This window comes from Paenibacillus sp. YAF4_2, from assembly GCF_052113225.1.
In the GTDB taxonomy this organism is placed as follows: Bacteria; Bacillota; Bacilli; order Paenibacillales; family Paenibacillaceae; genus Pristimantibacillus.
Genome location: NZ_JBFRCT010000004.1, coordinates 517,508 through 574,243, shown reverse-complemented (window position 1 = coordinate 574,243; position 56,736 = coordinate 517,508). Strand labels below are relative to the sequence as shown.

The 56,736-nt window shown below is 48.2% G+C and carries 43 protein-coding genes and 11 tRNA genes (1 of these 54 running past the window's edge); 49 read left to right on the top strand and 5 right to left on the bottom strand.

Annotation, left to right across the window (positions count from 1 at the left end):
- The first annotated feature begins 83 nt into the window (after positions 1–83).
- The 29 genes from AB4Y93_RS13075 (at position 84) to AB4Y93_RS12935 (ending at position 23,156) form a co-directional block, all read left to right on the top strand.
- Positions 84–159, top strand: a tRNA-Asn gene (locus AB4Y93_RS13075).
- A gap of 3 nt (positions 160–162) precedes the next feature.
- Positions 163–238 (top strand) — tRNA-Thr (locus AB4Y93_RS13070).
- 16 nt (positions 239–254) lie between these two features.
- Positions 255–329: transfer RNA gene (locus tag AB4Y93_RS13065), tRNA-Glu, on the top strand.
- Between the two features lie 36 nt (positions 330–365).
- Positions 366–441 (top strand) — tRNA-Val (locus AB4Y93_RS13060).
- Between the two features lie 9 nt (positions 442–450).
- A tRNA-Gln gene (locus AB4Y93_RS13055) sits at positions 451–525 on the top strand.
- 8 nt (positions 526–533) lie between these two features.
- Positions 534–606: transfer RNA gene (locus AB4Y93_RS13050), tRNA-Lys, on the top strand.
- Positions 607–630: 24 nt separating this feature from the next.
- A tRNA-Leu gene (locus AB4Y93_RS13045) sits at positions 631–713 on the top strand.
- 89 nt (positions 714–802) lie between these two features.
- Positions 803–1,537 carry an oxygen-insensitive NADPH nitroreductase gene (nfsA, locus tag AB4Y93_RS13040; RefSeq protein WP_441892527.1) on the top strand — a complete coding sequence of 245 codons (735 nt, stop codon included), beginning with the start codon at positions 803–805 and terminating at the stop codon, positions 1,535–1,537.
- Positions 1,538–1,734: 197 nt separating this feature from the next.
- Positions 1,735–2,586, top strand: a complete 852-nt coding sequence (locus AB4Y93_RS13035; protein ID WP_441892525.1) for an ABC transporter ATP-binding protein — start codon at positions 1,735–1,737, stop codon at positions 2,584–2,586.
- Positions 2,587–2,756: 170 nt separating this feature from the next.
- Positions 2,757–2,831, top strand: a tRNA-Gly gene (locus tag AB4Y93_RS13030).
- Positions 2,832–2,837: 6 nt separating this feature from the next.
- Positions 2,838–2,914: transfer RNA gene (locus AB4Y93_RS13025), tRNA-Arg, on the top strand.
- Positions 2,915–2,942: 28 nt separating this feature from the next.
- Positions 2,943–3,019 (top strand) — tRNA-Pro (locus AB4Y93_RS13020).
- Between the two features lie 7 nt (positions 3,020–3,026).
- Positions 3,027–3,100 (top strand) — tRNA-Gly (locus AB4Y93_RS13015).
- 186 nt (positions 3,101–3,286) lie between these two features.
- Complete coding sequence (gene ppc / locus AB4Y93_RS13010) at positions 3,287–6,097, top strand: phosphoenolpyruvate carboxylase (RefSeq protein ID WP_441892523.1); 2,811 nt, start codon at positions 3,287–3,289, stop codon at positions 6,095–6,097.
- A 189-nt stretch (positions 6,098–6,286) separates the two neighbouring features.
- Positions 6,287–7,411, top strand: a complete 1,125-nt coding sequence (locus AB4Y93_RS13005) for a S1C family serine protease (RefSeq protein WP_441892521.1) — start codon at positions 6,287–6,289, stop codon at positions 7,409–7,411.
- Between the two features lie 163 nt (positions 7,412–7,574).
- Complete coding sequence (locus tag AB4Y93_RS13000; RefSeq protein ID WP_441892519.1) at positions 7,575–8,495, top strand: EamA family transporter; 921 nt, start codon at positions 7,575–7,577, stop codon at positions 8,493–8,495.
- 401 nt (positions 8,496–8,896) lie between these two features.
- Positions 8,897–9,463, top strand: a complete 567-nt coding sequence (gene sigW, locus AB4Y93_RS12995; RefSeq protein ID WP_167278956.1) for an RNA polymerase sigma factor SigW — start codon at positions 8,897–8,899, stop codon at positions 9,461–9,463.
- Between the two features lie 100 nt (positions 9,464–9,563).
- On the top strand, positions 9,564–10,196 hold the full coding sequence (locus AB4Y93_RS12990) for a zf-HC2 domain-containing protein (RefSeq protein WP_441892517.1): 633 nt from the start codon (positions 9,564–9,566) through the stop codon (positions 10,194–10,196).
- Positions 10,197–10,391: 195 nt separating this feature from the next.
- Positions 10,392–11,237: a diadenylate cyclase CdaA gene (gene cdaA / locus AB4Y93_RS12985; protein ID WP_441892515.1), complete on the top strand. Its 846-nt coding sequence runs from the start codon at positions 10,392–10,394 to the stop codon at positions 11,235–11,237.
- Positions 11,230–12,687: a CdaR family protein gene (locus tag AB4Y93_RS12980; RefSeq protein WP_441892513.1), complete on the top strand. Its 1,458-nt coding sequence runs from the start codon at positions 11,230–11,232 to the stop codon at positions 12,685–12,687. Before cdaA ends, AB4Y93_RS12980 begins: the two co-directional genes overlap by 8 nt.
- Before the next feature lie 127 nt (positions 12,688–12,814).
- Positions 12,815–14,155 (top strand): phosphoglucosamine mutase, encoded by a 1,341-nt coding sequence (glmM, locus tag AB4Y93_RS12975; protein WP_167278960.1) that lies wholly within the window; start codon positions 12,815–12,817, stop codon positions 14,153–14,155.
- A 682-nt stretch (positions 14,156–14,837) separates the two neighbouring features.
- Entirely contained in the window at positions 14,838–16,670 is a 1,833-nt protein-coding gene (gene glmS / locus AB4Y93_RS12970; RefSeq protein WP_441892512.1) for a glutamine--fructose-6-phosphate transaminase (isomerizing), read from the top strand.
- A 204-nt stretch (positions 16,671–16,874) separates the two neighbouring features.
- Positions 16,875–17,276 (top strand): cupredoxin domain-containing protein, encoded by a 402-nt coding sequence (locus AB4Y93_RS12965; protein ID WP_441892510.1) that lies wholly within the window; start codon positions 16,875–16,877, stop codon positions 17,274–17,276.
- Positions 17,277–17,369: 93 nt separating this feature from the next.
- A complete protein-coding gene (locus tag AB4Y93_RS12960) occupies positions 17,370–18,341 on the top strand; it encodes a Gfo/Idh/MocA family protein (RefSeq protein WP_441892509.1) in 972 nt (323 codons plus the stop codon).
- A gap of 165 nt (positions 18,342–18,506) precedes the next feature.
- Complete coding sequence (locus AB4Y93_RS12955) at positions 18,507–18,860, top strand: CidA/LrgA family protein (protein WP_441892508.1); 354 nt, start codon at positions 18,507–18,509, stop codon at positions 18,858–18,860.
- Positions 18,853–19,539 (top strand): LrgB family protein, encoded by a 687-nt coding sequence (locus AB4Y93_RS12950; protein WP_441892507.1) that lies wholly within the window; start codon positions 18,853–18,855, stop codon positions 19,537–19,539. The genes AB4Y93_RS12955 and AB4Y93_RS12950 overlap by 8 nt, the downstream gene beginning before the upstream one ends.
- A 307-nt stretch (positions 19,540–19,846) precedes the next feature.
- Entirely contained in the window at positions 19,847–21,265 is a 1,419-nt protein-coding gene (locus AB4Y93_RS12945; RefSeq protein ID WP_441892505.1) for an ABC transporter substrate-binding protein, read from the top strand.
- Positions 21,266–21,326: 61 nt separating this feature from the next.
- Positions 21,327–22,301 (top strand): carbohydrate ABC transporter permease, encoded by a 975-nt coding sequence (locus tag AB4Y93_RS12940; RefSeq protein WP_441892504.1) that lies wholly within the window; start codon positions 21,327–21,329, stop codon positions 22,299–22,301.
- Positions 22,302–22,304: 3 nt separating this feature from the next.
- Positions 22,305–23,156 carry a carbohydrate ABC transporter permease gene (locus AB4Y93_RS12935; protein WP_441892502.1) on the top strand — a complete coding sequence of 284 codons (852 nt, stop codon included), beginning with the start codon at positions 22,305–22,307 and terminating at the stop codon, positions 23,154–23,156.
- 289 nt (positions 23,157–23,445) lie between these two features.
- On the opposite strand, the gene AB4Y93_RS12930 is transcribed toward AB4Y93_RS12935, so the two are convergent.
- Positions 23,446–25,053, bottom strand: a complete 1,608-nt coding sequence (locus AB4Y93_RS12930) for a response regulator transcription factor (protein ID WP_441892501.1) — start codon at positions 25,051–25,053, stop codon at positions 23,446–23,448.
- A complete protein-coding gene (locus tag AB4Y93_RS12925) occupies positions 25,050–26,795 on the bottom strand; it encodes a sensor histidine kinase (protein ID WP_441892499.1) in 1,746 nt (581 codons plus the stop codon). Before AB4Y93_RS12925 ends, AB4Y93_RS12930 begins: the two co-directional genes overlap by 4 nt.
- A gap of 393 nt (positions 26,796–27,188) precedes the next feature.
- Here AB4Y93_RS12925 and AB4Y93_RS12920 point away from each other — a divergent pair, with 393 nt between their 5' ends.
- The 8 genes from AB4Y93_RS12920 to AB4Y93_RS12885 all read left to right on the top strand — a co-directional run bounded on the left by AB4Y93_RS12920 (position 27,189) and on the right by AB4Y93_RS12885 (position 34,736).
- Complete coding sequence (locus tag AB4Y93_RS12920; RefSeq protein WP_441892569.1) at positions 27,189–28,079, top strand: ABC transporter permease; 891 nt, start codon at positions 27,189–27,191, stop codon at positions 28,077–28,079.
- Between the two features lie 21 nt (positions 28,080–28,100).
- On the top strand, positions 28,101–29,012 hold the full coding sequence (locus tag AB4Y93_RS12915; RefSeq protein WP_441892497.1) for a carbohydrate ABC transporter permease: 912 nt from the start codon (positions 28,101–28,103) through the stop codon (positions 29,010–29,012).
- 97 nt (positions 29,013–29,109) lie between these two features.
- A complete protein-coding gene (locus tag AB4Y93_RS12910) occupies positions 29,110–30,714 on the top strand; it encodes an extracellular solute-binding protein (RefSeq protein WP_441892567.1) in 1,605 nt (534 codons plus the stop codon).
- Between the two features lie 81 nt (positions 30,715–30,795).
- Entirely contained in the window at positions 30,796–31,533 is a 738-nt protein-coding gene (locus AB4Y93_RS12905; protein WP_441892495.1) for a ThuA domain-containing protein, read from the top strand.
- Positions 31,534–31,579: 46 nt separating this feature from the next.
- Entirely contained in the window at positions 31,580–32,629 is a 1,050-nt protein-coding gene (locus AB4Y93_RS12900) for a Gfo/Idh/MocA family protein (protein ID WP_441892493.1), read from the top strand.
- Between the two features lie 153 nt (positions 32,630–32,782).
- Positions 32,783–33,175, top strand: a complete 393-nt coding sequence (locus tag AB4Y93_RS12895) for a helix-turn-helix transcriptional regulator (protein WP_441892491.1) — start codon at positions 32,783–32,785, stop codon at positions 33,173–33,175.
- Positions 33,172–33,402 (top strand): helix-turn-helix transcriptional regulator, encoded by a 231-nt coding sequence (locus AB4Y93_RS12890; protein WP_441892489.1) that lies wholly within the window; start codon positions 33,172–33,174, stop codon positions 33,400–33,402. Before AB4Y93_RS12895 ends, AB4Y93_RS12890 begins: the two co-directional genes overlap by 4 nt.
- A gap of 50 nt (positions 33,403–33,452) precedes the next feature.
- Positions 33,453–34,736 carry an MFS transporter gene (locus AB4Y93_RS12885; protein ID WP_441892487.1) on the top strand — a complete coding sequence of 428 codons (1,284 nt, stop codon included), beginning with the start codon at positions 33,453–33,455 and terminating at the stop codon, positions 34,734–34,736.
- A gap of 379 nt (positions 34,737–35,115) precedes the next feature.
- Here the strand turns inward: AB4Y93_RS12885 and AB4Y93_RS12880 are convergent, their stop codons facing one another.
- A complete protein-coding gene (locus AB4Y93_RS12880) occupies positions 35,116–35,511 on the bottom strand; it encodes a VOC family protein (RefSeq protein ID WP_441892485.1) in 396 nt (131 codons plus the stop codon).
- A gap of 184 nt (positions 35,512–35,695) precedes the next feature.
- On the opposite strand from AB4Y93_RS12880, the gene AB4Y93_RS12875 reads away from it, so the two are divergent.
- A complete protein-coding gene (locus tag AB4Y93_RS12875; protein ID WP_441892483.1) occupies positions 35,696–36,907 on the top strand; it encodes a GTP-binding protein in 1,212 nt (403 codons plus the stop codon).
- 107 nt (positions 36,908–37,014) lie between these two features.
- Here the strand turns inward: AB4Y93_RS12875 and AB4Y93_RS12870 are convergent, their stop codons facing one another.
- Complete coding sequence (locus AB4Y93_RS12870; protein ID WP_441892481.1) at positions 37,015–40,833, bottom strand: fibronectin type III domain-containing protein; 3,819 nt, start codon at positions 40,831–40,833, stop codon at positions 37,015–37,017.
- 459 nt (positions 40,834–41,292) lie between these two features.
- On the opposite strand from AB4Y93_RS12870, the gene AB4Y93_RS12865 reads away from it, so the two are divergent.
- The 6 genes from AB4Y93_RS12865 to AB4Y93_RS12840 all read left to right on the top strand — a co-directional run bounded on the left by AB4Y93_RS12865 (position 41,293) and on the right by AB4Y93_RS12840 (position 51,271).
- Complete coding sequence (locus AB4Y93_RS12865) at positions 41,293–45,333, top strand: S-layer homology domain-containing protein (protein ID WP_441892479.1); 4,041 nt, start codon at positions 41,293–41,295, stop codon at positions 45,331–45,333.
- Between the two features lie 378 nt (positions 45,334–45,711).
- Positions 45,712–46,812: a Gfo/Idh/MocA family protein gene (locus tag AB4Y93_RS12860; RefSeq protein WP_441892477.1), complete on the top strand. Its 1,101-nt coding sequence runs from the start codon at positions 45,712–45,714 to the stop codon at positions 46,810–46,812.
- A gap of 11 nt (positions 46,813–46,823) precedes the next feature.
- Positions 46,824–47,717 (top strand): carbohydrate ABC transporter permease, encoded by an 894-nt coding sequence (locus tag AB4Y93_RS12855; protein ID WP_441892475.1) that lies wholly within the window; start codon positions 46,824–46,826, stop codon positions 47,715–47,717.
- A gap of 12 nt (positions 47,718–47,729) precedes the next feature.
- On the top strand, positions 47,730–48,566 hold the full coding sequence (locus tag AB4Y93_RS12850) for a carbohydrate ABC transporter permease (RefSeq protein ID WP_441892473.1): 837 nt from the start codon (positions 47,730–47,732) through the stop codon (positions 48,564–48,566).
- A gap of 71 nt (positions 48,567–48,637) precedes the next feature.
- The gene (locus AB4Y93_RS12845; protein ID WP_441892471.1) at positions 48,638–50,020 is read left to right on the top strand and encodes an ABC transporter substrate-binding protein; all 1,383 of its coding nucleotides are present in this window, start codon (positions 48,638–48,640) and stop codon (positions 50,018–50,020) included.
- Positions 50,021–50,224: 204 nt separating this feature from the next.
- Positions 50,225–51,271 (top strand): LacI family DNA-binding transcriptional regulator, encoded by a 1,047-nt coding sequence (locus tag AB4Y93_RS12840; protein WP_441892469.1) that lies wholly within the window; start codon positions 50,225–50,227, stop codon positions 51,269–51,271.
- A gap of 808 nt (positions 51,272–52,079) precedes the next feature.
- On the opposite strand, the gene AB4Y93_RS12835 is transcribed toward AB4Y93_RS12840, so the two are convergent.
- Positions 52,080–52,985, bottom strand: coding sequence for an AraC family transcriptional regulator (locus AB4Y93_RS12835; protein WP_441892467.1), 906 nt, complete (start codon positions 52,983–52,985; stop codon positions 52,080–52,082).
- Positions 52,986–53,173: 188 nt separating this feature from the next.
- Between AB4Y93_RS12835 and AB4Y93_RS12830 the strand changes: the two genes are divergently transcribed.
- The 5 genes from AB4Y93_RS12830 to AB4Y93_RS12810 all read left to right on the top strand — a co-directional run.
- Entirely contained in the window at positions 53,174–54,022 is an 849-nt protein-coding gene (locus tag AB4Y93_RS12830; RefSeq protein WP_441892465.1) for a sugar phosphate isomerase/epimerase family protein, read from the top strand.
- Complete coding sequence (locus AB4Y93_RS12825; protein WP_441892463.1) at positions 54,022–55,044, top strand: Gfo/Idh/MocA family protein; 1,023 nt, start codon at positions 54,022–54,024, stop codon at positions 55,042–55,044. The genes AB4Y93_RS12830 and AB4Y93_RS12825 overlap by 1 nt, the downstream gene beginning before the upstream one ends.
- A gap of 4 nt (positions 55,045–55,048) precedes the next feature.
- Positions 55,049–55,702, top strand: coding sequence for a carbohydrate-binding family 9-like protein (locus tag AB4Y93_RS12820; protein ID WP_441892565.1), 654 nt, complete (start codon positions 55,049–55,051; stop codon positions 55,700–55,702).
- A gap of 257 nt (positions 55,703–55,959) precedes the next feature.
- Entirely contained in the window at positions 55,960–56,643 is a 684-nt protein-coding gene (biuH, locus tag AB4Y93_RS12815) for a biuret amidohydrolase (RefSeq protein ID WP_441892461.1), read from the top strand.
- A gap of 64 nt (positions 56,644–56,707) precedes the next feature.
- A protein-coding gene (locus AB4Y93_RS12810) for an ABC transporter substrate-binding protein (protein WP_441892459.1) crosses the window boundary here: on the top strand, positions 56,708–56,736 show its start. It continues 997 nt past the right edge of the window; 29 of the gene's 1,026 nt are visible here — the first part of the coding sequence; the start codon lies at positions 56,708–56,710; its stop codon lies beyond the right edge, outside the window.

Sequence of the window (56,736 nt, the reverse complement as noted above, 5' to 3'; positions counted from 1 at the left end):
AAAGTTACTTCGGAAGCATATGCTTGACTTAAGGAGTTTTAAACTTTCGCATCCAGTTTTCAAGGCTCAAGCTTTGAATGTATTCCCTGATAGCTCAGTTGGTAGAGCACTCGACTGTTAATCGAGTTGTCACAGGTTCGAGTCCTGTTCGGGGAGCCATTTGCTCTCATAGCTCAGTAGGTAGAGTGCATCCATGGTAAGGATGAGGTCACCGGTTCGATCCCGGTTGAGAGCTCCAGTAGAAGTTTTTGTAAGGCCCGTTGGTCAAGTGGTTAAGACACCTCCCTTTCACGGAGGTAACAGGGGTTCGAGTCCCCTACGGGTCACCATAATTTCTTTTGTGTTGGTGGAAGTAAATTGCCTGTGGAGGCTTAGCTCAGCTGGGAGAGCATCTGCCTTACAAGCAGAGGGTCGGGGGTTCGATCCCCTCAGCCTCCACCATTACAGCTTTGGGGATTAGCCAAGCGGTAAGGCAACGGACTTTGACTCCGTCATTCCAAGGTTCGAATCCTTGATCCCCAGCCATTTATTACGAGCCATTAGCTCAGTTGGTAGAGCACCTGACTTTTAATCAGGGTGTCGAAGGTTCGAGTCCTTCATGGCTCACTTTTCTTAATAAGTTTCACCCATGCGCGTATGGCGGAATTGGCAGACGCACCAGACTTAGGATCTGGCGGGCAACCGTGGGGGTTCAAGTCCCTCTACGCGCACCATACTTAACACTCAACCTTCAGGAGATGTCCTGAAGGTTTTTTTGTGTTACATTGTAGCCATAAGACTTAAGAGATAAAGGAGAATTATGATGAATGAAACCATAGGTTTAATGAAGCAGCATCGCTCCATTCGGAAATTCACGAAGGATCCAGTTACTGCTGAACAATTGGATGCGATATTAACGGCTGCACAACAGGCTTCGACCTCAAGCAATATGCAAGCCTATTCGGTTATAGGTATTACTGATAAGGAGCTTCGCAATGAGCTGGCAAAGCTTGCAGGCAATCAGGCTTATATAGAAGAGAGTCCTGTCTTCCTCGTTTGGTGTGCGGATCTGTACCGCTGGGAACAAGCGGCTAGACGGCATTATGATGGGGAAATATTAAGTACAACGGAAAACTTCATAATTGGTACAGTAGATGCAGCGCTGGCCGCTCAGAATGCTGCTATTGCTGCGGAGTCACTTGGGCTCGGTATCGTGTATATTGGCGGCATACGTAATCAACCAGAACAAATATCTGAGCTCTTGGAGCTTCCTCAGCACGTGTATCCGGTGTTTGGGATGTGTATAGGTGTCCCCGATCAATCCCCGCTTGATCGACCACGATTGCCGCGCGCAGCTGTTTATTATGAGAATAGCTATAAGACGAATACAATGGATTCAAATATTGATGCTTATGACGAGGCGATGAGCAATTATATGAAGGCTAGGTCAAATGGGAAGGCAGGCACAACCTGGTCGCAGGCTATGGCTACCAAGGCAGGGCCAGTACGTATGCATATGCGCTCCTTCTTACAGAAGCAAGGATTCGAGCTCGAATAAGTGTTATGTGCTGATCGTGAACCGAAACATGACTGTCAATGCATTTGGACAAGTATCACAGTTCTGTCATTGACATCTCATCTGAGAACGATTATCATTATACCTAGTTAATTGATAATTGTTATCACGGACGCGCAGTTAGCACATAATAACGGAAAAGGGCCGCTTTACGGCATCGGAAGGAGCGTGCAGGTCACATGATTCGTCTTACGACTTCGAATCTCGACATTGCTTATGATGATCGTCTCATCGTTCAAAATTTAAATATTGCTATTCCTCAAGGTAAGATTACAGCCCTTGTAGGCTCCAATGGATCGGGCAAATCGACCATCCTGAAGACGATGGCGCGTTTGATGCATCCATCAGGAGGCAGCGTACTGCTGGACGGTAGATCAATTCATAAGCAGTCAACGAAGGAAGTGGCGAAGCAGCTGGCTATTTTGCCGCAAAATCCGACAGCCCCAGACGGTCTTACCGTTGCAGAGCTTGTATCGTATGGACGTTTTCCCTATCAGAAGGGCTTTGGCTCACTGACCAAGGAAGACCGCCGCATTATTCAATGGGCAATTGAAGCTACCGGGATGGGTGAATTTACAGATCGTCCAGTAGATCAATTGTCGGGGGGCCAACGTCAACGTGCATGGATTGCGATGGCTCTCGCRCAGGAGACTGATATTTTGTTTCTTGATGAGCCAACAACATTCTTGGATATGGCCCATCAGCTTGAAGTTCTGCATTTGCTGCAGAAGCTTAATGAGATGAATAATCGTACGGTTGTCATGGTTGTGCATGACTTGAACCATGCTTCCCGTTACGCTCACCATATGGTTGCGATTAAGAAGGGTACAGTTGTAGGTGAAGGTACGCCGGCCGAAGTTATGACACCGGATATTTTGCGTGAGGTGTTCAATATTGAGGCGGACATTGTACCGGACCCGCGTACTGGTGTACCTTTATGCTTGCCTTATGCATTGGCTGGCGAACCGGCTGCTGATAAAGTGTTGGCAACAGCACAGCCTGAACGTATTTTGACTGCAGCAGGGGCATAATGATTAGCAATAAAAGGCTGTGCTGAATAAGCACGGCTTTTACTTTTCTAGGTCTGCTAAAATAATCCTAAAAAAACTTTTATAAAATAGTTGCATTTTGTTTTCGATGGTGATATATTATTACTTGTCGCCGCGATGATAAACGTAACGGACGACAGCGAAAGTAACATGCGGAAGTGGCTCAGCGGTAGAGCATCGCCTTGCCAAGGCGAGGGTCGCGGGTTCGATTCCCGTCTTCCGCTCCATAATGTGCGGCCTTAGCTCAGCTGGATAGAGCGTTTGACTACGAATCAAAAGGTCAGGAGTTCGAATCTCTTAGGCCGCGCCAATTTTTATCAATACTTACTTATACTTGTCGGGATGTAGCTCAGCTTGGTAGAGCACCTGGTTTGGGACCAGGGGGTCGCATGTTCAAATCGTGTCATCCCGACCATTTATACGCGGGTGTAGTTCAATGGTAGAACTTTAGCCTTCCAAGCTAATAGCGTGGGTTCGATTCCCATCACCCGCTCCAGATTTTCAAACAATCTCCTTCCTCGGAAGGAGTTTTTATATTTTATATCCTAACATTGGCAGCCCTTGCGGGGGCTGCCTTTCCTGTGTTCTAAAAAGAAAGTGGACGCTTCGGGCTTCAACCGAGCGTCATTTTGTAGTATGATGAAAAGAAGATGAAAATGCGTTAAAGTACAGGAGGATCAGTATGTCGGACCAAGTAACATCGACTTTATCGGCACAACACCGGCCGCAGGCTAATAATTTGCTGCGCAGAGACGTCCGTTTCCTAGGCAACATACTCGGGGAAGTGCTCGTCCATCAAGGTGGCCGCGAACTGCTGGATATTGTTGAACAAATTCGTGAAACAAGTAAAGCCCTGCGCGCAGAATTTGTGCCTGAGCTTTTTGAACAGTTTAAGACGACGGTTGCATCGTTAAGCCCGGAAATTCGCCATCAGGTGATCCGTGCCTTTGCGATCTATTTCCAGTTGGTCAACATTGCAGAGCAGAATCATCGTATTCGCCGCAAACGTGATTATGAGCGTTCGGCTGGGGAAAGTGTACAACGCGGTTCCATCGAGAGCGCTATTTCGGATTTGAAAGAGCGTAATATCGATATTGAAGGTGTTCAAGAGATCTTGAGCAATATTTCACTAGAGCTCGTTATGACTGCGCATCCAACGGAAGCGACGCGTCGAGCCGTGCTTGATATTCATAAGCGGATTGCTGAAGATGTAATGGAACTTGATAATCCAACTCTGACTTACCGTGAACGCGAGATCCTTCGGGACAAGCTGCTGAATGAAGTGCTTATTCTGTGGCAAACTGATGAGCTTCGTGACCGTAAGCCAACTGTTATTGATGAAGTACGCAATGGCTTGTATTATTTCGACGAGACGTTGTTCGAAGTGCTTCCTAACGTATATGAAGAACTGGAACGCAATCTTACTAAATACTATCCAGGCGAGAAATGGCATGTACCAAGCTATCTGCGCTTTGGCTCATGGATCGGCGGAGACCGCGACGGTAACCCGTCGGTAACTGCGAAGGTAACATGGGAGACGCTGACGCTTAACCGCCAGCTTGCTATTAAGAAATATGAAGAGAAATTGCATGAGCTTGTCAGCATTTTGAGCTTCAGCACAAACCTTGTTGAGGTATCGGAAGAGCTGATCAACTCGATCAAGAAAGACCGTGAGCATGTCGAACTGAAATGTATCGACCTATGGCGTAATGCGAAAGAGCCATACCGCATTAAGCTCGGCTTTATGCTTGAGAAGCTGGCTAACACTCGTGATGAATCCCTCAAGGGCTCTCCTATGCGTTACAACAGCGCAAGCGAACTGCTTGATGAACTGCATATCATCGACCGCAGCTTACGCGGCCATTTTGCAGATTACGTAGCCGATACACATATCGGCAAGCTTGTCCGTCAAGTTGAGCTGTTTGGATTCCATATGCTTGCTTTGGATATCCGCCAGCACAGCCAAGAGCATGAGAATGCGATGTCGGAAATTTTGGCGAAAATGAATGTTGTAGCAAACTACGGATCGCTTTCCGAAGATGAGAAGATTGCCCTTCTCAGCAAATTGCTGGAAGACCCTCGTCCACTTACTTCGTCGCATCTGGATTATTCGCCTTCGACTCGTGAGTGCCTGGACGTGTATCAAACGGTCTACAAAGCACAACAGGAATTTGGACCGGAGTGTATTTCGACTTATCTGATTAGTATGACGCAAGGTGCAAGCGACATGCTGGAGGTTATGGTATTCGCGAAAGAGGTAGGCTTATTCCGTAAAGAAGCAGACGGCAGCGTTCGTTGCACACTGCAATCGGTACCTCTCTTCGAGACAATTGATGACCTGCATGCTGCTCCTGGTATCATGAAGCTGCTCTTCGAACTGCCAATCTATCGTCAAGCTGTAGCGGCAAGAGGCGACCTGCATGAAATCATGCTTGGTTACTCCGATAGTAATAAAGACGGCGGCGCGGTAACGGCGAACTGGGAACTGCGCGTAGCCCTGAATGATATAACAGCAACTGCAGGTGAACACGGCGTTAAGCTGAAGTTCTTCCATGGACGCGGCGGTGCACTTGGCCGTGGTGGCATGCCGCTTAACCGCAGTATTCTTGCACAGCCTCCACATACTGTTGGCGGCGGCATTAAGATTACGGAGCAAGGGGAAGTATTGTCTTCGCGTTACTCGATGCAGGGCATTGCATACCGCAGCCTTGAGCAAGCATCGTGGGCGCTTATTACAGCAGCACGTCTTGCGAAATATCCACAAGCTCAAGATGATGCCGTGTTGAAAGAGTGGGAAGAGATTTCACGTTCCATCTCCGAGACTGCACTGAACAAGTACCAGGATCTGATCTTCCGCGATCCTGACTTCCTGACTTACTTCAAAGAGTCGACTCCACTTCCAGAGGTAGGCGAACTGAACATTGGTTCCCGACCATCGAAACGGAAGAATAGCGACCGCTTTGAAGATCTGCGTGCGATTCCTTGGGTATTCGCTTGGACGCAAAGCCGTTACTTGCTGCCTGCATGGTATGCAGCGGGTACAGCTCTTAAGCAGTACACGGGTGATGATGAACAGCGTCTGACAACACTGAAGACGATGTATGAGAAATTCCCGTTCTTCCGTTCACTGATCGACAACCTGCAAATGGCACTTGCTAAAGCAGATTTGACGATTGCGAAGGAGTATGCGGATATGATCTCCGACAGCACAATTCGTGATCGTATCTTCACACAAATCGAGAACGAGTATAAGCTGACTTCGGATATGATTCTAAGTATTACAGGACAAGATGAGATTCTGGATAACGTACCAGTCATCCAAGAATCGATTCGTCTGCGTAATCCTTACGTTGATCCACTCAGCTATATGCAAGTTCAGCTTCTCACAGAGCTGAGAGAGCTTCGTGCGAAGGATGAAGATGATCCTGAACTGCTCCGTGAAGTTCTTCTTACGATTAACGGAATTGCAGCTGGCCTGAGAAACACGGGCTAATAGAAATAATGATAAAACCGGACATTTGGCTTAGTACAAGTCGAATGTCCGGTTTTTTGTGTGTTTGTCTATTTCTTTATCCTCCTTTTAAATTCACTTAAGTTTGATTTAAGGTACATGCCTCATGATAGGAATCAAGCAAGGGACATGAATCGCAAATCGCGGTCGTAATGAAAAGGAGCGATAAAGATGAACAATGACTATGAAAATAACCATAATAACGTAAATGATACAGATACGCCGGAATCCACAGCGGAACATAAACCATACACTTATACTTACGGACCTAATCGTTCTGCATCTAGTCTTCGGTCAGCCTACGAGAATCAATTAATGAAGATGACAGATGAAGATGGGGAACAAGGGAATTCAGGATGGGGAAGCAAGAAGCCAGGCAAGAAGAAGTCACAGGCGAAAGCGATGGTAGCTGCTTTTTTGGTTGGCGCCGTGGTCATCAGTGGTTTCATGTATGCATCGGACCGGACAAACTTGTTCACCGGCAACGAGCAGGCTTCTACAGCAGCGACAACCACCGCAAGTAACTCGGCGCAGCAAGCAGCAGGTGTAACAACAGCGTCAGTTAGTGTTGATGCGACTATCGCAGATGTCTATAAAGCAGCATCACCAGCAGTAGTTAAGATCGAGAACTACACGCAGCCGGTGCAAAGCAACGGCAGAGGGTATGGGGGAAGAGGCGGATTCCAAGGGTTTGGAGAGGTGCCGCAGACACAAGAGGGCAGTGGTCAGTCTGGTTCCACAGATAGCTCACAGCTTGAATTGGCGGGAACGGGCACAGGGTTCTTTTTCGAATCATCCGGTTACATCCTAACTAACCAGCATGTTGTCGCAGATGCGTCGCAGGTGAAGGTGCAAGTAGAAGGTTATGATGAGCCGTTCATTGCAGAGGTAGTAGGGGAGGATGCGGATCAGGATTTGGCTGTTCTCAAAATCAACGGAACAGAGGCATTCCCGACACTCGCAATCGGTGACTCGAATCAAACGGCTATTGGCGATTGGGTGATCGCAATTGGTAACCCATATGGCTTCGATCATACGATGACGGTTGGGGTATTAAGCGCGAAGGAGCGTCCAATCACAATTAGTGATGAAGACGGCGATCATGTGTACGAGCATTTGCTGCAAACGGACGCTTCCATTAATCCAGGTAACTCCGGTGGTCCACTGCTGAATGCGAGCGGCCAAGTGATTGGTATTAACACTGCTGTGAACTCTGAGGCGCAAGGTATTGGTTTCGCCATTCCGACAAGTACGATTCAAGAAGCACTTAAACAGCTCGTTGGTCATAATGTATAAAGCCATTATTTGATAAGTCATTCGAAGCGGAGAGGCATGTGGGCCTCTCCGCTTCTTCTATAATAAGCGCAGAATCGAAGAGGATAGACGTGCTTCTCCCGCTTTGCTATATAAGGGCAGAACCGATATAATAGACCAGATGTGAACGGAGGATTTTTGTATTATGAAAACATCATCTGGCTATTGGACAGCGGTTATTATGGTCCTTATAGCTGCGGCTTGCTACGGAATTATGTCATCGGTTCTGAAGATCGCTTATGAGAAAGCTTATACCTTTCAGCAAATTACAGTTCATCAAGTAGGGGCCGGTGCGATATTACTTTGGCTGCTGGTCCTGATTAGACCAGCGACATGGAGTAAGCTCGCTTTCAGCTGGAAGCACTGGGGGGCTTTAGCTTTTACAGGTATTTTTGGACTAAGTATGACGACTGTCTTATATAATCAAACTTTGGAGAGACTGGATGCTTCTTTCTCAATTGTCTTGCTTTTTCAGTTCATGTGGATTACGATTTTGCTAGAAAGTTTGTGGAAACGTAAATGGCCCACGAAATGGCAATGGGCATCGATTGTGATGGCGATGGCAGGGACGGTGCTCGCGGCCGGACTGTTTGAGAATAAGCTCACCGATATGGATTGGGCAGGTGTATGGTATGGCCTTGGCTCTGCGGTAACATATAGCTTATTTCTGCTCCTGACAGGCAGAGTGGCGCCGGGTTATGATCCCGTTTATAAATCTGCAATTATGATGTCATTTGGCTTTGTTGTTATTGCAATCATGTATGGATATAAGGCGTTTGATGGCGGCCTTGAAGGAGAATGGGGACTCATCGGCTGGGGAATTGCGCTTGGACTAATCGGACAGGTTCTGCCGACGGTCTTTTTTAATGCCGGTATCCCCCGAATCGGAAGCGGGCTTGCGTCCATGCTTGGAGCGATGGAGCTGCCTTTCGCGGTCGTTGGTGCCTGGCTGATTCTAGGTGAACCGATATCGCTTGGCGGTATTGCCGGCATCGTGCTTATTCTAGGCGGCATTGTGTGTGCCGAGTATGGTTCACGTTTACGTCAGTCAACCATTCAAACGTAGAACCATTCTTACGAAGTAAGAATCACGAAAAGCACGTGACTGAACCATGCTTACGAAGTAAGAATCCGAAAAGCACGTGACTGAACCATGCTTACGAAGTAAGAATCACGAAAAGCACGTGACTAAACCATGCTTACGAAGTAAGAATCACGAAAAGCGCGTGACTGAACCATGCTTACGAAGTAAGAATCACGAAAAGCACGTGACTGAACCATGCTTACGAAGTAAGAATCACGAAAAGCACGTGACTAAACCATGCTTACGAAGTAAGAATCACGAAAAGCGCGTGACTAAACCATGCTTACGAAGTAAGAATCACGAAAAGCACGTGACTGAACCATGCTTACGAAGTAAGAATTATCACGAAAAGCATGTGATAATTCTTTTTGGGAGGATGAATAGTGAATGTATTGGAAGCCCGCCTAGCTCGATTAGCACTCAAAGGCGACCAGCGGGCATTTGCAGAGCTTGTAGGGCTGTATCAGGACAAGCTGTTCCATATGGCCTACCGAATGTTATATAACCGCCAAGAGGCGGAGGACGTCGTTCAGGAAACCTTCCTGCGGGTCTATAAAAATCTGGAGCGATATGACGAATCGCTTAAATTCTCCACGTGGATTTACCGGATCGCGACAAACCTATGTATCGATCGGCTTAGGAAACGGAAGCCTTCGTACTCTCTGGATGCGGAATCAACAGATCATGAGGGGCTTGATGGCTATTCCATGATTCCAAGCGATAATCGTACGCCGGAGTCAGAGCTCTTGCTCACAGAGACCCAGCGTATTATTCATGAATCAATTGACTCGCTGCCTCCGAAGTATAAGACGATTATGATGCTTCGATATATTCAGGAGATGTCTCTGCAGGAAATCAGCGATGTACTCGATATGCCGGTAACGACGATTAAGACTCGTGTTCACCGAGGCAGGGAGTTTTTGCGAAAAAAACTGGAGCATAAGCTGTAGTTCAATTTTCGCGAAAAAAGTGAAACATCATGTGCGAGCTGTACGTACTCTATAAATGAGGAGAGCTTATGCGAGCAAACGAAAGAAAGGACTGGCTGCTATGAATTGCAACGTCGCGGGTGTATGGATGCATGATTATTTAGACGGCGATCTGCCGCGTGAAGATGCACGAGAATTACAGACTCATTTGAGCTCATGTCCCGCTTGCCTAGCCCGCTTTGAACAGCTGGAGAAGACGGAAGCGATGATGCTGAGCACGATAGAGCATACCGTTTCCATTCCCGATTATGATAGATCAGCTTTGACCAATCGTATTATGGCTGAGCTGCCTAAGCCGGCAAAATCGAAAGAGCGTCGTGGCTTGCTGCGGTACATTTATAAGTATCCGGGCCTTACAGCTGCTGCTTTGTTCGTGCTTGTTATGCTTGGAAGCTTCACCTCGATGTGGGATCAGGATTCAAAGCTGATTGTATCCGGTGAAGATCTGCAGCAGGTTGTCATTAATGGAAATACGGTCACGGTTCCTGAAGGTGCCCACGTGAAGGGTAATTTGGTTATTGAGAATGGAACTGCCGATGTGAAGGGTGAAGTGGATGGCAATGTAACGGTCATCGACGGCAATCTGAATCTTGCATCGACTGGTTACATTACAGGACAAAGCCGGACCATCGATCAGGCGCTAGACTGGTTCTGGTACAAAGTGACGGAAACGTTCAGCGGATTGGCTTCTTAGGACGAACTGCCTCTCTTGCAGAGAGGCAGTTATTTTTTTTCTAAAAAAAAGGGTTTCTAAGTGCAATTCTAGAAAATAATAAAGTTGAATCCATACAAGTGTAAACGGCTGGGCCTAAAAGCACAGTATGTAAAGATCATATACATTCTAATATTTTAAAGATAATTGTCGTCGGCAGTTTGGGGGTTGATCTGTGTGAATTATTTCAATGATTTGACTTGGAATGGCTGGATTAAGGACATTATTGATATCGGCATTGTTAGCTATATCATTTATAAATTGATTTTGCTCGTGCGTGGCACAAGGGCTGTTCAATTGCTAAAAGGAATATTGGTCTTGGTCGGCACCTGGGCAATCAGCACCTGGTTTAATCTCTATACGCTGAAGTGGCTGATGAATCAGATGTTCACATTTGGCGTCTTGGCGGTACTTATTATTTTCCAACCGGAGCTTCGTCGTGCGCTGGAGCAATTGGGGCGCGGCAAGCTGTTTGCTCGTACCTCGACGCTGGAGCGCGATATTGTTGCCGAACAGATTGAAAGTGTAATGAAGGCGGTTCAGCATATGGCTCAGCGAAGCATTGGGGCATTGATCGTCTTTGAACGAACAACCGGAGTAACGGAATTGATTGAATCCGGGATCCAGATGGAATCACGGATTACATCCGAGTTGATCATGAACATTTTTACACCTAATACACCACTGCATGACGGAGCGGTTATTATTCGGGGCAATCAGATCATGGCTGCTGGCTGCTATTTGCCGCTTTCGGAGAATCCGTTTATCAGCAAAGAGCTTGGCACCCGTCACCGTGCTGCCATTGGGGTCAGTGAAGTCAGTGACGCTGTTGCTGTCATTGTATCGGAAGAAACAGGACAAGTTTCCCTTGCTATTAACGGGATGATTGTTCGTGATATTAAGGAAGAATCACTGATCTCCAAGCTGTTCGAAGAGCTGACGCCGAAACAGACGAGCGGTAAGGAGCGGGCAACCGTATCCTCGTTCTCGTTCTGGAAGCGGAAAGGAGGCCGCGATGGATAAGTGGTTAAGTCATCCGACGATACTCAAGATCCTTTCTGTTGCGATTGCGCTGCTCTTGTGGGCAATGGTTCATTTTGACCCGGAATCAACTCCGGCTACTGTGACCTCGAGTATGGATACAAAGGTTATTGAAGCAGCCTCGGTTATCCCGACAGATCTAGATGAAACGAAATATGCACTTGTAAATGTAGAGCCAACCGTCGTTCGGCTGGTCGTTGAGGGGCGGAAAGCAAGCCTATTGACGCTGAAGGATGAGGATTATGTTGTACATGCAGATTTGAGCAATGTTACAGCTGGTGAGCATGTGGTACCGCTGACCTATGATTTGCCGAAAGGCATTAGTCTTGTAGAAAGCTCGCCACGCTCCATTACGGTAGATATTGTAGAGATTGAGACGAAGACGTTTGATCTTGGGGTCGTAACGGAAGGGACACCTGCGAATGGTTATATTGCCGGTACTCCATCCGTGAAATCAGGTACAATCGTGAACATTACACTGCCGAAGGATGAGATGGCTCTTGTTGGGGCAGTTCGTACAACCGTTGATATCGAAGGTGCAGAAAAGTCAGTTGTGAACAAGAAAGCACCGGTTATCGTGTACGATACCGAAGGGGAAGCGATGGAACATGCGATTGTCCGTCCTTCCGCAGTAGAAGTTGAGGTTCCGGTCACACCGCCGCTGAAGACAATGCCGTTGCAGCTAGGATTTACTGGAAGTCTGCCGGATGGTTTAAGTGTCGGCTCGGTGAAGGCGGATATCGATAAAGTCGCCGTGTACGGTGATCAGAAGCTGCTGGATTCAATGGAAACCTACACGGGCGGCGTAACCATCGACCTATCGAAGATTAAGGAATCCGGTACGGTGAAAGCGAAGGTTACAGCTGTCGGTGACGTGAAGATGGTAGAACCGTCAGAAATCAATGTAGAGGTTACGGTAGTGGCTTCCCAGACATTAACGCTGGACCGTACCGTTAGATTAAACGATCTGCCGGAAGGACTCACGGCGTCGTTCAAGGACCCTGACGATGGTCATGTATCGATAACGGTTCGTGGTGCGCCTAATATGCTTGCAGCTCTGCAGAACGACGATGTGAAGCTGTCAGCGGATTTGAGTGATGCCAGGGTTGGAACGGCAACGGTTCCGCTCCTTGTCAAACTGCCGCGATTTATTGATCTGGCAGAGGAAAAACCAACTATTACGCTGAGTATCACCGATAAGAATGCAACAAGCGATAGCAACTCGGGGGGAGCCGGGGATGTTCCGGTTGGCGGCCAGCCTGCCGATTCAAATTCATCCGGTAATGCAACCGACCCTCCTCCTGATAAGAATACGAATGCAGGAACGGGGACAGGTAATGGTACTGGCTCGGGCACGGGAACTGATTCCGGTTCTAACACCACTCCTGATCCAGATGAAGATACCGCTGAGGAACCAAGTATTACTCCGTAACGGAATGTGCGAGTGGAAGCGGGAAAAGCGGTAGTTAAATGTAGTTCAAAAGCGGCCTCAGATCGAGTAGGATTAGGAATAGGCCATTGCAGCAGCAGATTTAACGACAAAAGGGGCATGAGAAAAAATGGGGAAATATTTTGGTACGGATGGCGTGCGCGGAGTAGCTAATCTTGAGCTGACTCCGGAGCTTGCTTATAAAATTGGCCGTTGCGGCGGTTATGTCTTAACTGGCCAGGCGGATAAACCGAAGGTAGTTATCGGACTGGATACACGGATCTCTGGTCCAATGCTGGAGGCTGCGCTGATTGCTGGTCTTTTATCGATTGGTGCTAGCGTTATTCGACTTGGCGTCGTATCGACTCCAGCGGTTGCTTATATTACACGTGAATTAAAAGCTGATGCGGGTGTTATGATTTCTGCTTCCCATAATCCGGTTCAGGATAACGGCATTAAGTTCTTTGGCGGGGACGGATTCAAGCTTTCTGATGAAACAGAGCTTGAGATCGAGCGTTTGATCGATGCTGAGGTTGATGAACTTCCTCGTCCTATTGGCGGCGAGATCGGCACAGTAACGAATGACGATAATGCAAAATATCGTTTCCTTGATTATTTGAAAACGACAATCAATGGTGATTTTAAGGGCCTTAAAATCGTACTCGACTGTGCACATGGCTCGGCATACGAGCTGGCACCTAAAGTATTCCGCGAGCTTGGTGCGGAGATTATTACAGTTGGAGCGGAGCCGGACGGCCGCAACATTAATGCTGGCGTAGGTTCGACGCATCCGGAATACTTGCGTGAGCAAGTGCTGGCGCATGGCGCAGACCTTGGTCTTTCATTCGATGGCGATGCTGACCGTCTGATTGCTATTGATGACAAAGGCGAGGAAGTTGATGGCGACTATATCCTTTGCATTTGCGGCGATGCGATGAAGCGGGCAGGCAAGCTCAAAAATGATACCGTTGTAACAACAGTTATGGCGAACATCGGATTCTTCAAAGCAACACAGCGCATTGGTCTGCAAACGGCTCAGACGGCTGTTGGCGACCGTTACGTAATGGAAGAAATGCGTAAGGGCGGATATAACCTTGGCGGCGAACAGTCCGGTCATGTTATTTTCCTCGATTACAATACAACAGGTGACGGCATTCTGACGGCTTTACAGCTGGTTGATACACTGGTAGCCTCGGGCCGCAAGTTGAGTGATTTGAAAAACCTGATGAGCAAATATCCGCAAGTGCTGGTCAACGTTCGTGTAGAGGATAAGAGCCTATACGCGGGTAATGAAGCTATCGTTAAAGCGGTTGAGGAAGTTGAGCAGGAGCTTGGCGACAACGGCCGCGTACTCGTTCGCCCATCCGGTACAGAATCGCTGATTCGTGTTATGGCCGAAGGCCCAGAGAAAGATCAGATTGAAGATTATGTGGCTCGAATCGTTGACGTGGTGAAACAGCAATTAGGCTAAACGTTAGCGGGCTTAAGTCTACTGCCGACTAATTGCCGACAAATACAAAAGTCTTCACGATTCCGTGGGGACTTTTGTATTTGTCGGCTAGGCGAGTGAATATATAGGTAATGTAAGGGATTTTATTTGCTTCAAAAGTTGGGGCAAATGTATGGTCGGGCTTAGGCATTTCGGACGAGAAGGCGGATATTATTAGGAGAAATTACCGGAGTTGTTCGTCCTGCGCCTAAAGTTCAGGTTGCGAAACCAGTCGAAAGTGAATATGATAGAAAGTATGATTCCAGCAGGAAAGCGAGGATAGTGGTTGTAACCAGTTTTATAAGCGCCAGAGCTTGCGTGATGATTTGCCTTATGGAGTTACGAGCATGAGGAGTCATACGGGAAGCTGACGAGGTGAAGGTGTTCGAATTATTCGGCGGGGACCTTCCGGTTATCAAAGCCAACCGAAAGCCGATACGCAAAGGGATTGGGCGACCGATCTTACAAACGTTCGGCAGGCTGCACTATTATTTATTTTGATGTAATTGCATTCATTCGAGGAATTAAACATGCTCCCGTATGTCTATGGTGCCGCCTGATAGGTTGGCACGGGCAGAGGGGTAATACGCCTGTGCCACATATCGACTGGCATCCGTATTCATAGTTGGGAGACAACTATCGATTAAACGGAGGTCTTTATTATATGTGTGGTATTGTAGGATATATTGGTAAACGTGATTCTCAGGATATTTTGATCGAAGGGTTGAAGAAGCTGGAATACCGGGGTTATGACTCCGCTGGTATTGCGGTATTCACAACGAACGGACTGGAGATCAAGAAATCTAAAGGCCGTCTGGCTGTGCTGGAGGATAAACTGCGTGATGAGCCGCTGCAAGGTTCGGTTGGTATCGGTCATACACGTTGGGCAACTCATGGCAAGCCATCTGACGTTAACTCGCATCCTCATACAGATAACTCGGCGAAGTTCTCGGTCGTGCATAACGGCATTGTCGAAAACTACCTGGATCTGAAAGAGGAATTAACGGCTAAAGGCCATCGTTTTGTGTCGGAGACTGACACTGAAGTTATCTCGCACCTGGTTGCTGACGAATATGACGGCAACATTGTCGAAGCAGTACAACGTGCTGTAAAACGTATGCGCGGCGCATTTGCGCTTGGCGTATTGACAGAATTCGAACCAGAGCGTCTGGTTGCAGTTCGTTTTGCAAGCCCGCTTGTTATCGGCGTCGGCGAAGGCGAGAACTTCATTGGCTCGGATATTCCGGCAATTTTGGAGCATACTCGAAATGTGTACATCTTGAACGACGGCGAAATGGCTGTATTGACACGTGATGGTGTCGAACTCATGACGACAGAGGGCGAATTTATTTCCAAGGAAATATACCATGTCGATTGGGATCTTGTGACAGCGGAGAAAGCCGGATTTGATCATTTTATGCTGAAAGAAATTCACGAGCAGCCGAAGGCATATCGTGATACAATGCTTGGCCGCATTGCGGATGATGGCAAGTCGGTTAACCTGACTGAGCTTACGATGACTGCTGACTATGTGAAGTCGATTCGCAAAGTGCATATCGTTGCTTGTGGTACGGCTTACCATGCAGGTATGGTTGGTAAAACCGTTATCGAATCGCTCGCACGCATCCCGGTTGAGACGGATGTAGCATCGGAATATCGTTACCGCTCGCCAATCATCACACCAGATACGCTCGTTATCGTTGTTAGCCAATCGGGCGAAACAGCAGATACGCTTGCAGCGCTTCGTGAAGCAAAACGCAATGGTGCTCGTGTTCTGGCAATCACTAACGTTGTAGGCAGCTCGGTTGCTCGTGAAGCGGATGATGTGCTCGTAACTTGGGCAGGTCCAGAAATCGCGGTAGCATCGACAAAAGCGTACACTTCGCAGCTGATTGCGTTCTACCTGTTTGGTCTGCACCTTGCTGGCATTCTGGGTACGAAAGATGAAGCGACAATAGCAGGCATTATCACAGCGCTGGGCGAGCTTCCTGAGCAAGTGGAGAGCATCCTTGAGAATGCACCAGTGCTGAAGCAGGTAGCTGAGTCGATCTCGCATCATAAAAACTTGTTCTTCATCGGCCGCGGTGTCGACTATGCAGTCGCACAAGAAGGCTCGCTGAAGCTGAAAGAAATCTCGTACATTCACTCCGAAGCATATGCAGCAGGTGAGCTGAAGCACGGTACACTGGCTTTGATCGAGGAAGGTATTCCGGTTATTGCTTTGATAACTCAAGAAGAGCTGTATGAGAAAACGCTGAGCAACATCAAAGAAGTAAAAGCCCGCGGCGCTCATGTACTCGGTATCGTAAACGCAGGCAACGAAGTTGAAGTAGCTAAATCCGTTGATGAATTGTTCGCGATTCCGAAGACATTGCCGCTTCTTTCACCGGCTCTGTCAGTTATCCCGCTGCAGCTGATCTCGTACTATGCTTCGCTTGCACTTGAGCATGACGTTGATAAGCCGCGTAACCTTGCAAAATCGGTAACGGTCGAGTAAGGAAAGAGCACTCATATGTTGTAATGATTTAATAAAAAGCTCGCTGTTGATCAGCGAGCTTTTTTATTTTCATAAATGTAAATAAACTTTCACCATTCCTTCAATGAACAGCCATATGGCAGGCCAAACTAATAACATGATAAGGTGTATAATCAACCTAGTCACATTTTGAAGTAGTTGGCACAGAGGGGGTACAGTGTTTATATGAAAAGCATAATCAAATCGAAAACAACATGGTTAATCTCAGTCATATTTATAATATGTGTTTTATTCTTCGTCGTATTTTACGATCCGGGTAGCAAGTCATCCGTGGAAGCACCTGCTGCAGTAACAGAGCAAGACGGTTATCAAGTTGTCACTATTCAGGCAAAAGGAGACGGTTTCTACCCAGATCATGTGGAGATTAAGGCGGGAGTTCCGACAAAGATAAATTTCATCAAAACAACCAGCTTGACCTGTATAAGAGCTGTAGATTCAGAAGGTTTGGGATTTGATGTCTATTTGAAGAAGGGTGACAATTTCACAACGTTAGAGGATCTCAAGCCGGGAACCTATCAATTCGACTGCGATATGTATATGTACCATGGAACCATTACGGTGGTTTAGAAGGGATAAAGCAGGGTTTTACTTGACATCCTTAGGAGGCAAGTAAACAATGGGGGAGAGTATTAATAACCCATACGTAAGGTGGTAGATTAAGTGACTCTTCGAATTGGTATAGCGGGTACAGGTTGGTTTGGACGAATGCATGCGGAAAAGCTTGCTGCGATGGAGGGTATCAGCGTCAGCGCGTTCTGCGGGACAAGTCTTGAGAAGGCAGAAACGGCGGCAAAGCCTTATCGTGATGCACGTGGTTACGATTCTATTGAGGCTATGCTAGAGGATAGCAAGCTGGATGCTGTCTATATTTGCACGCCTCCTTTTGCACATGGTGAGATTGAGCTTGCACTTGTGGAGCGGGGAATTCCATTCCTGGTTGAAAAGCCGATTGGTGTGGATGAGGCAACGCCAAATCGGATTCGTCAGGCCATTACGGAGAAGGGGCTGCTAACATCGGTTGGCTATCACTTCCGATACATGGACAGCACCAATCATGCAAAGGAGCTTCTTGCTAACCGGACACCACTCATGGCACTCGGACAATGGATGGGCTCGATGCCAGGCGTATATTGGTGGCGCAATATGGAGACCTCCGGTGGACAGTTTGTCGAGCAGACGACACATATTGTGGACCTGATGCGCTATTTGCTTGGGGACGTGAATGAAGTTTATGCGGCTTATGGAGACCGGTATATGGCAAGAAGGGAAGAGGGAGTTACGGCTCCTGACGTAGGGACAGTGACGATGAAGCTGGTTAGCGGTGCAGTTGCTACAATCAGCAATACGTGTGCGATTCCAGCCGGTGGTTCTGCAGGCCTGCAGATCTACACGAATACAGGGGTTCTGCAGATTACGGGAGATGCTCTTGTTGATATCGAAACCGATCAGAAGACCGAGTACAAAGCGTCGAACAATCCATATGTGAGAGAAAATGAAGCCTTCCTTCATGCTGTCAGAACAGGAGACAGCAGCAGAATTCTGTCCACCTATGAGGATGCGTGGGAGACCCATCGAGTAACGATGGCGGCTAATGAATCAGCGAGAACGGGACTGCCTGTTAAGCTGAGATAATTTTTTGCTAGAGTTGATCACCACTTAATAAAGGCACTTATCGTTATTTAACGGTAGGTGCCTTTTTGCATGTTACCTTTTCATACTATTAACTTATACATTCTGCAATTGCGTTTTTCTGCTAGTAAGAGATATTATTTTCATATATAAGGAGATGACCAGCTTATGAGAGGTTTAGCCATATTACTCGGGTATACGCTATTGGGGAATGCCATTCACACCTTGTTGTCCGTGCCAATCTCGGGAAATGTTATAGGGATGGTGCTGCTTGTGATCAGCTTGTTTGCAGGGTGGATTAAGCTCGCTTGGATTGAGGAAACCGCGCAATTTTTTTTAAAGCATATGATGATTTTTTTCGCACCTGTCATCGTTGGAACGATGATGTTCTTTGGAGTAATTGGAGATCAGTGGATAGTAGTGGTGGTTACTTTAATCGTTCCAACGATTATTGTTCTACTCGTCACTGCTGGAATTGCGGCAAGGCAGTCTGGAAAGGTGAAGGAACGTACCTATGAATGAAGCATGGTTTGAGCAGCCGCTCTTTGGAATTACGATTACTGTGGTCTTTTATATGGGGGCTCAACTCCTTAATAGTCGATACCGTTGGTTAAATCCCTTGTTTGTAACATCAGGAGGGATTATTGTACTGCTGCTGCTCAGCGATATTCCTTATGAGGCTTATCGCGCAGGAGGGGATGTCATTACCTTTTTCCTTGGGCCTGCTACGGTTGCCCTTGCGGTTCCCTTTTATAAAAACTTTCAAAAGCTAAGAGATCAGCTTGTCCCTATCGTTACAGCAGTTGGTGCGGGTTTGGTATGCGGTCTGCTTGCCGTATGGGGAATAAGTAGTCTTCTTCATGGCTCGAAACAAATCATGCTCACCATGCTTCCCAAATCGGTCACAACACCAATTGCGATCGAAATTGCTGATCTATTAGGCGGCACACCTGAACTAGCTGGTGTATTCGCTGTACTGACAGGGCTGCTAGGCAGTATGATTGGACCAGGCATTCTTAAATTGTGCAAGTTCCGTAGCGATATAGCAATTGGAGCCGCTATGGGTACAGCATCTCATGGTATTGGTACAGCACGCATCATGCGTGAATCCGAGATCCAAGGCGGCATCAGCGCATTTGCAATGGGGCTGTCGAGCATATTGACGCCTATACTTTGCATACCGCTCATTTGGTGGCTGTAACAATTAAATATAGTGAAAGGTATCTATCGTTATTAGTTGACGACGGATACCTTTTTTTGCGTTACCTATTGATGAGATCAAATGTTAAGGTACCGAGCGAACTATTCGCAGTTTGAGGCGAAAGACTTATATAGAGATCCATTTAGAGATCCATTCACATACGACTTTGGAACAATAAACCAATAAAAGTGGAATTTTTACCAATACTGGTATCCTTACGCCTTCCAAATATTGGTCCTATAATTATGAATGCGGTTACAAAATAACGCACATAAAAACAAGGTTTAAATTAAAAGGGAGGCAAAGTATGAAACGGATGAAACGTGCTTTAACGGGGATCTCTGCCATGCTAGTAATGACGACGGCTCTTGCAGCGTGTGGGAACTCGAACAACAACTCGAATTCGAACTCAAACTCATCTAGCCCAAGCCCAACAACATCTACTGCTACTGCATCAGAGGCGCCAGCAACAAATGACGGCAAGAAAGTCACGATCAATCTCTGGAGCTTCACGGATGAAATTCCGAACATGACGAAAAAGTATTTGGAAACTCATCCTGATGCAAATGTAGAGTTTAAAACGACAGTAATCGCAACGACAGACGGCGCTTATCAGCCAGCTCTTGACCAAGCATTGGCCGGCGGCGGTAAGGACGCTCCGGACATCTTCGCAGCTGAAGCGGCGTTTGTACTTAAGTATACACAAGGTGACGCATCCAGCTATGCAGCAAACTATGCTGACCTTGGTCTTGATGACCAACTGGTGAAGGACGCGGGCATCGCCCAATATTCGGTTGATATCGGCAGCAAAGACGGTCAATTGAAAGCACTTGGTTATCAAGCAACAGGCGGCGGCTTCATCTATCGTCGTTCGATTGCGAAAGATGTATTTGGAACGGATGACCCTGCAGCAATCAAGAACGAAGTTGGTCCTGGCTGGGATAAATACTTTGCTGCTGCTGACAAGCTGAAAGCAAAAGGTTACGCGATTGTTTCCGGCGACGGCGATATTTGGCACGCGATTGAGAACAGCTCCGACAAGGGCTGGATCGTTGACGGTAAGCTTCATATCGATCCAAAACGTGAAGCTTTCCTTGATTTCTCCAAGAAGCTGACAGACAACGGTTACAGCAATGGAACACAAGACTGGCAGGAAGCATGGTATGCAGATATGTCTGGTACCGGTCCAAAACCAGTCTTCGGATTCTTTGGTCCAGCTTGGTTGATCAACTATGTGATGAACGGTCAAGTGAAAGACACGAATGGTGACTGGGCTGTTACAGAGCCAACAACGGGCTTCTTCTGGGGCGGCACTTGGCTGCTTGCTAACAAAGACGTTACGAAGGACGATGCTAAGAAACAAGCGGTTGCTGACTTTATTAAGTGGGTTACGCTTGATACGTCCGAGACAGGTCTCCAATATTACTGGGCTAACGGCACGATGAAAGAGGGCGAGCAAGGCACGAAAGACAGCGTAGCATCCTCTGTTGTTATGTCGAAGTCGAACGGAGAAGTTCCACTGCTTGGCGGACAAAACATGTTTGATGCTTTTGTTCCAGCTAACGCTAACGCTACAGGCAAAAACCTGACCCAATTTGACGAATCGATCAACCTGATCTGGCGTGATCAAGTTCGTGCATATGCTTCAGGCAGCAAGAGCCGCGAACAAGCGCTCAAAGACTTCAAGCAAACCGTTACAGATCAACTCGGAATCGAAAGCGAATAATTTGGCGCCGAAGGGGTGGGAGAGCTTCCCGCCCCTTTATATCAATTGATGAGGTGAGAGCATGCGCCGCAATGGAGTCAACTACTCGAAATACGGCTATATTTTCAGTATTCCTTTTATCATTATCTTTCTGATTTTCTCATTATATCCAACGTTATACACCGCAGTCATTGGGTTCACGGATATGAAGGGTGTAATACCGAAGCCAATTCATATCATGGATAATCCTTTTCAGAACTTTAAAGATCTTATTATGGAGAATGTCTCGTTTAGACAGTCTCTTATTAATACCCTAATCCTATGGATTGCCAACTTCATACCTCAAATCGTGCTTGCGCTTCTGCTCACCGCCTGGTTTACTAACCGGCGCCTTAATGTAAAAGGACAAGGCGCATTCAAAGTTTTGCTCTATATGCCGAATATAATCACGGCGAGTACGATAGCCGTGCTCTTCAGCACCTTGTTCGCTTATCCGATGGGTCCTGTGAATAGCTTGTTTCACGCGCTGGGGTGGTCGGACGCACCGATCCAGTTCCTTCAGGACAAAAATACCGCGCGGGGTATTGTTTCGTTCATCCAATTCTGGATGTGGTACGGTAACACCATGATTGTCCTTATTGCAGGTGTGATGGGTATTAACCCAGCTCTTTTTGAGGCGGCTTCTATTGACGGCGCAAACGGGATTCAAACCTTTTTCCGCGTTACGCTGCCAAGTCTTCGTACGATCTTACTTTACTCACTGATTACATCGATGATTGGTGGTCTGCAAATGTTCGATATTCCGCAGCTGTTCATCACTCCAGCTGGCGGACCGGACAATGCTACGCTGACGACCTCCGTGTTCATCTACGGGCAGGCGTTCAAGGGCAGCTATATGTATAATAAGGCCGCGGCAGCTAGTATGATTATGTTCATCATTGCAGCTGCGCTGTCTCTCATTGTGTTCTACCTGATGCGTGATCGCAGTGAGGCAAAGCTTAAGAAACAACAAAAGATGATAAATAAAGCTGCAAAAGCAGCGACAAGGGGGATGTAAGTCATGGCGAATACGAATATTGCGAAAACATCCCGGGGCATAAACAAGACGATTATCTACATCGTCTGCATAGGCCTGTCGCTGCTTAGTATCCTTCCGTTCTGGATTATGTTCGTCAATGCCACACGTTCTACGGCGGAAATTCAAAGCGGTCTATCCCTGCTGCCATCTACACACTTCATGACCAACTGGGATGTACTCGTCAGCAAGAGCTTCGATCCCTTAAAAGGGTTCCTGAACTCGATGACCATCTCCGGTGCTTCGACCATCTGCGCGGTCTATTTCTCATCTTTAACAGCATACGGGCTTGTCGTGTACAACTGGAAATGGCGTCAGCCGTTCTTTACTTTCATTATGTGTGTGATGCTGATTCCGGCACAGGCAAGTGCGATTGGCTTCTATCAGTTCATGTATCAAATGCACTGGACGAACAGCTTCCTGCCGCTGATTCTGCCTTCGATTGCAGCGCCGGCCATTGTATTCTTCATGCGCCAATACCTGCTTGCGACACTGTCGCTTGAGATCATAGAGGCAGCGCGTGTAGATGGCTCCGGTGAGTTCGCTACCTTCAACAAGATCATCATGCCAATCATGATGCCGGCTGTGGCAACGCAAGCTATCTTTGCTTTTGTTGGCAGCTGGAACAACCTGTTCATGCCGCTGATTCTGCTGACAGATAAATCTAAATATACGCTGCCAGTGATGGTAAGTTTGCTGCGCGGTGATATTTACAAGACGGAGTTCGGTTCGATTTATATGGGGCTGGCCTTAACGGCATTACCGTTGTTTGTGATTTACTTCCTGTTGTCCCGTTATATTATCGCGGGTGTAGCGCTTGGAGGCGTGAAGGAATAGTACCTTCGAAGAGAAGAAGGGGCTGTCTCATATGAGACAGCCCCTGTGCTATTCTAGGCTGCTGCAGCTGTTGGTGGTCTACGTTGGATTTTCTCCAGTATGATCTGGCACTAGGTGACGAGGCTGTAGCTATGTTGGAATTCATCCATTACATTTCACGGAATTAGGCTATATCGCTCAAACTGAACTGATTATACTGTATCGAATCCAACGAAGCTCAAGCTAAAGGGGATTTGAGCAGTATTTTGCTGTATATAATCCAGTGTAGCCTTAAAGCTAAAGGATGGCATTACATTGGATTCGCTGCCTCACCTTGTTTATATTCATTTGGTGTCATACCAACCTCTTGCTTGAAAATTTTCGCGAAGTAGGAATAGTTGGCGTAGCCGACCTTCTTCGCCACGGCGAACACCGACAGCTGCGTCGTTCGGAGCAGCTGCTTGGCAGCCTCGATTCGCGCTCCAATGACATAGGTGCCAAGCGATACCCCCGTTTCTTTCTTGAACAGCCGGGCCAGATAATCGGGATGGAGATAGACAACTTCCGCCAGACTGAGGCGGGTGAGATCTTCCCCGTAGTGTGCATGAATATATTGCTTAATTTCCTCCGCCACTGATTTGGGCTGCTCGGCGAAATCTCGATACGACATGGCCGTATGTACCAGGTATCGCAGGTAAGCTTCCATATCCTCAATCGAGTTCAAGGAATGAGCGAGCAGCCGTTCATTGGACTTCCCTTTGTACAGCTGATGAGCCTGAATACCTTTCGACTTGAGGAAGGAGTAGACGAGCTGCATAAGATCCAGACGGAACAGACCAAGCACAGAGGTGGAGCAATGATTCTGCTGTGCAGAGTCATTCAAATACATGGTCGTTTCACGTAAAAACTCTTCCGGCAGGTTCCGCTCCAGAAGCTCCTCCAGCCGCGCTAGATCTGGTGGTCTGTAGGAATCATCGGCGGACTTAAGACCATGCTCCGCGAAAAAAATTTGATTACGCCGCTTGGCGATATCCTGATTCAGCTGCAGCAATTGCCGAATAATTGGACTGATGTCTTCGAGCTTGCCTGACATGGCCACGATACAGCACGCATCGCTTTTCAGTGAGCGGTTTGCCTGTTGGATGAAGGCGGCACATAACTCATCAAGCGTCTGAAGGTCAGGCGCTTCTTTCCATTTCAAGACGGCGATCCAGTTATGGACGCTGTATTCCAGCACGGTCTCAACTGTAAACTGCGGATGTTGAAACAGCTCGTACAGGACGTTGAGCAGCGCGAAATCGAACAGATTTTTCTCTTCGATGCCCATGCTGCCATCGTGTGGGAATAGATTAAGCAGCACGGGCTGAATAAGCTCAGTCATCCCGTACGATAGATGCTGTTCCTCGACAGCTCGCGAGATGTCCGTTGGCTTAAGAGGGAAGGAGACGCTGCTGCTGATCAGCTTGCGCCAGAAATGCTCAAGGATTTTCGCTTGATTGCGCTGCCAGTAATAACCCTCCTGAATGGCTTTTTCTTGCTGCTGCTGTTCTTTCGCACGCTCGACGGCTTTCCGGATAATAAGCATCAGCTTATCGAACTGAATGGGTTTTAGGAAATATTCAAAGCTGCGCAGCTCAATTGCTTTCTGTGCATAGTTGAAATCTGCGTAGTTGGTTAAGAAGATCGCCTGCACGTTGTAGTTCTCCTCACGAATCCACGCTAGCAGCTCCAGACCACTGCCTTGCGGCATTTCGATATCGGATATAAGAATTTGGACCTTGTGGTTCATCAGAATTTCGCGCGCTTGAGCGACATTATGAGCGGTATAGACCGACTCAATACCAAGCGATATCCAGTCGATCTTCTTCTCCAGCGCGGTCACGACAAAGTAGTCGTCATCTACGAGCAATACGTTCATCGTCTCTGCACTCCATTCTCGATTGGATTTACCGGAAGCTCCGGTAAATAAAGGGTGATGCATGCGCCTCCACTATCTCGGTTCGAGAAGCGGATCAACGCTCGTTCACCGTACAAATAGTCAAGCCGCGAAGCGGTATTCATAATCCCAATCTGCGTGCCATACGTCTGGTCGAGCGGCTGTCCTTGCTGCAGCTTCTCCAGGACATCAGGCGGGAAGCCAGGGCCGGTATCCGAAATCTGAATGACAGTCATTGTCTCGCCCTCGATAAGCTGCTCTTCAACAGTCAGCTCGATCAGCACTTGATTGTCCCGTGATACCGCGTATTTGATTGCGTTCTCGATAAAGGTTTGCAGCACAAGCGGCGGAATTGGAGTGTCCCTCGTTAGTTCGGTTTGCTCAATACGATAGAGGAAGGATCCCTGATACCTGTTCCTCTGAATCTCGAGATAAACACGGACATGCTCGATCTCGTCCTCCATGCGTACGAAGTCTTGGCCGTTTTGGAAAATATACCGGAAGTAGACGGAGGTGGACAAGGCCATCTGCTGAATCTCTTCGGTCATGTCCATTTGTGCCATGCTGTGAATGGTCGTTAGGCAGTTCAGGAAGAAATGCGGCTTAATCTGCAGCTTCATATAATCCAGCTGAATTTGCTGTTTCTCGAGCTCGCGCTCGTAGATGTCGATCTTATAGGTTTTGATCTGCGTCACCAGTTGAGCAAACTGCTTATTAGCCTTCTCAAGCTCCACAATCTTGCTGCTCGTACTATCAATGGGTTCACCGTCCTCCGTCCAGAAGGCGAGGTTATAGGAGAAGCTCTTGATCGGCTGCAGCACCTTGTTCTTGAAATAAAGCATAATGAAGCTCAGGCTGCAGGCGACGATGACGGCCAGCAGCATAATCAGCAGCTGAACGATCATGATTTTCTCGAAGGCGCCGAATTGAATGACAAGCTTGACGAAGAACGAAGCATTGTCGAACTCTCCGTTGACCGTTGTTTTCGTCTGGAGCGGGTTCAAGAGAGAGGTTTCCGGCTCAATGTTAAGCAGCTTCCCTTTATTCGAGATTGGACTTGTTACAAGACTGCCGTCCTCGGCACGTAAGGAGGCATAGCCATTCTCACCGAGATTAATCTGGCGAAGCGGGCGGATGAGATCATCTGCCGAGATCAAGCAAATCATGTAGCTGTCGTGGTAAGGAACGATATTAACGATATAAAATTTCCCGGCTAGCTGGATGGTTGACCATCGGGAGTAGAATTGCTCATAAATGACTTTATCTTCAATATAGACATTGATCTGCTTCTGAAGCTCCTGGTATGCCTTGTATGTGACCCCCATAGGCGCAATGTTGAGCATCAGTTTTTTCTTATTAAAGAAGAGGAAGAAATTATAGCTGGGGTTATAGCTTTTCTGAAGCTCGACGAACCGCCGGTATAACGTATCATTTGCTTTCATAAATTCGGTCTCGTTCGTGTTATGCATATCCATGATCTTTACATTCTCGTCGTTCGCCAGCGTCCAGCCCATGAAATGATTGATATAGGAGAAGTCGCTGTTGATCCGATTAATGTACAAATAGGCGGTGTCTCGCAAATCACGTGCGGACTGCTGCTTGACGATTGTAATCGACGCGAAGCTGATAATGAAATCCAGAATGAGCGCGGAAAAGGAAATGACGAGAATGATTTTGACGTAATGCTGAATCGGATAGAGCTTGTTCTCCGCTTGTTTGGCCATATGCCCCGCAACTCCTTGCTATCAGCCTCTAGTATTCGAAACCATGTCTGATAATTATAATGCCGCTTTATGAAAATGCAACCGATTGCATGCCTCTAATAAAGCGAATGTCTGGAATGTGACAGTAGAAAGTCTGAATTGTATGTCGTTCGATTTGGATCAGGAGAGAATCCCGACATTCGCCTTCGAAAAGTCCGGAATGTGTCATTCAGGATGTCCAAATCGCATCGCTTGCTGCAAGTATACTGAAGTTGTTAGAAGAGAAAGCAAGGAACTGTAAGATTAACTACACAGCTAAGCTAATGCTTACGAAGCAAGAATTGCTTCACAATTCTTTTAAGGAGGTTCAAATTCTTGATAAACAGTTCATCTAGCAGCAGCTTGCAGCGTCAAATGCATCGAATCAGCAGAAACTGGGGCTTGTACCTGCTCCTCTTGCCGGCTGTCATCCTGCTGCTTTGTTTTACTTATAAGCCGATGTACGGGGTCATTATCGCGTTTAAAGATTTCAAGCCGGCGCTTGGCATTATGGACAGTCCATGGGTAGGCTTCAAATACTTTGAGAAGTTTTTTCACTCCTACCAATTCTCCGTCACCATTAAGAATACGGTATTTATCAGCTTGTACAGCTTCGTAACGTTTCCGCTTCCGATTATATTCGCGATTCTCGTGAATCAGCTGCGGGCGAACCGGTTCAAACGGGTGTTCCAGACGGTCACCTATATGCCGCATTTCATTTCTACCATCGTCATCGTTGGTCTTATGATGATTCTGCTGTCGCCTGGGAACGGGCTGATCGGCAGCATCTACCGCTTATTTGGCGCCGAAGCGCCAAACCTGATGGGATCGGCCAGCATGTTCAGCAGTCTGTATGTATGGTCTGATGTTTGGCAGCATACCGGTTGGGACAGCATTATTTATCTCGCAGCCCTTGCTTCGGTAAGTCCAAGCTTGTATGAAGCAGCAACAGTCGACGGGGCAAGCCGGTGGCAGAAAATCCGGTTCATCGATATTCCGATGCTTATTCCGACAGCTGTAACGCTATTAATCCTGCGAATCGGCGGATTGCTTGGCGTTGGCTTTGAGAAGGCGTACCTGCTGCAAAACAACTTGAATATATCTGGCAGCGAGGTCATCTCGACTTATGTGTACAAGATCGGATTACTCAGCTCCCAGTACAGCTTCTCAGCGGCTATTAATCTATTTAATACAGTAATTAATTTCGCACTGCTCATTCTGGTCAACTGGATATCGAAAAAATATTCCGAGAACAGTCTCTGGTAAGAAAAGGGAGGTAAAACAACTATGGAGGCTGCAACGAAATTAACTCTGCAACCGAAGAAATTAGGCAACAGCGATAAGATAATGGAAACGTTGTTATATATTTGGGCCGTGCTTGTGCTTATTATTGTCTTATATCCGCTTTACTTTATTATTATCGCATCCTTCAGTGATCCTTCGGCTGTCGGAAACGGACAGGTATGGGTTATTCCGAAAGGGTTTACACTCGACGGTTATAAGGAATTACTGAATCATTCAAATATTTGGGTCGGCTACCGAAACACGATCATCTATACGGTTGTTGGCACCTTGATCGGGCTTGTCGTCAACATTTCTGCCGGCTATGCCTTGTCGAGGAAAGATCTTGTCGGACGTAAGTTTTTATCGCTGTTTTTCATCTTCACGATGTTCTTCAATGGGGGACTTGTACCGACATTCCTGACCATTCGTGATTTCCATATGTATGATACATTTTGGGTTATGGTACTGCCATTCTCCGTTGCCGTGTTCGATATTATCGTGGCGCGTACGTTCTTCCGGACGGGAATTCCGACGGAATTATGGGAAGCGGCACAAATTGATGGCTGCGGTAATCTTCGCTTTTATGCTCAAATGGTATTGCCGCTCTCGAAGCCTATTATTGCCGTGCTGGCATTATGGTTTGCGGTTGGCCAATGGAATTCTTACTTCAATGCGCTTATTTATTTGCAGAATGAGAATCTGTATCCGCTGCAATTGATCCTAAGGGATATACTGGTGACGAATCAGATGCAGACCGCGCTTGGGACGGGGGAAGCGGCTCAAATCGCATTGCGGCTTGCTAACTTGCTTCGCTATTCCGTCATTATCGTCGCTACAGTTCCGATCATGTGCATCTACCCGTTTGTGCAAAAGCACTTCAATAAGGGGGTGATGATCGGCGCCGTGAAGGAATAGCTGTTGCTGCGGGATCGTCAAGTTAAATGCACTTATCATGTTATAAGGGGAGTTAGACATGACAATGAATATGAACTCGAAGAGCTATACGAGAAAAATGCTGTCCAGCCTGGCCTTGGTTTCCATATTGGGTACAACAGTGCTTGCAGGCTGCAGCAGTGGTAAGGATAACAATAATGCACCTACTAATAGCACGGGGAATGCCGCATCAGACAGTAACTTCCATCAGGAAGGCATGCCTATCGTCGACAAGCCGGTAACGCTCGACGTCCTGACGATTCGTTGGGGCAACATGGGTGACACCTTTACTAAGAATACCTGGCTCCAGGAGCTGGAGAAAAACTCGAACGTGAAGATCAATTGGCAGGTCATCTCCTCCAGTGATTGGGATGCTCAGAAATCGGTTATGCTGGCAAGCGGCAAGCTGCCGGATATGATTATTGGTGACATTGCATTTGGGGATTCTGATATCGTGAACAACCTTAGTATTTTCCGTCCACTAGACGATTACATCGACAAATATATGCCGAATCTGAAGGCGGCTATGGCTGAGACGCCGGAGCTTAAGAAGCTGAGCACGTTCCCGGACGGCAAGATCTATTCGCTGCCTGCAAGACTGCCATCACGTCCTTACTCCTCTGTGCAGCCGGTCATTAACAAACAGTGGCTGGACAAATTGGGACTGAAGGCGCCGGAAACACTGGATGAGCTGTACAACGTTCTGAAAGCATTCAAGGAAAAAGATCCAAACGGCAACGGCAAGGCCGATGAAATTCCGTATGCAGATTCGAAGGATATAGATATGAATCTGCTTGCCCCATTCGGCATTACGGATATCCGCGGCAACCATATGGTGCTGAAGGACGGTAAGCCGGAGTACTTCCCAACATCGGAAGAATATAAAGCGGGGATCGCATGGACGAATAAATTGTATTCGGAAGGCTTGATTGATAAAGAAACGTTCACACAGGACGATACGATGCTGACAGCGAAACGACAAAATCCGGACGCTGCTCTGATCGGGTTCTCGTATCAATGGACACCGGACGCTGTATTTGGCCAATGGAGCAAGCAATATGAGACGATCGCACCGATTACTGGACCGGACGGGAAGAAATATCAAATTGGTGATCCAAATGGCATGAGCTTCCGCCGTAATGAGGTACTAATTACGACCTCTAACGAACATCCTGAGGTAGCTGCACGCTGGGCAGATGAGTTCTACACCGGCGAGGCAAGTATTCAGAACTTCTGGGGAGCAATTGGCACAACTATTGAGAAAAACGGCGACGGCACCTATACCCTTATGGATCCGCCGGACGGCACAAGCGCAGACGCATGGTACTGGGATGGCTCTCTGCGGGATTTTGGACCAAAATACGCAAGTCCTGAATTCGAGAAGAGCATCAAGCTGGATCCTGCAAGCGGCGATGGTCTAAAGCTGCAGCTCGACAGCCTGGGCAAGGACTACGTGACTACACCATTCCCGGATGTGATGTATACGGTTGAAGAGTATGCCGAGCTGCCGACACTCCTTACAGATATCGAAAGCTACATTAAGAGCACACGCGCCAAATGGGTGACGAAGGGCGGCATCGACCAAGAGTGGGATGCTTACGTGAAGAAGCTGAACGATATGGGCCTTGCGAAGCTGATCAAAATCTACGATGACGCATACAACCGCTATATGAGCGTTCAATAACAGCACGGGATTCTAGGCGTATGCTTACGAAGTAAGAATTATCGCAAAGAACGCACTAATTCTTTTTAGGAGGAACCAAATATGAATAACCATTTACGAGTAACGGTATGGAATGAGAACCGCCATGAGCAGACGAATCCGAAGGCGAAGGAGATTTATCCGGAAGGTATTCATCAAGCGATTGCGCGCTTCTTGAATGAGGCGGGAATGGATGCAGGGACGGCGACATTGGATGAACCAGAGCATGGTCTTACTGATGAGAAGCTGGCGAGGACGGATGTGCTCATCTGGTGGGGGCATCTTGCTCACGATGAAGTGCAGGATGAGATCGTCAGTAAAGTTCAGCAGCGTGTGCTGGATGGCATGGGGCTAATTGTTCTTCACTCGGGTCATTATTCTAAAATATTCAAAGCACTGATGGGAACGAGCTGCAGCTTGAAATGGCGTGAAGCCGATGAGAAGGAACGCCTCTGGGTTGTTGCGCCAGGTCATCCGATTGCTGAAGGAATCGGCGAATATATTGAACTGCCTGAAGAGGAAATGTACGGCGAGCATTTTGATATTCCTGTGCCGGATGAGCTGATCTTCACAAGCTGGTTCGAGGGTGGTGAGATCTTCCGCAGCGGCTGTGCGTATACACGTGGCAGCGGCAAGGTGTTCTATTTCAGACCCGGCCATGAAACCTATCCAACCTATCATAACCCGGCGATTCAGCGCGTCATCGTAAACGCGGCGAAGTGGGCGCAGCCTGTGAAGCGGGAGCTTCCTATTCGCGGTAATGTGCAGCCACTTGAGCAGATTGGTGCTGCTAAAAGATAAGGGGCAGGCAGCGAGCTTAGTAAAGTCATGGGAGAGTTGGGGATATATGAAAAAGTTTCGAATCGGATTGATTGGTCTTGGCGGTATGTCGCATTCGCATATCCGATGGATGGCTGAAGAAGGTCGTTATGAGATTGTTGCGGTAAGCGATGTGAATGAGGCGGCATTAACGGAAAGAGGCGAGCAGCTCGGCATCCCGGCTGGCAAAAGATATGGCGATTTCGTCCAGCTGATCAGTGATCCAGACGTAGATGCAGTCGTATCGGTGACGCCAAATAACGTCCACGCGGATATCGTCCGCGCCTGCCTGAATGCAGGCAAGCCGTTTCTAGCGGAGAAGCCGTTTACCCGTGTCTTCGAGGAGGCAGCCGAGCTGCTGGAGCTGTATGAACAGCAGCCCGTAAGCGGGATGGTTGGATTCAGCTACCGCTACACACCGGCTTTCCGCTATGCTCGGGAGCTTGTGCGGGAAGGGAAGCTTGGCACGGTGCGAAGCTTCTCGATCCAATACTTGCAAGGCTGGGGTGCGGTATCAAACCATACGCCTTATATTTGGCGGTTTAATAAAGACATTACCGGCACAGGTACGCTTGGTGATCTAGGCTCGCATATGATCGATTTGGCGAGGTTCCTTTTCGGCGAGTTTAAGGAGCTGTCGGCACAGATGCGCACGCTCGTTCCTGAGCGTCCGGATCCGGCGACTGGCCAAATGGTGAAGATCGAGGTTGACGATTTCGTTAGCTTCCAAGCACGAATGTCTGGCGATGAGGTTGGTATCTTCCAATCGTCGCGTAATGCAATCGGCTCAGGTAATCAGCATGAAGTATCGATCTACGGCGATGCCGGGACGCTGCACGCGTCAACTCTGGATCCGGACCAGATTATTTGGATCCGCGAGGAAGCACCGGGCCAGCTGGCTAAGGCGGTCATCGACGTGCCGGAGCGATGCAAAGTGTCCCAGTATGGAGACTTCTTGTCTCTGCTTGATGGCACAGCTGCGGAGAGCCTTCCGGGCTTCATGGACGGCTACCGCAATCAAGAGGTGCTCGATGCAGTCATTCGCTCAAGCGAGGAGAAGCGTACGATTGAGTTGTAAGAGTTAAGAGGTGAAGCCCCAGCAAATGATCCTATTTGCTGGGGTTTTTATTCGTTTACTATGAGGCTACCTACAGAGACGGAAATAAAAAATTGTTCGACTTCTTTTTCCATAACCTGTAAAATTTTGGGCAAGGGAAGCGGGGGAGAGCAGTTGAAAATAGAACGTTTACTAGGGATTATGATGATCCTATTAAGCAAGCGGAGGGTTAACGCTCAGACGTTAGCGGATAAATTCGAAGTCTCGCTGCGAACCATTTATCGTGATCTGGAGACGATTAATACGGCAGGAATTCCTATCGTGTCATACACCGGCACGGATGGGGGCTATGAGATTATGGAACAGTTCCGGATCGATCGGCAAATTGTAACCTTTGAAGATCTGCAGTCGATTCTGATTGCTTTAAGAGGCGTTCAAGCCTCGTTAGATGATAGGGAAATGGATAGCTTGTTAACCAAGATTAAAGCATTAGTAGCAAGATCCGAGCAGCATCAAATGGAAGAGCTTGATGCCCGTTGGGGGAATAAGGAGTCACGTCTCGGATGAGAGTACGGGCAGAGGAGGCTTTTGGACTGGATAAGGTCGAGAACCTGGCTGACGGATCTCTGCTGGTGAAAGTCAACTACCCGGATAATTATTGGACATATGGCATGCTGTTAAGCTACGGACCAGATGTTCAGGTGCTGGAGCCGGTTCAAGTGGCTAACAAAATCAAAAAACTGGGGGAACAAATCTATAACCATTACATAGCAACAGATGATAAAATAGTTTAGTTCTATGGTGCAAGTATTAACAATGGATAACAGAAAGGTGGTTCTAAGCGATGACGCATGAACCGCAATTGAATACAGACAGCCGGTTGAGTCCATACGCTGCTTCTGTGGATATGCAGCAAAAGCTATATAAAAGGTCGCTTCTCATCGTTGTGCTGTCGCAAATCTTTGGTGGTGCAGGACTTGCTGCAGGTGTAACAGTCGGAGCGCTTCTAGCGCAGGATATGCTGGGATCTGAAAGTCTTGCTGGTGTTCCTTCTGCTTTGTTCACTCTTGGTTCAGCAGCAGCTGCCATGCTGGTTGGGCGTCTTTCGCAGCAATACGGGCGAAGACTTGGACTTTCGGCTGGATTTTTTACAGGAGGGATAGGGGCGCTTGGCGTTATACTGGCTGCAGTTAATAACAATGTGTGGCTCTTGTTTATCTCTTTTGTTATTTATGGAGCTGGAACAGCAACCAACCTGCAGGCTCGATATGCGGGAACAGATTTGGCGAGGCCGGATCAGCGGGCAAAATCGATTAGTATCGCTATGGTCTCGACTACTTTAGGGGCAGTTGCCGGTCCTAATCTGGTCGATGTAACGGGTGATTTTGCGACTTCCGTTGGCGTACCGGCACTTGCAGGTCCATTTATGCTGGGGGCAGCAGCTTTTATTCTTGCAGGCTTGGTCTTCTTTATTTTCCTCCGTCCAGATCCGTTTATAGTGGCCAAAGCCATACACGATGCCCAATCCATTGCTCAGGGTCAGGCAGTGAATGAGGCTAATAAGATTCGGAAAGGCAGCAATAAAGGCTTGATTGTCGGAGCGGCTGTTATGATCCTAACTCAAATTGTGATGGTTGCCATTATGACGATGACACCTATTCATATGAAGCATCATGGACATAGCTTGAGCGATGTAGGATTAGTCATTGGCATTCATATTGGATTCATGTATTTTCCTTCTCTGATTACGGGCGTTCTTGCGGATAAAATGGGCCGTACAGAGATGTCCATCGCCTCTGGGGTTGTTCTGCTCTCAGCGGGCCTTGTTGCCGCAGCGGCTCCTCCAGATTCGATGGCTGTACTTATCATTGCATTAGCTTTGCTTGGACTTGGCTGGAACTTTGGCCTAATTAGTGGGACGGCGATCATCGTCGATTCAGCAGATCCGGTCACCCGTGCCAAAACGCAAGGAACGATCGATGTACTCGTTGCCTTGTCCGGCGCCTCAGGTGGAGTGCTGTCTGGCATGGTTGTTTCCTCTACCAGCTATGCGACGCTGTCGCTTGGCGGTGGAGCACTTGCGTTATTGCTTATACCGGTCATTATTTGGTCGAGACGAAAGTCCTGACGAAAACGAAGGGTGTGTCCCATAAGTCATGAAAATGACTTATGGGATAGTCTCTTTTTTTTCAATTGGTACGTGGTTGGAGTTAGTAATCATAAGACCCTCGCAGGGTCTTATGATTACTAACTTCACTGAACTACCACAGTATAAAGCCCCCGCAGGGTCTTATTGCACCTCCAAGTGTTCAAGATAGCTTAGTTTTCTACCAATATTAAGTAAATAAGACCCTCGCAGGGTCTTATGAATACTAGGTTCACATAACGATCACTGTATAAAGCCCTCGCAGGGTCTTATAGGACGTAACTAGTCTTACCAGGCTAATCCCATGTAGGGAAACTTCCTTGAGTTTCCCTACAAAGGACAGTACTTTTACTTGTGTGATCTAAGCAGCGGTTGTAATCATCCACATGATGCCGAATTTGTCTTCGATTTGTCCGAAGAGTGCTCCCCAGAAGGCTGGCTCAAGCGGACATTTGACAAGGCCACCTTCGGCCAGGTTATTGAAGGCATCGCGTGCTTCAGCTTCTGTTTCAAATTCTAGACTCAGATTAATGGCATTCCCCCGGATAACCGGCTCGAATACAGCATCGGACATGAGGAAGGTAACTCCTCCGGCGATCATACTTAGGTTTACAACTTTGTCCTTCAGTTGCTCGCTTGCTCCGGGAAGCTGTCCATGCGTCATAATCGATAAAATTTCCCCGCTGAGCGCCTCTGTGTAGAACTCCGCTTGCGCTTTTGCATCCTCTGAAATCAAATAAGTAGTGTGTTTAGCCATCTTCCTAACATCCTCTCATCACTGGAATTGGACTGTAACTCAGTCTCTATAAGGACAACGAACGGGAATTAACGAAATCGACAGGTCCGAAAAAAAATTTTAGTTTTTAGATTTGACGGAAAAAATAGATTCTGTTATGCTTCTTAAACGTAATTATTACGATTAAAGAAAGTGAGGGAATAAGATGAGTATGACTAAAATTCCGGTAACGGTATTGAGCGGTTATTTGGGGGCAGGAAAAACAACGGTGCTGAACCATGTGCTGAATAACCGCCAGGGCTTGAAGGTTGCTGTTATCGTTAATGACTTGAGCGAGGTTAATATCGATGCGGCGCTTATTAAGGATGGAGGAGGACTCTCACGGACAGATGAGAAGCTAGTGGAGATGTCTAATGGCTGTATCTGTTGTACATTGCGGGAGGATCTGCTTCGTGAGGTCGAGAGGCTGGCTGAAGATGGCCGGTTTGATTATATTCTGATCGAGTCGACAGGTGTAGGAGAACCAGTTCCTGTTGCACAGACCTTTACATACATTGACGAAGAGCAAGGAATCGATTTATCGAGGATCTGCAGGCTCGACTGTATGGTGACGGTTGTCGATGCTTATCGGTTCTGGCATGACTTCTCCTCGGGAGAATCTCTGCTGGCAAGAAGCCAGGCAGTTGGCGTAGACGATACACGCGAAGTTGCCGATCTGCTCATCGATCAGATCGAATTCTGCGATGTGCTGCTGCTTAATAAATGCGACATGATTGAACCAGATGAGCTTTCCCAGTTGGAAGCGGTCATTCGGAAGCTGCAGCCTCGCGCCAAGCTGATTAAGTCGGTGAAGGGTCAGGTTGATCCTGCAGAAATCTTGAATACCGGATTATTCAACTTCGATGAAGCAAGTCAATCTGCAGGATGGCTGAAGGAATTAGACACGCCGGTCCATACACCGGAGACAGAAGAGTACGGGATTGCTTCATTCGTCTACGAAAGAAGCAGGCCGTTCCATCCGAGTCGGTTGATGAAGTGGTTCAAGGATTGGCCCATTGAAGTGGTTCGTGCAAAAGGAATTATGTGGATCGCTACACGTAACGATATCGGCCATAGTATCAGTCAAGCAGGACCGTCTATCCAGTTTGGACCTTCTGGCTACTGGATTGCCGCTCTTCCGCCTGATGAACAGAAGATTTATCTGCAAGAGGAGCCTGAATTATTAGCGGGCTGGTCGTCGGAATTCGGAGACAGGATTAACAAAGTGGTGTTCATCGGTATTCAGATGGACAAGGAGAGGATGACAACCTCTCTTGATGATTGTCTGCTGACCGACTCGGAGATGAAGCGGGACTGGAATTCATTCCGAGATCCACTGCCTAAGCCTGTAGAAATGTGTGAATTAACGACCCAGTAGAGCAGTAATGAGGGACAGTCCTCTGACTGCCCCTCATTACTACTAGCTAACTTAGGATGGTTGCCTCCATTCCCAAGCCATACTTCAGCGGCGGATGAGATTTGCGTTTAAGACAACGTAAAGCTTAGTAATGAACCGTTTGCTGCTGGAAGCCGGTTAGCCGTTGAATCATTCGTAATAAACCCAAGCCGGATCGTGCTTCCGGAGCTTAATCCAAGAGAAGAGAGCGGGATGGCTAGCTCAATAACCGTATCATTACGGACGAACTGGGCCGCGGTAATTGTAGAGGCTAGGCTCCAAGTCCAGCCGTTATTAGTCCCGCTGTACGCGTATAAGTTTTGATTTTCGAGCATGGTATCGACGCCGCTAGCTGCCCAGCTTGCCGGATTATAGCCGGTTGCTGTGTTGTTGTCTGTGTTCAAATAAAACTGGCTTTTGGTGCTCAAACCGCTGCCTTGAATGAGCAGGTACAGATTAGAACTGTCGTTCTTCGCTTTCATAGCAGTGATCGTTCCGCCTGCAGTACTGTTCAACGCCGATACTGCTCCCCAATCGCTTACGCTGCCATCAATGGTGATCGTGAAAGACGCTTGTGGGGTGGCGCTGACGGCAGTTGTTTTAGCGGATTCATTGCTGCTTGTATCAACGGCACTAACTTGGAACGAATAAGAGGTGCCGTTGGTCAATCCTATTGCTGTGTAGGTAGTCCCTGTAATTGGCGCCGTATTTAGCTTCGTTGTTCCCCGGTAAACATTATAGCCCTGCAGGTCTGAATCGGTATTAGCCGACCAGGACAGGGTAACCTGACTGTTCCCTGCGGCTGCAGTTAGTCCCGTTGGTACAGCTGGTGGCGTCGTATCCGGTGTTGTTCCGCCTCCACCTGTTCCGTTGCTGCCTAGTGTATAGCTTGGCAATATGCCTCCGCTGCCAGGCAATCTATTAACTGTCGAGTCGTTGCTGATATAGCCTGCACGAATCGTGCTGCCATTCGTGAGACTCAGCGTGGAAAGAGGGATAGACAGCTCGACGACATTGTTGTTCCGCTGGAATTCAGATGTGCTGAGCGTACGGACGTTGGTCCACGACCAGCCTGCCCCCGTATTGTGGTACACGATATTGTTCTCGATCATGTATTCGGCGCCGCTTTCAACACCGGAAGCAGTCCAGCCTGCTGCGTTGTAACCGGTCAGTCTATTGTTATCCGTGTCGAGGAACAGCTGTCCTTTGACGTTCAGGTTATTGCCTTGGACAAGCAGATACAACTGGCTTGTTGTATTGGCTGCTTTCAAAACCTGAACATCGGAAGTACTGGTAGCAAGAGCGATGACGCCGCTCCAATCAGAAGCTGAACCATCGATCGTTATGACAGCTGTGGACGTACCTGTTGGGGTCACGGACACGGAAGAGCTTAATGACGATTCCAACCCGGCGCTGTTCACAGTGGATACTTGGAAGCTGTACGCTGTGCCGTTCGTTAACCCGGTATTGGTGTAGGAGGTTCCCGTAATTAAAGCACCATTAACCTTCACACCATTCCGGTACACGTTATACCCTGAAATATTGGCGCCTGTACTAGCGGTCCAGTTCAGTGCTGCTTGGCCGCTGCCAGCAGTGGCCGTCAGTCCAGTTGGCGCTGTTGGCGCAACAGGTGCAGCAGGGGTCACAGATACAGCTGTGCTTAGTGACGACTGGACGCCGCTCGTATTGACGGCAGCAATCTGGAAGCTGTAGCTGGTGCCATTCGTCAGCCCTGTTGCCGTGTAAGAAGGACTTGTGACTAGCGCGCTGTTGATCTTCGTTCCACCCTGATAAACGTTGTAACCAGCGAGATTAGTCTCCGAATTTGGGCTCCAGCTTAAAAGGGCCTGCCCATTGCCTGGTGATGCAGTTAGACCACTTGGCGTACTTGGGACGGCAGGAGCGCCTGGAACGGTGAACTTGACGGACTGTCCGCCGAAGTTAGCTGTCCGGAACCACATCCATATTTCTTGCCCAGCTAGCGCACCTCCGAAAATATAATCCGAGTCAAACATCAGCTCTACCGAGTTACCGGACTGCTTTGCAATAACCGGCCAGCCGTTGTTGCCAACTGTTGTAGTTGGGGATTTGAACACATCGCCCTGCCCACTTACATGCGGGGCAAGATACACTTTGTTCATGTTCTCAAAGTAGATGCGGGAGTCAGGGGAGATCGGCCAGGATACGCCTTGCCAGCCGGTAGTCCCTTTCTTATCGTAATCAAAGTAAAGCATTTCGCCCTGCATATTTAGCGCGGATAAAGAGTCGATCTTCATGAGGAATTTGTCGCCGGCAAATTTGGTATACACTTTCGTAATGCCTTTGGCATTACTGCCTGCCGGATCGCTGTAGATTGGCATTTCACTTGCCCAGTCGGTGAACTGGCCGTCAATATTGAAGCCGCCGTACAAATCGGTTGGGTGCATACCGGTGAGGGAGGAGGAAGGCTGGCCGCTGGCATCTAACCAATTCTTAGCGTCGTGGTACATAGTGGAGAAAGCGGTAGCGCCGCTGACATCATAGCCCATATAGTGGCTATTGCTTACGATTTCGTTCATCCATTTGTTCGTGCTGGTTGAGGGGATGGTAAAGTCGCAAATGATGATGTTAAAGCCGTCCGGCTGATTCGCCTGAGCATTCATGTAGTCTTTCCAGAAGCCTCCGAAGTTGTCTCTGCTTCGGTAAGTAGGTGAGGCGGTGTTGGTATTCCAGTTGTCTGCAAAAGCTGGGTTCTCATCATAAAACTTGGAGCCTGAAGTAATGTAGGGGTTAAAATACCAGGATTCTGTTAGGAAAATGTTGATCGCATGCCGGTAGCGTTCGGCGAATTGGGAGGTTCCTTCATCCGGGTTGAAATACCAATAGCCGCGGTTCGCTGCCACGATTTTGGTCGGGTCAACGGCTTTTACCGCTTCAACCAGCTCGACCATTCCTTTGGCCGTAAAACCAAAGTTCCCGCGTGGACCCCAGGAGGTTGTTGGACCGGCACCGCCAATGGGATCAGGTGTATCCACGGTGTCGAGGAATACGCCGTCATATCCGGCATCATGCTCGAGTTTATCGGTCATAAAAGTAATGAGCTTTTTCCACGTAGGGTCTCCCCCGTTAATATAGCCGCCCCCGTAGGTTTTGTTCTTGTCGGGGACACCATCTCCGTTCTTCCAATATCCGCCGTACATATAACGGGTATCGTTGATCCACGTCCCTTGCTGATCCAGATACCAGGGCATAAGACCGTTATTACTCCAACTGAGCAGATTGCCGGTGGATGAATAGTCGCTTGCAATTGAGATACCGGTATAACCGTTGTAACCGGAATTGGCAGTGCCATCCGGCGTTGCTCCACCCTCGACGTTGATATAGCTGCCGGAGCTGTTGTAGTTCCAAGGATTAGGGCCATGCAAAGGTCCGCTTGGTCCGCTGTAATTCGCTGGCAGCAAGCCAACATCCTTGCCGTTCTGGATCGTCATGTCACCGGTAAAACCAGTGAACACGCTGGAGGTGGCGAGTTCCCCGACTGACATATAGGCGAGCACGATCACATCATCAGTGGTACCGAGTATGCCGTCTACGCCTCGTTTTACCTCGTTCACTTGATTGGGAGTGAACGTTTCGAAGTAGAACTGATTATTCGCGACGTTAATAATGCGGATGGTCGGCTCAAGGATAACAAGATCATAGGTCTTCAAGGAATCCAGCTGTGTCTGGGTTGCGGTGTTGGTGCCGTACCAGATCATAACTCGGCTGTATTCGCTTAGACCGGGTACCTTTCCGTACAGCGGATCTTTTCCTATTGCCGCATGAGCGGTTGGTGTAAGAACTGGGGCTTTGAAGGCAGGTAATAGCAGTAGAAGTACGAGTGAAACAGCGAGCATTCGTCTAGCCAAACGATGAAAGGCTGTAGGCAAAATAGTCACTCCCTTTTCTCATTAAATGCTTAATCAGATCAGAAAATTCCGAATATTCACCACCTTAAGGTCTAATAAATTTGGCGCAAATTTATGTATATATGATCAAATGGTAAACAAACGTAATACGCCAACGACGCCATTATAATCCAGCGTAATAGTGAATACAACAAGAAGTTTTCGACTTTCAATAGAAGCTAAATGATTTAAGAAAAGGATTAAGGAGGTTAATTATTTTAGGGATAAGGGGATGATATATAATTTAATTTGCCGCAAATTTATTTGAATATTTTCCTAAATTATATTGAATTTTGCGTAAATATTAACTAGAATGGGTGACAATAGCGCCTCGCGCTTAAACGGAAGAAGGAGGCAGTATCTGCAAAGGGTTCATGTTCAAGGGAGTTCATTCCAGGTATCACTTCAAAGGCAAGCGATATAAGAAGGGATGGGGAAACGATGGGCAATGGTTGGACTGTGGGGAGAAAGACGGCCTTGGCTGCAATGGCGCTGTTGATTGGGGTGCTGCCAAATGCAGGAATACCGACTGTGACAGCAGCGGCATCTGATGCAAGCTTGTATGGTAATTTCGAGGATTGGGATGGCGGAGTTACGAATCAGGCAGAAGCAGCTAATCGGATGGAACAGATTAAGGCGGTTAATCGGGATGGGAAGCTCTACGTCATGGCTAGCGGGCAGGAGATGGATCGTTCCAAGACGCTGTATTTGAATGCGGATAATGATACATCGACAGGAACAAATATCGCGGGATGGAAGGATTCAGCTGGGATCGACTACAAAATTGAAGGCCGCGATGTGTATGTTTTCGAGAACGGAGATTGGGTACAGCAGGGGCAGGTATCGCTGCAGGACAGTGATACGGCAGCGGAGTACGAGATTGATCTAACTACACTCGCTGAGGCTGACCCTGCTGGCAAGATCAAGGTCGGCCTGTTGTCGGATGGTGCGATGCTCCCGGAGCTTGGCGAACTTATGGTTGCTGTACAGCCATCCTCATCTGGCGGAGCCGTACAGGAAGCACCCCCTGCACCGGCTGATCTGACGATTGATGGCAACGGTGCCGAATGGGCGGATGTGCCGGAGCTGCTGCGCAGCGCGGATGGGAAAACAACTGTGAAATACGCGGTGTCAGGGGATGCTTTACATATGCTGATCGAGGGGCGTATCGATAACGGCGAATTTCCTGATTTGTGGGAGCATCTGCTGATAGACGTCGACCGCAAGCCGGCAACTGGAACGGCCATGTGGGCATGGGCAAGCACGCTTGGCTCGGAATACCTCGTTCAGTCAGGTTTGCTCTATCAGGCGAATGGCAGCGGCGGCTGGCAGGAGGCGGCAACCGATTTAAGTTATGCTCGTTCAGGAGCAGGAGATGCCAAGACGATTGAATGGAGTCTGCCTCTTGCCGATATAAATGCAGGAAGTGCCAAATCGGTTCACATTGCTTTTCTGAGTAATAATTACGCCATGCCGGATCCAGCAGGCGATCCCGCTGAGATTAGTCTTGTTGCGAAACCGCAATTATCCGTAGACGGAGATACGTCGGATTGGGCTGGTATTCAGCCGCTTACGGTAACGGCTGATGGACTGACTACAGTAAAGACTTATGTGGCGGACGGACAGCTGTATGCACTTATTGATGGCCGAATTGATAATGCGGAGTTTCCGAATTTGTGGGAGCATCTGTTCCTCGATACAGACAAGAATCCTTCTACCGGCACCTCCAGCTGGGCATGGGCAGGTAAGCTAGGAGCGGAATATCTGGTGCAGACCGCTATTCTATATGCTTCGAATGGAAGCGGCGGCTGGGATCAGACTGATACCGTATTTCCTTATATCAGCACCGGAACTGGCGATAATAAAGTGATCGAATGGTCGGTGCCGCTGAGTAGGCTTGGCATTGATGATGAGCAGTCTATTCATGCCGGATTCCTGAGTAACAGCTATGCCTCTCCTGACGCGAGCGGCGACCCTGCCGTTATCTCCCTGAGCAGCAGCGATTCTGTTATCACCGTTGACGGAGATGACAGCGATTGGAGTGAGGTGGAAATTGGCGCTTCTGCAAGTGGTGCGCCGTACCTGCTGGATGCTGTTCAGGACGAACAGAAGCTGTACGTCCGGGTGAAGGGGCAGAACCTAGATTTGCGCAGCGTTTATTATTTGAATACAGACGGAGATTCAACTACTGGTGCGTCAGTTGGTCGATGGACAGAAGAAGGCTTTGATTACAAAATCGACCGTGGCAACTTGTATAAATACCAGCAGCAGGATGGAGCTTGGGAAGAGAAGGGGCCAGTCTATTTGGCTGCATCGGACGACTCTCTCGAAATTAATATTTATCTGGATGAGATGGGTCTTGCTGCGCCGGCGCCAATCAGGCTGGGCTTCGTAAACCGTGAGATGCTTCAGCTCCCGCTTGGCGGTACTTCACCGCTGACCGTAGATAAGACGGTTCAAACGCATGCGGCTTCCGGTGTATTTTACCCTCGTCAAAGCTTCGAATTGTTGAACAACCCTTATATGGGTTGGGTAGCTTGGGCGAAGGATTCATCGAAGCCGGATGGAACACCATATCCTCAGCAGCACAGTCTGGTTTATGCAGGTATAACATGGCGCGAGCTGGAGCCGGTGAAGGGTCAGTTTGACTGGGAAGCCATTGAGCAGAAGTATCAATTCGACTATTGGGCTTCGCAGGGCAAAAGGATTAATCTACGAATTGTGATGGATACGCCAACTGCGGATCCAGCGCATAAGGATATACCGGATTGGCTGTATGACGAGCTGGCTGCCGAGGGGGATGCCGGATCCTGGTACGATACGCAAGAGGTAGGCTCGGGCTTTAGTCCAAACTACAATAGCTCGACGCTTCTTGCTGAACATGAGCGGATGATCGCCGAGGTTGCGCAGCGCTACGACACAGACGAGCGGATTGCTTACGTGCAGCTCGGAAGTCTTGGTCACTGGGGAGAATGGCATACCTGGCCTAGCGGCTCGGGCGTATTCCCTAAGCTGAGTATATCGGATCAATATGTTCAGCATTATTTGGATGCTTTCACCCACAAGCAGATTGGCATGAGAAAGCCGTTCCCGATCGCAAGCGAGCAGCAAACGGGGCTATTTAACGATGTATTTGGCATCAAATCCAGCACGGATGAATGGGTTGGCTGGACGCAAAATGGCTGGGCAGGTATTGGCGAGTCCTTGGATAATCCGGCGGATGCAGCGGCCGAGCAAGCTGCGTCTGCCATGCCGGACTTCTGGAAGTATGCGTATTCGGGCGGCGAATTTGCCAACGGCAATCCGGAGAGCTGGCTTACGGATGATGCCATCATGGAGTCGCTGCGCCAGATGAGGGTCAGCCATACGTCATGGCTTGGTCCATCTTCACCTGCACGTACGACGTATGGCACAGAAATTCAATCCAATATCGAGACGATGCACAAAATGATGGGCTACCGCTATGTCGTAGAGGCGATTAAGCATGCGGGATCGGTTACGCGTGGGTCATCTGCCGATGTGGAAACCGTTATAAATAATAAAGGCGTTGCACCGTTCTATCAGGATTGGAAGCTGGAATTCAGTCTTGCTGCTGCGGATGGAACCGTTGTGTACAAACAGCAGCAGGATACGGATTTGCGCACGCTGCTGCCGGGCAGACATGTTCTTAGCGACAAAATTAATGTGCCTAATTCACTAGCTGCAGGCAGCTATAAACTCCTGATTGCCGTAATTGATCCAGCAACGAATGCACCAGGAATGAAGCTGGCGATTGATGGGGAGCGCTCTGATGGCCGGTATGAAGTAGGCAGTTTGAACGTAACCGGTTCTACATCGAGCGGTGGAAACGGCAGTACACCTTCAACACCAACGCCGGTTCCAGAGGATAACAGTGCGCCAAACCACAAGACATATACGGATGTACCAGGCAGCCATTGGGCAGCCAAGGCGATTCAGGAGCTGGCCGCGAAGAAGATTATGAATGGCGTTGACGCAGACCGGTTTGCACCAAACCGCCCTGTCACGCGTGCGGAATTCGCCGCTATATTGGCCAGAATACCGGGAATTGGAGTAAGTGAAGGAAGTGATGTGGTTATTCCGTTTAAGGATATTCCGGCTAATGCCTGGTATACACAGGAGCTGGCCGATGTTTTAGCTGCTGGTTTGATTAATGGCTATGGTGATACCTTCAAGCCGGAAGCAGGGATTACACGCGAGGAGCTTGCTGTCTTGGCTGTTCGAGCAGTAGAGAAGGCAGCGGCAGAAGCGGGCGTTGTATTGAAGCTGACAGGTGAGGATGATGTGGATCCTTATACAGATAAGGAGAGCATCAGCGGCTGGGCTGAGGATGGTGTGCGTGAGGCACGTCAGCTTGGTTTGCTGCTTGGCGACAACGACGGCAGCTTCCGTCCGCAGGACAGTGTATCACGTGCGGAAGCAGCTGTGATGGTGGTTCGATTATTGGGATTATTGCCGAAATAAGGATTGGTGGGAGACTGTCTGGGATGCCAGGCAGTCTCTTTTTTTTGCCTTGAAGTTTAGTGTCAGGAAAATCCAGTGATAAGTTTGAGCTATTTGATTTATTTTTGGCGCAAATATTTTATTAAAAACTTTAAACAAATATGCCTAATTCCCAAAATTTATAGGGCTAAATCCGAATGAAAATCCCTGTAAATCCGCGCTGTATATGATAAAAATAACACATAAATATTTGGCGCAAAATAATAAAATATTTTACCCAAAAATTGTTGACTTGTTGTGAAGGCTGCGTTATTATCAGATCATGTAAAACGATTGCTCCCCATACCGGTAATGAATTGGAGCATATTTGGCGCAAAATTATTGATGGAGAGTGTAGACATGGAGAAACTGAGAATGGCATTTATCGGCGTTGGAGATATGGGCTCGCATCATTGTATCGGCTTTGATCTGCTGCCGGATTGCAAAGTGAACTATATCTGCGATATGAACCAGGCGAACGTTGACCGTACGCTGGCGGAACTGAAGAACAGCAGTCCGGTTATCCTGACTGACTACAAGGAGCTTTTACATAAAGAAGATATTGATGCGGTTGTGATCAGCGTACCGAATTACATGCACCGGGAAGTGGCAGTTGCTTTTCTTGAAGCTGGTAAGCATGTGTTCCTGGAGAAGCCGGTTGCACACACTTTGGAGGATTGTAATGCCATTATTGAAGCAGCCGAAGCGAATAACCGGATCCTGCAGATTGGTCTCGTCTATCGCTACTCCAATGTTTATCGCAGAATGGCAGAGGAGCTGGAACGGGGACGTCTTGGCGACGTGAAGCTGATGTGGTGCAAGGAATTCCGCGATCCGTTCCCGCCAACGGAATGGTTCTATGACAAGAACAAGTCGGGCGGCGCGCTGGTAGAGAAGGATTGCCATCACTTTGATATTTTCAACTGGATGATTGGTTCAAAGCCCCTTCGCGTGTTCGCGACTGGCGGACAGCATGTGATGAAGCAGGGGCAGCCGAATATGATTACAAATTCGTACAGCCATTATCCGGCTAAGCCAATTGAGGATGTCTCGATCGTGGATCATGCTTGGGTAACCATTGAATACGAGAATGGAAGCAAGGCGAATCTGGGATTGTGCATGTACCTGAAGCCCCGTAATTTAATGGGGGACGGCCTTGAGATTGGGCTGATTGGGGAGAACGGCGGCCAGATGGTCGCGAAGAATGATAAGACGATCGATATTGTGGGCGGGCAGAACTTCACCCGTGATCATCTGGATATCGATGTAACCTCCGATTCGATTATGGGAGGACATACCGGCGGTCAGACGCAGCGAATTGAATTTGTTAAGAGTGTTAAAGAAGGCACGCAGCCTTTTGCTTCCGCTTATATAGGTCGAGATGCACTGCTTATTGCATTGGCGGCAGAGAAATCGATTGTTGAAGAACGCTATGTATACGTGAATGAACTAATGAAGTAAGGGGTGCCGGGATGAAAAACAAGCTGAGACAGTATGATACACTCGTTTTCTTCTTATTTATATCCCCTTGGATAATCGGTTTCTCGCTCTTTTTTCTAGTTCCTTTTGGTACTTCTGTGTTTTATGCGTTTACCGATGCCAGGCTGCCGGGAGCGGTGGACTACAACTTCGTTGGGTTGTCCAACTTTGTGGATATGTTCAACAATCCGATCTTCAGCAAAAGCCTTCAAAACACCGGCTATTTCGTTATTGTTGGTGTACCCGTCGTAACGGCCGGGATGCTGCTGATAGCTTTACTTCTTAATATGAACGTCAAAGGCATCGCCCTTTACCGGACCTTCTATTACTTGCCAACCCTTGTGCCGATTGTGGCAACCGTCATTATATGGCGGCTTGTGTTCAACTCGGAATTCGGCATTCTGAATGCAGGCCTTGCGAAGCTTGGAATTGGCAAGACCGATTGGATGGGGAGTGAGGGGTTAATTAAGCCGGTTATCATTTTGCTGCAGGTGTGGATATCGGGGAGTGGGGTACTAATCTTCCTGGCGGCTCTGAAAAATGTGCCAAAACATCTGTATGAAGCGGTGCTCATCGATGGAGCGAGCAAGGTTCAGTCCTTCTTCCGTGTGACGCTGCCGATGATCAGCCCTTCCATCCTATTCGTTGTCATTATTCAAACGATGTATAACTTCCAGATGTTTACCGAAGCGCTGCTGCTGACGAAGGGCGGACCCAATTATGCGGCGTACACCTTTGTCTACAACATCTACAAGTCAGCATTTACGGATTTGAAATTCAGCATGGCGATGACGCAATCGATCTTCCTGTTCGCGTTGATCTCACTTGTCACCTTTGTGCTTATGAAGTTGTCCAAACGGTTTGTCTACTATGAAGGCGAGAAATAAGGGGGGATCACGATGAGTCAGTCTAACCGTATAGTGAAGCAAACTGGCAAATATGTCCTGCTTACAGCCGCCTTGGTGTTGTTCGCTGGACCACTCGTATGGATGCTGTCAACGATGATGAAGACAAAGGCTGAGACGTATAAGGTTCCTCCAACGATTTTGCCGGAGTCGCTTAACTTCGAAGCTTTCCAAAGATTGTTTGATGTACAGCCGCTTATGTGGAGATGGATCCAAAATTCCTTCACTATATCAGCTCTTGTCGTTATTGGTGCGGTACTGTCGAGCTCCATTGTAGCCTACGGCTTCTCGCGCTTTTCGACCAAATACAAAGATCGGCTGTTCCCAATCGTCTTGATGACGTTAATGATTCCGCCGTCTATCCTGATGATCCCGTCCTATGTGTTATTTACGAAGCTGCATTGGGTAGATACCTGGCTGCCGCTTATCGTTCCAGCATGGCTCGGCGGCGCGTACTACATCTTCTTGTTCCGGCAATTTTTCATGACGATCCCGCAGGAGCTGGATGAAGCGACTTACCTTGACGGCGGGAACCGCTGGACGGTGTTTACGAGAGTCATTATGCCGCTGTCCAAACCCATTGTTGTTACAACTGTTATCTTTGCTTTTGTGAACTCATGGCTCGATTTTCTCGGACCATTCCTTTACATCAAGAGCAATGAAATGTTCACCCTCAGCGTTGGTCTGCAGATGCTCATCGGCCAGACGAGCCAGGACTTCCCGGCGCTTGCCGCTGGAGCATTCATCAGCATTGTGCCGATTGGTCTCTTGTTCCTGTTCGCACAACGCTATATCGTGGAAGGGGTGGTGCTCACGGGTTCGAAGGGTTAGGCGGACTGCATGGGTAGACATAAGATGATCAGTGACTGCTGTTTTCAAATTAATCTAAAGGGGAACTGGATATGAAAACGAACAGAAAATGGTTATTGGGTCTTTTTACGCTGGTATTATCAATGGTATTTATCATTTCCGGCTGCGGTAATAACAATAATAGTGGTTCAAGCACAAACGCGAGCGAAACAGCTAACGCAGGGAAGAGTGATAACGGCAGCGCCGAGCAGACAGAGAAGCCTGCTGAACCCGTGACCATTACCTACTCGCAGTGGGGAACAGCGGAAGAGCTGCAACGGACGCAGGAGCTCCTGAATAAATTCATGGAGGCTAATCCGAACATTACCGTGAAGCTGGAAGGCAAAGACTGGGGCAGCTACTGGGATGGCCTGACGGCAAACGCAGCTGGCGGCACACTGCCTGACGTATTCAAAACGAGCTATGCGTTTATTGAGAAATACGCTGAGCTTGGCATCTTCAAGGAACTGGACGGTTTGCTTGCGGACAACGGTTTTGAACTGAGCAATATTGACGAAAGCTTGCTTGGATTACATAAATATGGCGGCAAGCAGGTATCCCTTCCGATTGATGCAAACGTGATTGTCTGGTACTACGATAAAGCGATGTTTGCCGATCCGGCGAAAAATCCAAAAGGTGCTCCGGTTCCGTCCCTTGAGCCAACTTGGGCTGAAATCCTGGACATTGCAACGAAGATGACGTTGGACAAAAATGGCAAGAACCCTGGCGAAGCCGGCTTTGATGCCGACAATGTTGTGCAATGGGGTATGTCCGTATCACCTGGTTCGACGATGGACTGGTTCCTTGAGCCAGAGCTGTGGTCGAACGGTGCGAAACTCGTGAACGATGACGGCTCCCTTGCTCTTAACACTCCTGAAGCCCGTGAAGTACTGGACTTCTTTATCGATGCAACGAAGAAACATATCAATACGACTCCTGCTCAGATCGAAGGTCTTGGCGGTCAAGTAAACTTGGGTATTACTACAGGCAAAGTAGCAATGAACCCAGGCGGTAGCTGGAACACAACCAACTTCCAAGAAGCAAAGGTTGATTACGGTATTACGTACCTGCCGAAATTCAAAGAAAACAAAACGGTTGTACAGCCAGCCGGCATGGCGATCTCGCATAATACGAAGCATGAAGAAGCGGCTTACACACTGCTCGCATGGCTCGCTGGTCCAGAAGGTCAATCGGAGCTTGCGAAGCAAGGTTATTCGATCCCAGCGAATAAAGCGGCGTCCGATGCTTATATCGCAAAGGTAGGCGAAGCGAACAAAATCTTCCTCGATGCGCAGCAGTTCGGTATCATTTCGCCGTTTACCGTGAAGAAAACGGATCTGGTATGGACATACGGCGAGCAATCGCTCAAAAATCCGCTTGCCGGCGACGGTGACGTAGATGCGGCTATCAAAGATCTAGAGTCGAAACTGAAATAAATTAGGTACATGGTACAACAGGGGGAGAGGCGTTTGACCGCTTCTTTCCCTTTTTTGCTTAAGCTAAGAAGCTTGAAACGGCGGTGTTTCTTGACTATTGAAGGATAGCGCTATACAATGGATTTGCCGCAACTTTTCACAAATTTTTGATAGTTGCCGCAATTATATAGAGCATATATTCGATATAGGAATAGAGAGGAACGTATGATGGCCAAGTTGAAGGACATTGCAGAGCAGGTTGGGGTATCGATCTCGACGGTATCGCGAGTAATGAAGAATGATTCGACCCGTTCCGTGAGCGAAGAGACCCGCAGGAGAATTTGGGAAGCTGCGGAGAAGCTCGGCTACAAGGCGAACCGTTCCGAGAAAAGCAGTAAATCCGATGCCAAGCTGATGGTTCATATCGGCTGTGTCGTTGCCATTCCTCAGAATAAATATAATAATCCTTATTTCTCGGTTATTCTGGAAGGTATTGAGAAAGCATTGACGGAATCCGGCCTCCGGCTGGAGTTTGTATACAGCATTGAGAATCAAGCAGATATTCAGCAGCTGCAAGCGCTGGTGAAAGAGCATCGGATTGACGGCATGATCATTGTCGAGCGAATTGATGCGGATGCTTACCAGTGGATCAAGCAAAATGTAAGAGCTATTGTTGGTGTAGATTTGGCGGATCGGAGTATTCCGGTCGTCTGCTATGACCGGGAAGCTGCGGCAAAGGACGCCGTTCAGCATCTAATCAAGCAAGGCCATAAGCAGATTGGCTATATCGGCGGTCCGGAGCTAAATGATCCTTTCCGTATGGAGAAGAGGTTCCTTGGCTACCAGAGTGCAATGCATGAAGCGGGTCTTGAGCTGAATGACAACTGGATTATTGATGTGAAGTGGGATGTATCGCTCAGCTACGAGCTGACCAAGCAGGCATTCGAGAAAAAAGGGTATTCGCCAACTGCGATATTTGCAGCAAGTGATATGATGGCGATCGCTGCCATGCGTGCAGCCTCGGAGCGGGGTCTTCGTATTCCAGAGGATATTGCTGTCGTTGGTATTGATAATATCGAGATCTCCGAATTCACATCACCGCCGCTGACAACGGTTCATGTTCCGAAGATCGAGATGGGGATGTACGCTGTGAAGCTGCTGCTCGACTACTTGGATGGTCAATACTCGCTGCCGGTGCGCATGACGATTCCATACCGGATGATCTGCCGCCGCTCTTCGGAGTCGCAGCAGGCCGCGATTAACTTGAAATAAACCAATAAGAGCTGTCTCAACAGTCATTAGTTATGACTGTTGAGACAGCTCTTTTTTATTTTAGGTTATAGCCCCAACACTCCCCACCGCAGACTGTATATTATCCAACGTAATGGTGCGCCTGGGCTGAGTAGCTAGAGCTGCATTGGAATTCATCCAGCAGAATCAGCTCATTTGGACTGTAAGAAGCTCATTGTGGCGAAAGTTACTGGATAGAATCCAACATCATGCTCAATAGCCGGCAATGGAGCTGAGTTACGTTGGATGAACTCCAACGTTGTGGGAGTAACTGATGCTCAGGTGATGCATTAAGAGTAGGTACTCCTCTCACTCCCACCGCAGACTGTATATTATCCAACGGAATGGTGCGTCCGGGCCGAGTAGCTTGAGTTGCATTGGAATTTATCCAGCAGAATTCGCTCATTTGTCTGAAAGAAGCTCGTTGTGGCGAAAGTTACTGGATAGAATCCAATCTAATGCGCAACAGCCGGCAATGAGCTGAGTTACGTTGGGTGAACTCCAACGTAGGGAGTAGCTGATGCTGAGGTAGAATTAAGAGTAGGTACCCCGCACTCCCACCGCAGACTGTATATTATCCAACATAATGGTGCGTCCGGGCCGAGTAGCTTTGGCTGCATTGGAATTCCTCCAGCAGAATTAGCTCATTTGGACTGAAAGAAGCCCATTGTGGCTAAAGTTACTGGATAGAATCCAACATTATGCGCAATAGCCGGCGATGGAGCCGATTTCCGTTGGATGAACTCCAACGTAGTCGCCTCGCGTAGGGAGGGGGTGTTGTGCGGCATCCCTATATCTTCACTCGCGCCTTGGCTGATCGCGCGTAATCCGATGGCGGCATCCCGGTTGCTTTCTTAAAGTCACGCGAGAAGTAATGAATGCTGCTGTAGCCGAGCCTTACCGCGATCTCTGTCATGTTGTACTGCTGCTCGCGGATCAACGTCTTAGCTTCTTCGATCTTTAACTGCTTGAAATATTCCATCGGACCAACACTGGCCTGTGCATGGAAAATCTCCTTCAGCCGGCTTTTCCCCAGATGCAGCTCCTGGCAGAGCCTGTCCAACGTGAGCTGCTCCGACAAGTTCTCGCGCATAAACGAAATAATCCGCTCAGCCATCTGCTGCTCCGCCTTCTCGGTTTGGAAGGAGGCGGGTTTGCGTACGGTTTGTCTGTCGCGGTCAGCATCGTCCTGCAAACGGATCAATTGAATCAGCAGCGTCTCCAGGTAATTGCGCATCGCCTGCTCACTGGCAAAGGGGGCATCTTCACGGCTGATAAGCTCGTGGATATGAGAATTATCATAGGGCGGCTCGAAGGAGTGGAAGCCCTCCTGCAGCAATAGCGACAGTAAATTCCGTTCTCTTGTACCAAGCTGCATAGTTAAGTTCTCGAACCTCGCCATACAAGGAGCAGTACATTCGAAGGAAAGAACAAACAGATTAGGCGGCTTGTGCTGCTGACTGACGTTTATGGTGTGGAATTCCCCCGGTTTATGGAAAATGATCATGCCTTGCTCAAGCTGATGAGTCCGATCATCTGCCTTAATCTCGACAGAACCTTTGTCCACGTACAGCAGCTCCCAGAAGTCATGCTGTTCCCCTTCAAACATATAGCCTTTAGCGAATTCAAAGTAATGGAACGAAATCAACTTACGCACCGCAAGTATTTCCTCAAGCGTATGGCGAGTGAATTCCATCTGCCGATCTCTCCCTTTTTTCTTGCTCTTTGCACTTATTATAAAGCCTTTTTGAGCTGTGCAAAAGATACGGCTGATTTGCTAAAGGCGCGCTCAAGGACGGCCTATATAATTAGCTTTATAAAGAGCATTATGCTAATGCTCACGAAGCGGAATTGCTTCAAAATTTTTTTAGGAGGCTGCCTAACATGAAAAAAGGGATTAATATCTGGTCTTTTCCGTCAGGCATGAGTATAGAGGAAAGTGTTGTTTTGGCTAAGGATGCCGGCTTTGATGGCATCGAGCTGTCACTGAACGAGACTGGTGAGCTAAGCCTGGAGAGCACACTGGATGAGATTCGCTCCATCCGTCGTTTTGCAGATGATACTGGTATTGAGCTGTCGAGCTTAGCCAGCGGATTGTATTGGGATTATCCGCCGACCAGCGAGAACGAGCAGGTGGCGAGCAAAGCTTTTGATATCGCGAAAAAGCAATTGGAATCAGCTGCAGCACTTGGCGTAGATACGATTCTGATCGTACCGGGCGCTGTTGGCGTTGATTTTATTCCGAACGCTCCGGTGGTGCCTTACGACCGGGCTTATGATAACGCATTAGCGTTCTTCTCGAAGCTCGCGAAGGAAGCAGAAGCGCTGAAGGTATCGGTTGGTATCGAGAACGTATGGAATAAGTTCCTGCTGTCGCCGCTTGAGATGAGAGGCTTCATTGACGCAGTAGGTTCTGATTATGTTGGTTCTTACTTCGATGTGGGCAATGTTGTCTATTCCGGCTATCCCGAGCATTGGATCTCGATTCTGAACAAGCGCATTAAGAAGGTTCACTTCAAGGATTATCGTCGTCAAGCGGGTGGACTGCATGGCTTTGTGGATCTGCTGGCGGGCGATGTTGATTATCCGGTAGTGATCGAGGCGCTGAGTGCGATCGGTTATAACGACTATGTAACGGCTGAGATGATCCCGCCATATACGCATCATACGAAACAAATCGTGTACAACACTTCTGCTGCAATGGATGCCATCTTAGGGAGGACGGAGCGCTAATGCTGAATATCGGACTAATTGGACTTGGGTTTATGGGGAAAACACATCTCGAGAATTATCTTCGTTTGGAGAGAGAAGGCGCACCGATTCGTGTCGTTGCCCTATGTGATGTGGATGAAGCAAAGCTGAACGGCGGCGGTAGTGGCGGTAATATCGATACATCATCGGATAACGAGATTGATTACAACCGGTTTAACAAATATACGTCGGTGCAGGCGATGCTGGAGAGTGAGCAGCTGGATGCGGTTGATATTACGCTGCCAACGTTCCTTCACCGTGATGTCACTATCCAATGTCTGAACAGCGGTGTTCATGTACTTTGCGAAAAGCCTATGGCGATGAACGCGGACGAGTGCGACATCATGATCGAAGCAGCAGAGGCAAGCGGCAAGCAGCTGATGATCGGGCAATGTCTGCGCTTCTGGCCGGCTTATGTCTATTTGCAGGAGCTTGTTAGCGGCGGCAAATTTGGCAACGTGACAAGTGCTTATTTCTACCGCGGCGGCGGTACACCTTCATGGGGACCTTGGGTACTGCAAAATGAGAAGGGCGGCGGGGCACTGCTCGATATGCATGTGCATGACACCGATGTCGTCAATTGGCTGTTCGGTAAACCCGAAGCTGTATCCTGTTATGGCCGGAATGTGATTCCGGGCAGCGGCTACGATATTGTCTCGACCCATTACCGCTATGAAGACAACAAAATTGTCTCAGCTCAAGTAGATTGGACGCTGAATGGCGATTTTGGTTTTGAGATGGGGTATAAAGTTAACTTCGAGCACGGCAACGTGCAGTTTGACGGTGCTTCCGTGAAAGTGAATCCGAATGACGGCACAGGCTTCACAGCAGATCTGTCTGCAGATCAAGGCTATTATTATCAGCAGAAATATTTCGTAGAGTCGCTTGCTCAAGGCTTGCCTCTAGATACCGCGACACCAGCCAGCACCAAGGCCAGCATCGAGATTGTAACAGCGGAGCGGGAATCGGCAGATCAACGCGGCACATGGATTGCTGTTCCTTAAGGTGATGAACAAATCCTATGAGATCGCTTATGATGAAGCGGCGTCAGACTTTGATAACGCACATTGGCAGCAGTTGACTCCTGTGTCTGTGGCTCATCAGCAATGGTTGATCCTAGATCATCCGCCGGAGACGGAGGTTCGTACGGTATATGATGCCAATGCATTGCACCTGCAGTTCCGAGTATTCGAGATAGCACCGCTCATTCGGCACAGATATAACGGTGCACCCGTCTATGAGGACAGCTGCGTAGAGTTTTTCCTCCAACCGCTTCCTCTGCAAGACGAGCGTTATTTTAATTTTGAGCTGAATGCCGCCGGGGTGCTGTTGCTCGAAATCGGCGAGCGGGGGAAGGTGCGAAAGCGGATTACAGCCGAAGATTACGGACAATTCGGTATTCGTTCCGAGGTTGGACTATGGGATCCGGTAAGCAGCAGGATGTATTGGGAGCTTCATCTAAGTGTTCCCTTTGCCTTTGTGCAGGACTGGTTCCCCAGCTTCCGCGCTATCCCTGGCGTGGTGATGAAGGGGAATTTCTACAAGTGCGGCGACCTGACGCCTGAGCCTCATTATGTGAGCTGGTCACCTGTAAAGTCCGCCACACCAGATTTTCATCGCAGCTCCAGCTTTGGCATGCTGATGTTGGGGAGCCGCAACTAATGTATTAGAAAAAACCGCTTTCCTAACGAGGAGAGCGGTTTTTTGTGTTTGATACATGATTGAGCCTGATAGCTCGAGTCCAATATGTAATAAAACATAACACCAAAATTCTGTTTTGTAATAATCCATATTATAAAAGCTCTATTATTTGTGAATTTTACAAAGAAAATCAGTAATTTATGTGATATAGTATGACGTATAAGAAACGATGTCATTAAATCTAACAAAAGAAGCTAAAAGAAAGGGGACACTCTAACATGCAGATTACAGCAAATCCATATAATTGGCCGTACGACGGCGGGATTGATCCTAAGAGAACAGCGCTCCTCATTATTGATATGCAAATCGACTTTTGCGGCAAAGGCGGTTATGTGGAGCAGATGGGGTACGATTTGTCGTTAACGGCTAAGCCTATTGAACCTATCAAAACGCTGTTGAACCGGGTTCGCAAAATTGAAGGCATGACGGTTATTCATACGAGAGAGGGCCACAAACCCGATTTGTCCGACCTTCCCGCAAATAAACGTTGGAGAAGCAAACAAATCGGTGCAGAAATAGGCTCACTTGGTCCTGCTGGACGGATATTGGTGCGAGGGGAGCCAGGATGGGAAATCATCGAAGATCTTACCCCGATCGAAGGGGAGTACATTATCGACAAGCCGGGCAAGGGAAGCTTTTATGCAACAGACTTGGAGCTCGTACTGAAGAACAGAGGCATTACTCATCTAATACTAACGGGTATCACGACTGATGTTTGCGTCCATACGACGATGCGGGAAGCAAATGATAGAGGCTACGAATGTTTAATCCTTGAGGATTGCACGGGCGCGACGGATCAGGCCAATCATCAAGCGGCGCTTCATATGGTCACGATGCAAGGCGGGGTATTCGGCAGCGTCAGCAGCTCAGAGAATGTGCTAATGGCTCTGGAAAACTACTAGCGCAAAATCTTAATCAACATCCAGCTATTATTTATTCATAAATAGAGACATATCGGAGGGAAATATGATGTGGAGTAAAAAGTCATTGTTTAT

Bases quoted from the DNA above. Each gene is read 5' to 3' on its own strand.
- AB4Y93_RS12915 (WP_441892497.1), top strand. From the start codon at position 28,101: ATGGAGGCTGCAACGAAATTAACTCTGCAACCGAAGAAATTAGGCAAC.
- AB4Y93_RS12905 (WP_441892495.1), top strand. From the start codon at position 30,796: ATGAATAACCATTTACGAGTAACGGTATGGAATGAGAACCGCCATGAG.
- AB4Y93_RS12990 (WP_441892517.1), top strand. From the start codon at position 9,564: ATGAATTGCAACGTCGCGGGTGTATGGATGCATGATTATTTAGACGGC.
- AB4Y93_RS12820 (WP_441892565.1), top strand. From the start codon at position 55,049: ATGAACAAATCCTATGAGATCGCTTATGATGAAGCGGCGTCAGACTTT.
- AB4Y93_RS12860 (WP_441892477.1), top strand. From the start codon at position 45,712: ATGGAGAAACTGAGAATGGCATTTATCGGCGTTGGAGATATGGGCTCG.
- AB4Y93_RS12890 (WP_441892489.1), top strand. From the start codon at position 33,172: ATGAGAGTACGGGCAGAGGAGGCTTTTGGACTGGATAAGGTCGAGAAC.
- AB4Y93_RS13000 (WP_441892519.1), top strand. From the start codon at position 7,575: ATGAAAACATCATCTGGCTATTGGACAGCGGTTATTATGGTCCTTATA.
- nfsA (WP_441892527.1), top strand. From the start codon at position 803: ATGAATGAAACCATAGGTTTAATGAAGCAGCATCGCTCCATTCGGAAA.
- AB4Y93_RS12945 (WP_441892505.1), top strand. From the start codon at position 19,847: ATGAAACGGATGAAACGTGCTTTAACGGGGATCTCTGCCATGCTAGTA.
- AB4Y93_RS12955 (WP_441892508.1), top strand. From the start codon at position 18,507: ATGAGAGGTTTAGCCATATTACTCGGGTATACGCTATTGGGGAATGCC.
- glmM (WP_167278960.1), top strand. From the start codon at position 12,815: ATGGGGAAATATTTTGGTACGGATGGCGTGCGCGGAGTAGCTAATCTT.
- AB4Y93_RS12875 (WP_441892483.1), top strand. From the start codon at position 35,696: ATGAGTATGACTAAAATTCCGGTAACGGTATTGAGCGGTTATTTGGGG.
- AB4Y93_RS12850 (WP_441892473.1), top strand. From the start codon at position 47,730: ATGAGTCAGTCTAACCGTATAGTGAAGCAAACTGGCAAATATGTCCTG.
- AB4Y93_RS12835 (WP_441892467.1), bottom strand. From the start codon at position 52,985: ATGGAATTCACTCGCCATACGCTTGAGGAAATACTTGCGGTGCGTAAG.
- AB4Y93_RS12855 (WP_441892475.1), top strand. From the start codon at position 46,824: ATGAAAAACAAGCTGAGACAGTATGATACACTCGTTTTCTTCTTATTT.
- AB4Y93_RS12830 (WP_441892465.1), top strand. From the start codon at position 53,174: ATGAAAAAAGGGATTAATATCTGGTCTTTTCCGTCAGGCATGAGTATA.
- AB4Y93_RS12920 (WP_441892569.1), top strand. From the start codon at position 27,189: ATGCATCGAATCAGCAGAAACTGGGGCTTGTACCTGCTCCTCTTGCCG.
- AB4Y93_RS12925 (WP_441892499.1), bottom strand. From the start codon at position 26,795: ATGGCCAAACAAGCGGAGAACAAGCTCTATCCGATTCAGCATTACGTC.
- AB4Y93_RS12940 (WP_441892504.1), top strand. From the start codon at position 21,327: ATGCGCCGCAATGGAGTCAACTACTCGAAATACGGCTATATTTTCAGT.
- AB4Y93_RS12845 (WP_441892471.1), top strand. From the start codon at position 48,638: ATGAAAACGAACAGAAAATGGTTATTGGGTCTTTTTACGCTGGTATTA.
- AB4Y93_RS12865 (WP_441892479.1), top strand. From the start codon at position 41,293: ATGGGCAATGGTTGGACTGTGGGGAGAAAGACGGCCTTGGCTGCAATG.
- ppc (WP_441892523.1), top strand. From the start codon at position 3,287: ATGTCGGACCAAGTAACATCGACTTTATCGGCACAACACCGGCCGCAG.
- AB4Y93_RS12980 (WP_441892513.1), top strand. From the start codon at position 11,230: ATGGATAAGTGGTTAAGTCATCCGACGATACTCAAGATCCTTTCTGTT.
- AB4Y93_RS13005 (WP_441892521.1), top strand. From the start codon at position 6,287: ATGAACAATGACTATGAAAATAACCATAATAACGTAAATGATACAGAT.
- AB4Y93_RS12965 (WP_441892510.1), top strand. From the start codon at position 16,875: ATGAAAAGCATAATCAAATCGAAAACAACATGGTTAATCTCAGTCATA.
- AB4Y93_RS12825 (WP_441892463.1), top strand. From the start codon at position 54,022: ATGCTGAATATCGGACTAATTGGACTTGGGTTTATGGGGAAAACACAT.
- AB4Y93_RS12880 (WP_441892485.1), bottom strand. From the start codon at position 35,511: ATGGCTAAACACACTACTTATTTGATTTCAGAGGATGCAAAAGCGCAA.
- biuH (WP_441892461.1), top strand. From the start codon at position 55,960: ATGCAGATTACAGCAAATCCATATAATTGGCCGTACGACGGCGGGATT.
- AB4Y93_RS12930 (WP_441892501.1), bottom strand. From the start codon at position 25,053: ATGAACGTATTGCTCGTAGATGACGACTACTTTGTCGTGACCGCGCTG.
- AB4Y93_RS12900 (WP_441892493.1), top strand. From the start codon at position 31,580: ATGAAAAAGTTTCGAATCGGATTGATTGGTCTTGGCGGTATGTCGCAT.
- AB4Y93_RS12935 (WP_441892502.1), top strand. From the start codon at position 22,305: ATGGCGAATACGAATATTGCGAAAACATCCCGGGGCATAAACAAGACG.
- AB4Y93_RS12950 (WP_441892507.1), top strand. From the start codon at position 18,853: ATGAATGAAGCATGGTTTGAGCAGCCGCTCTTTGGAATTACGATTACT.
- AB4Y93_RS12885 (WP_441892487.1), top strand. From the start codon at position 33,453: ATGACGCATGAACCGCAATTGAATACAGACAGCCGGTTGAGTCCATAC.
- AB4Y93_RS12840 (WP_441892469.1), top strand. From the start codon at position 50,225: ATGATGGCCAAGTTGAAGGACATTGCAGAGCAGGTTGGGGTATCGATC.
- glmS (WP_441892512.1), top strand. From the start codon at position 14,838: ATGTGTGGTATTGTAGGATATATTGGTAAACGTGATTCTCAGGATATT.
- AB4Y93_RS12910 (WP_441892567.1), top strand. From the start codon at position 29,110: ATGCTGTCCAGCCTGGCCTTGGTTTCCATATTGGGTACAACAGTGCTT.